The 55,415-nt window shown below is 72.4% G+C and carries 54 protein-coding genes and 7 tRNA genes (2 of these 61 cut by a window edge); 25 read left to right on the top strand and 36 right to left on the bottom strand.

Annotated elements, in window-relative coordinates; genetic code table 11:
* Positions 1–425: the 3' end of a DUF2470 domain-containing protein gene (locus ACZ5D2_RS04140; RefSeq protein ID WP_468927055.1), read on the top strand. 505 nt of this gene lie to the left of the window's left edge; 425 of the gene's 930 nt are visible here — the last part of the coding sequence; the start codon falls outside the window, past its left edge; its stop codon occupies positions 423–425.
* 42 nt (positions 426–467) lie between these two features.
* Here ACZ5D2_RS04140 and ACZ5D2_RS04135 read toward each other — a convergent pair whose 3' ends face one another.
* Positions 468–1,820 carry a replication-associated recombination protein A gene (locus ACZ5D2_RS04135; RefSeq protein WP_371679435.1) on the bottom strand — a complete coding sequence of 451 codons (1,353 nt, stop codon included), beginning with the start codon at positions 1,818–1,820 and terminating at the stop codon, positions 468–470.
* A gap of 43 nt (positions 1,821–1,863) precedes the next feature.
* A complete protein-coding gene (locus tag ACZ5D2_RS04130) occupies positions 1,864–2,481 on the bottom strand; it encodes a vitamin K epoxide reductase family protein (RefSeq protein ID WP_356221283.1) in 618 nt (205 codons plus the stop codon).
* A 138-nt stretch (positions 2,482–2,619) separates the two neighbouring features.
* On the opposite strand from ACZ5D2_RS04130, the gene ACZ5D2_RS04125 reads away from it, so the two are divergent.
* From ACZ5D2_RS04125 to ACZ5D2_RS04110, 4 genes are read left to right on the top strand one after another with little or no spacing between them, the layout of a single operon-like run.
* Entirely contained in the window at positions 2,620–3,501 is an 882-nt protein-coding gene (locus ACZ5D2_RS04125; RefSeq protein ID WP_468927050.1) for an ABC transporter ATP-binding protein, read from the top strand.
* Positions 3,498–4,352: an ABC transporter permease gene (locus ACZ5D2_RS04120; RefSeq protein ID WP_371679433.1), complete on the top strand. Its 855-nt coding sequence runs from the start codon at positions 3,498–3,500 to the stop codon at positions 4,350–4,352. The genes ACZ5D2_RS04125 and ACZ5D2_RS04120 overlap by 4 nt, the downstream gene beginning before the upstream one ends.
* The gene (locus ACZ5D2_RS04115) at positions 4,310–5,548 is read left to right on the top strand and encodes a sensor histidine kinase (RefSeq protein ID WP_468927046.1); all 1,239 of its coding nucleotides are present in this window, start codon (positions 4,310–4,312) and stop codon (positions 5,546–5,548) included. Before ACZ5D2_RS04120 ends, ACZ5D2_RS04115 begins: the two co-directional genes overlap by 43 nt.
* Positions 5,549–5,561: 13 nt before the next feature.
* Positions 5,562–6,188 carry a response regulator gene (locus tag ACZ5D2_RS04110; protein ID WP_468927043.1) on the top strand — a complete coding sequence of 209 codons (627 nt, stop codon included), beginning with the start codon at positions 5,562–5,564 and terminating at the stop codon, positions 6,186–6,188.
* A 68-nt stretch (positions 6,189–6,256) separates the two neighbouring features.
* On the opposite strand, the gene hisS is transcribed toward ACZ5D2_RS04110, so the two are convergent.
* Together hisS and ACZ5D2_RS04100 are read right to left on the bottom strand one after the other, a co-directional pair.
* Complete coding sequence (gene hisS / locus ACZ5D2_RS04105; RefSeq protein WP_371679429.1) at positions 6,257–7,516, bottom strand: histidine--tRNA ligase; 1,260 nt, start codon at positions 7,514–7,516, stop codon at positions 6,257–6,259.
* 10 nt (positions 7,517–7,526) lie between these two features.
* A complete protein-coding gene (locus tag ACZ5D2_RS04100) occupies positions 7,527–8,237 on the bottom strand; it encodes an MBL fold metallo-hydrolase (RefSeq protein ID WP_266837951.1) in 711 nt (236 codons plus the stop codon).
* Between the two features lie 153 nt (positions 8,238–8,390).
* Between ACZ5D2_RS04100 and ACZ5D2_RS04095 the strand changes: the two genes are divergently transcribed.
* The 3 genes from ACZ5D2_RS04095 (at position 8,391) to ACZ5D2_RS04085 (ending at position 12,024) form a co-directional block, all read left to right on the top strand.
* Complete coding sequence (locus tag ACZ5D2_RS04095) at positions 8,391–9,173, top strand: peptidylprolyl isomerase (protein ID WP_371679428.1); 783 nt, start codon at positions 8,391–8,393, stop codon at positions 9,171–9,173.
* A 189-nt stretch (positions 9,174–9,362) separates the two neighbouring features.
* On the top strand, positions 9,363–10,592 hold the full coding sequence (locus tag ACZ5D2_RS04090) for a DUF349 domain-containing protein (protein ID WP_371679427.1): 1,230 nt from the start codon (positions 9,363–9,365) through the stop codon (positions 10,590–10,592).
* A 181-nt stretch (positions 10,593–10,773) separates the two neighbouring features.
* Positions 10,774–12,024, top strand: a complete 1,251-nt coding sequence (locus ACZ5D2_RS04085) for a hypothetical protein (protein WP_371679426.1) — start codon at positions 10,774–10,776, stop codon at positions 12,022–12,024.
* Positions 12,025–12,114: 90 nt separating this feature from the next.
* Here ACZ5D2_RS04085 and ACZ5D2_RS04080 read toward each other — a convergent pair whose 3' ends face one another.
* From ACZ5D2_RS04080 to pgsA, 15 genes are all read right to left on the bottom strand, one after another.
* Complete coding sequence (locus ACZ5D2_RS04080; RefSeq protein WP_266837959.1) at positions 12,115–14,538, bottom strand: RelA/SpoT family protein; 2,424 nt, start codon at positions 14,536–14,538, stop codon at positions 12,115–12,117.
* Between the two features lie 265 nt (positions 14,539–14,803).
* A complete protein-coding gene (locus ACZ5D2_RS04075; protein WP_371679425.1) occupies positions 14,804–15,361 on the bottom strand; it encodes an adenine phosphoribosyltransferase in 558 nt (185 codons plus the stop codon).
* Positions 15,358–16,422 carry a protein translocase subunit SecF gene (gene secF, locus ACZ5D2_RS04070; protein ID WP_371679424.1) on the bottom strand — a complete coding sequence of 355 codons (1,065 nt, stop codon included), beginning with the start codon at positions 16,420–16,422 and terminating at the stop codon, positions 15,358–15,360. The genes ACZ5D2_RS04075 and secF overlap by 4 nt, the downstream gene beginning before the upstream one ends.
* Before the next feature lie 3 nt (positions 16,423–16,425).
* Positions 16,426–18,222 (bottom strand): protein translocase subunit SecD, encoded by a 1,797-nt coding sequence (secD, locus tag ACZ5D2_RS04065; RefSeq protein WP_468927036.1) that lies wholly within the window; start codon positions 18,220–18,222, stop codon positions 16,426–16,428.
* 149 nt (positions 18,223–18,371) lie between these two features.
* The gene (gene yajC, locus ACZ5D2_RS04060) at positions 18,372–18,851 is read right to left on the bottom strand and encodes a preprotein translocase subunit YajC (protein WP_468927034.1); all 480 of its coding nucleotides are present in this window, start codon (positions 18,849–18,851) and stop codon (positions 18,372–18,374) included.
* A gap of 164 nt (positions 18,852–19,015) precedes the next feature.
* On the bottom strand, positions 19,016–20,092 hold the full coding sequence (gene ruvB / locus ACZ5D2_RS04055) for a Holliday junction branch migration DNA helicase RuvB (protein ID WP_468927031.1): 1,077 nt from the start codon (positions 20,090–20,092) through the stop codon (positions 19,016–19,018).
* Between the two features lie 130 nt (positions 20,093–20,222).
* Positions 20,223–20,855, bottom strand: coding sequence for a Holliday junction branch migration protein RuvA (gene ruvA / locus ACZ5D2_RS04050; protein ID WP_371679420.1), 633 nt, complete (start codon positions 20,853–20,855; stop codon positions 20,223–20,225).
* Positions 20,852–21,385 (bottom strand): crossover junction endodeoxyribonuclease RuvC, encoded by a 534-nt coding sequence (ruvC, locus tag ACZ5D2_RS04045; protein WP_371681337.1) that lies wholly within the window; start codon positions 21,383–21,385, stop codon positions 20,852–20,854. The genes ruvA and ruvC overlap by 4 nt, the downstream gene beginning before the upstream one ends.
* Before the next feature lie 114 nt (positions 21,386–21,499).
* The gene (locus tag ACZ5D2_RS04040; protein WP_371679419.1) at positions 21,500–22,252 is read right to left on the bottom strand and encodes a YebC/PmpR family DNA-binding transcriptional regulator; all 753 of its coding nucleotides are present in this window, start codon (positions 22,250–22,252) and stop codon (positions 21,500–21,502) included.
* 57 nt (positions 22,253–22,309) lie between these two features.
* On the bottom strand, positions 22,310–22,900 hold the full coding sequence (pdxT, locus tag ACZ5D2_RS04035) for a pyridoxal 5'-phosphate synthase glutaminase subunit PdxT (protein ID WP_266837975.1): 591 nt from the start codon (positions 22,898–22,900) through the stop codon (positions 22,310–22,312).
* Between the two features lie 6 nt (positions 22,901–22,906).
* Entirely contained in the window at positions 22,907–23,824 is a 918-nt protein-coding gene (gene pdxS, locus ACZ5D2_RS04030; RefSeq protein WP_371679417.1) for a pyridoxal 5'-phosphate synthase lyase subunit PdxS, read from the bottom strand.
* A gap of 136 nt (positions 23,825–23,960) precedes the next feature.
* The gene (locus ACZ5D2_RS04025; protein WP_371679416.1) at positions 23,961–24,503 is read right to left on the bottom strand and encodes a LemA family protein; all 543 of its coding nucleotides are present in this window, start codon (positions 24,501–24,503) and stop codon (positions 23,961–23,963) included.
* Between the two features lie 36 nt (positions 24,504–24,539).
* The gene (locus ACZ5D2_RS04020; RefSeq protein ID WP_468927027.1) at positions 24,540–25,703 is read right to left on the bottom strand and encodes a glycosyltransferase family 4 protein; all 1,164 of its coding nucleotides are present in this window, start codon (positions 25,701–25,703) and stop codon (positions 24,540–24,542) included.
* A complete protein-coding gene (locus ACZ5D2_RS04015) occupies positions 25,703–26,605 on the bottom strand; it encodes a phosphatidylinositol mannoside acyltransferase (protein WP_371679414.1) in 903 nt (300 codons plus the stop codon). The genes ACZ5D2_RS04020 and ACZ5D2_RS04015 overlap by 1 nt, the downstream gene beginning before the upstream one ends.
* Complete coding sequence (gene pgsA / locus ACZ5D2_RS04010; RefSeq protein WP_468927023.1) at positions 26,605–27,273, bottom strand: phosphatidylinositol phosphate synthase; 669 nt, start codon at positions 27,271–27,273, stop codon at positions 26,605–26,607. Before pgsA ends, ACZ5D2_RS04015 begins: the two co-directional genes overlap by 1 nt.
* Before the next feature lie 242 nt (positions 27,274–27,515).
* Here pgsA and ACZ5D2_RS04005 point away from each other — a divergent pair, with 242 nt between their 5' ends.
* The 4 genes from ACZ5D2_RS04005 to ACZ5D2_RS03990 all read left to right on the top strand — a co-directional run bounded on the left by ACZ5D2_RS04005 (position 27,516) and on the right by ACZ5D2_RS03990 (position 33,910).
* Positions 27,516–29,720 carry an elongation factor G-like protein EF-G2 gene (locus ACZ5D2_RS04005; RefSeq protein WP_468927020.1) on the top strand — a complete coding sequence of 735 codons (2,205 nt, stop codon included), beginning with the start codon at positions 27,516–27,518 and terminating at the stop codon, positions 29,718–29,720.
* 197 nt (positions 29,721–29,917) lie between these two features.
* Positions 29,918–31,597, top strand: a complete 1,680-nt coding sequence (locus ACZ5D2_RS04000; protein WP_371679411.1) for a hypothetical protein — start codon at positions 29,918–29,920, stop codon at positions 31,595–31,597.
* Between the two features lie 41 nt (positions 31,598–31,638).
* Positions 31,639–32,040, top strand: coding sequence for a DnaJ family domain-containing protein (locus tag ACZ5D2_RS03995; RefSeq protein WP_371679409.1), 402 nt, complete (start codon positions 31,639–31,641; stop codon positions 32,038–32,040).
* Between the two features lie 262 nt (positions 32,041–32,302).
* On the top strand, positions 32,303–33,910 hold the full coding sequence (locus tag ACZ5D2_RS03990; protein ID WP_371679408.1) for a lipase family protein: 1,608 nt from the start codon (positions 32,303–32,305) through the stop codon (positions 33,908–33,910).
* Between the two features lie 159 nt (positions 33,911–34,069).
* Here the strand turns inward: ACZ5D2_RS03990 and ACZ5D2_RS03985 are convergent, their stop codons facing one another.
* Positions 34,070–34,954 carry a DUF2182 domain-containing protein gene (locus ACZ5D2_RS03985; protein WP_371679407.1) on the bottom strand — a complete coding sequence of 295 codons (885 nt, stop codon included), beginning with the start codon at positions 34,952–34,954 and terminating at the stop codon, positions 34,070–34,072.
* Between the two features lie 183 nt (positions 34,955–35,137).
* Between ACZ5D2_RS03985 and ACZ5D2_RS03980 the strand changes: the two genes are divergently transcribed.
* The gene (locus ACZ5D2_RS03980; RefSeq protein ID WP_371679405.1) at positions 35,138–35,791 is read left to right on the top strand and encodes a DUF1326 domain-containing protein; all 654 of its coding nucleotides are present in this window, start codon (positions 35,138–35,140) and stop codon (positions 35,789–35,791) included.
* Positions 35,792–35,827: 36 nt separating this feature from the next.
* On the opposite strand, the gene ACZ5D2_RS03975 is transcribed toward ACZ5D2_RS03980, so the two are convergent.
* On the bottom strand, positions 35,828–36,388 hold the full coding sequence (locus tag ACZ5D2_RS03975) for an HIT family protein (protein WP_371679404.1): 561 nt from the start codon (positions 36,386–36,388) through the stop codon (positions 35,828–35,830).
* Between the two features lie 82 nt (positions 36,389–36,470).
* Entirely contained in the window at positions 36,471–38,447 is a 1,977-nt protein-coding gene (gene thrS / locus ACZ5D2_RS03970) for a threonine--tRNA ligase (protein ID WP_371679403.1), read from the bottom strand.
* Between the two features lie 154 nt (positions 38,448–38,601).
* On the opposite strand from thrS, the gene ACZ5D2_RS03965 reads away from it, so the two are divergent.
* Positions 38,602–39,120 carry a GNAT family N-acetyltransferase gene (locus ACZ5D2_RS03965; RefSeq protein WP_371679402.1) on the top strand — a complete coding sequence of 173 codons (519 nt, stop codon included), beginning with the start codon at positions 38,602–38,604 and terminating at the stop codon, positions 39,118–39,120.
* Here the strand turns inward: ACZ5D2_RS03965 and ACZ5D2_RS03960 are convergent.
* A complete protein-coding gene (locus tag ACZ5D2_RS03960) occupies positions 39,117–40,424 on the bottom strand; it encodes an MFS transporter (RefSeq protein ID WP_371679401.1) in 1,308 nt (435 codons plus the stop codon). The two genes, ACZ5D2_RS03965 and ACZ5D2_RS03960, sit on opposite strands and share 4 nt — an antisense overlap.
* Here ACZ5D2_RS03960 and ACZ5D2_RS03955 point away from each other — a divergent pair.
* Entirely contained in the window at positions 40,423–41,832 is a 1,410-nt protein-coding gene (locus ACZ5D2_RS03955; RefSeq protein ID WP_371679400.1) for an aminotransferase-like domain-containing protein, read from the top strand. The two genes, ACZ5D2_RS03960 and ACZ5D2_RS03955, sit on opposite strands and share 2 nt — an antisense overlap.
* 64 nt (positions 41,833–41,896) lie before the next feature.
* Here ACZ5D2_RS03955 and ACZ5D2_RS03950 read toward each other — a convergent pair whose 3' ends face one another.
* Together ACZ5D2_RS03950 and ACZ5D2_RS03945 are read right to left on the bottom strand one after the other, a co-directional pair.
* The gene (locus ACZ5D2_RS03950; protein ID WP_266837999.1) at positions 41,897–43,102 is read right to left on the bottom strand and encodes a hypothetical protein; all 1,206 of its coding nucleotides are present in this window, start codon (positions 43,100–43,102) and stop codon (positions 41,897–41,899) included.
* Positions 43,102–43,689 (bottom strand): DUF4365 domain-containing protein, encoded by a 588-nt coding sequence (locus ACZ5D2_RS03945; RefSeq protein ID WP_371679399.1) that lies wholly within the window; start codon positions 43,687–43,689, stop codon positions 43,102–43,104. The genes ACZ5D2_RS03950 and ACZ5D2_RS03945 overlap by 1 nt, the downstream gene beginning before the upstream one ends.
* A gap of 219 nt (positions 43,690–43,908) precedes the next feature.
* Between ACZ5D2_RS03945 and ACZ5D2_RS03940 the strand changes: the two genes are divergently transcribed.
* Positions 43,909–44,634: a 3'-5' exonuclease gene (locus ACZ5D2_RS03940; protein WP_371679398.1), complete on the top strand. Its 726-nt coding sequence runs from the start codon at positions 43,909–43,911 to the stop codon at positions 44,632–44,634.
* Between the two features lie 53 nt (positions 44,635–44,687).
* Here ACZ5D2_RS03940 and ACZ5D2_RS03935 read toward each other — a convergent pair.
* Both ACZ5D2_RS03935 and ACZ5D2_RS03930 read right to left on the bottom strand, forming a co-directional pair.
* A tRNA-Val gene (locus tag ACZ5D2_RS03935) sits at positions 44,688–44,759 on the bottom strand.
* A gap of 38 nt (positions 44,760–44,797) precedes the next feature.
* Positions 44,798–45,268: an SRPBCC family protein gene (locus ACZ5D2_RS03930; RefSeq protein WP_468927008.1), complete on the bottom strand. Its 471-nt coding sequence runs from the start codon at positions 45,266–45,268 to the stop codon at positions 44,798–44,800.
* Between the two features lie 165 nt (positions 45,269–45,433).
* Between ACZ5D2_RS03930 and ACZ5D2_RS03925 the strand changes: the two genes are divergently transcribed.
* Positions 45,434–47,767: an SCO7613 C-terminal domain-containing membrane protein gene (locus ACZ5D2_RS03925; protein WP_371679396.1), complete on the top strand. Its 2,334-nt coding sequence runs from the start codon at positions 45,434–45,436 to the stop codon at positions 47,765–47,767.
* Positions 47,768–47,860: 93 nt separating this feature from the next.
* On the opposite strand, the gene ACZ5D2_RS03920 is transcribed toward ACZ5D2_RS03925, so the two are convergent.
* Positions 47,861–47,932 (bottom strand) — tRNA-Val (locus ACZ5D2_RS03920).
* Positions 47,933–47,989: 57 nt separating this feature from the next.
* Positions 47,990–48,427, bottom strand: a complete 438-nt coding sequence (locus tag ACZ5D2_RS03915) for a TIGR02611 family protein (protein WP_371679395.1) — start codon at positions 48,425–48,427, stop codon at positions 47,990–47,992.
* Positions 48,428–48,604: 177 nt separating this feature from the next.
* Here ACZ5D2_RS03915 and ACZ5D2_RS03910 point away from each other — a divergent pair, with 177 nt between their 5' ends.
* The gene (locus tag ACZ5D2_RS03910) at positions 48,605–49,018 is read left to right on the top strand and encodes an SsgA family sporulation/cell division regulator (protein WP_030011909.1); all 414 of its coding nucleotides are present in this window, start codon (positions 48,605–48,607) and stop codon (positions 49,016–49,018) included.
* Between the two features lie 213 nt (positions 49,019–49,231).
* Entirely contained in the window at positions 49,232–49,858 is a 627-nt protein-coding gene (locus tag ACZ5D2_RS03905; RefSeq protein ID WP_371679394.1) for a CGNR zinc finger domain-containing protein, read from the top strand.
* Here ACZ5D2_RS03905 and ACZ5D2_RS03900 read toward each other — a convergent pair.
* Both ACZ5D2_RS03900 and ACZ5D2_RS03895 read right to left on the bottom strand, forming a co-directional pair.
* Positions 49,799–50,005, bottom strand: coding sequence for a hypothetical protein (locus ACZ5D2_RS03900; RefSeq protein ID WP_356221591.1), 207 nt, complete (start codon positions 50,003–50,005; stop codon positions 49,799–49,801). The two genes, ACZ5D2_RS03905 and ACZ5D2_RS03900, sit on opposite strands and share 60 nt — an antisense overlap.
* 201 nt (positions 50,006–50,206) lie before the next feature.
* Positions 50,207–50,644 carry a hypothetical protein gene (locus ACZ5D2_RS03895; protein WP_371679393.1) on the bottom strand — a complete coding sequence of 146 codons (438 nt, stop codon included), beginning with the start codon at positions 50,642–50,644 and terminating at the stop codon, positions 50,207–50,209.
* A gap of 153 nt (positions 50,645–50,797) precedes the next feature.
* On the opposite strand from ACZ5D2_RS03895, the gene ACZ5D2_RS03890 reads away from it, so the two are divergent.
* Positions 50,798–51,295, top strand: coding sequence for a DsbA family protein (locus ACZ5D2_RS03890; protein ID WP_371679391.1), 498 nt, complete (start codon positions 50,798–50,800; stop codon positions 51,293–51,295).
* On the opposite strand, the gene ACZ5D2_RS03885 is transcribed toward ACZ5D2_RS03890, so the two are convergent.
* From ACZ5D2_RS03885 to ACZ5D2_RS03875, 3 genes are read right to left on the bottom strand one after another with little or no spacing between them, the layout of a single operon-like run.
* On the bottom strand, positions 51,292–52,116 hold the full coding sequence (locus tag ACZ5D2_RS03885) for a GNAT family N-acetyltransferase (protein WP_371679390.1): 825 nt from the start codon (positions 52,114–52,116) through the stop codon (positions 51,292–51,294). The genes ACZ5D2_RS03890 and ACZ5D2_RS03885 overlap by 4 nt on opposite strands.
* Positions 52,117–52,175: 59 nt before the next feature.
* Complete coding sequence (locus ACZ5D2_RS03880; RefSeq protein WP_371679389.1) at positions 52,176–52,994, bottom strand: aminotransferase class IV; 819 nt, start codon at positions 52,992–52,994, stop codon at positions 52,176–52,178.
* Positions 52,991–54,073 (bottom strand): chorismate-binding protein, encoded by a 1,083-nt coding sequence (locus ACZ5D2_RS03875; RefSeq protein ID WP_371679388.1) that lies wholly within the window; start codon positions 54,071–54,073, stop codon positions 52,991–52,993. The genes ACZ5D2_RS03880 and ACZ5D2_RS03875 overlap by 4 nt, the downstream gene beginning before the upstream one ends.
* A 180-nt stretch (positions 54,074–54,253) precedes the next feature.
* Here ACZ5D2_RS03875 and ACZ5D2_RS03870 point away from each other — a divergent pair.
* The 5 genes from ACZ5D2_RS03870 (at position 54,254) to ACZ5D2_RS03850 (ending at position 54,720) form a co-directional block, all read left to right on the top strand.
* Positions 54,254–54,326: transfer RNA gene (locus tag ACZ5D2_RS03870), tRNA-Gly, on the top strand.
* A 41-nt stretch (positions 54,327–54,367) separates the two neighbouring features.
* A tRNA-Cys gene (locus ACZ5D2_RS03865) sits at positions 54,368–54,441 on the top strand.
* Position 54,442: 1 nt separating this feature from the next.
* Positions 54,443–54,514, top strand: a tRNA-Val gene (locus ACZ5D2_RS03860).
* A 19-nt stretch (positions 54,515–54,533) separates the two neighbouring features.
* Positions 54,534–54,605, top strand: a tRNA-Val gene (locus ACZ5D2_RS03855).
* A gap of 40 nt (positions 54,606–54,645) precedes the next feature.
* A tRNA-Val gene (locus ACZ5D2_RS03850) sits at positions 54,646–54,720 on the top strand.
* Positions 54,721–54,782: 62 nt separating this feature from the next.
* Here ACZ5D2_RS03850 and ACZ5D2_RS03845 read toward each other — a convergent pair.
* A complete protein-coding gene (locus tag ACZ5D2_RS03845; RefSeq protein WP_371679387.1) occupies positions 54,783–55,094 on the bottom strand; it encodes a TFIIB-type zinc ribbon-containing protein in 312 nt (103 codons plus the stop codon).
* Between the two features lie 75 nt (positions 55,095–55,169).
* A protein-coding gene (locus tag ACZ5D2_RS03840) for a phosphotransferase family protein (protein WP_371681336.1) crosses the window boundary here: on the bottom strand, positions 55,170–55,415 show its 3' portion. Its footprint extends 681 nt past the window's final position; 246 of the gene's 927 nt are visible here — the last part of the coding sequence; its start codon lies off the right edge, out of view; it ends in the stop codon at positions 55,170–55,172.

The raw sequence follows: 55,415 nt of genomic DNA, 5'->3' as shown, positions 1-55,415 counted from the left end.
ACTTCCCGGACCCGCCCGGGGACGCCCGCTCCACCCGCCCCGCCTGGATGATGCTCCGCCTGGAGGTCGGCGAGATCTCGGTGGACGACCTCTGGGGTGCCGAGCGCGTGGACCCGGAGGAGCTCGCCGCCGCCCGGCCCGACCCGATGACCGCCCACGAGGCCGAGCTGCTCCAGCACCTGCACGCCGCGCACGCCGACCGGGTGGCCGACCTCTGCGGGCTGCTGGGCCCCCGGGCGACGGCCGGCCTGAAGGCCGTCCCGCTGGCCCTGGACCGCCTCGGCCTGCGGGTGCGCTTCACGGACGTGGGCGACGGGGCCGCCCGTTCCTCCTTCGACGCCCGCTTCGACTTCCCGGAGCCGGTGGCGGACGTCTGCGGCCTGCGCCGGGCGGTGCACCACCTCTTCGCGGCCGCCGCTCACTGAGGGCAGGCCGCGGCGCCGTCGGCGATGGGCGGAGCCGGGCGGTCAGGATCCGCCGCGCAGCCGCTCCCGTACCTTCTCCACCACGTCCGCGTAGCGCGCTTCCGCCCCGTACCGGGTCGGCTCGTAGTACCGCTTGCCGTGGATCTCGTCCGGCGCGTACTGCTGCGCGGCGATCGCGCCCGGCACGTCGTGCGGGTAGACGTAGCCCACCGCGTGCCCCAGCTTCGCCGCGCCCTTGTAGTGCCCGTCCCGCAGGTGGGCCGGCACGGTCCCGGCGAGGCCGGCCCGTACGTCGGCCAGCGCGGCGCCGATCGCCGTCGTCGCGGTGTTCGACTTCGGGGCCAGGGCCAGGGCGATGGTGGCGTGGGAGAGGGTCAGCGCGGCCTCGGGGAAGCCGATCATCGCCACCGCCTGGGCGGCGGCCACCGCCAGCGGAAGGGCCGTCGGGTCGGCGAGGCCGATGTCCTCGCTCGCCGAGATCATCAGGCGCCGCGCGATGAACCGGGGGTCCTCCCCCGCCTCGATCATCCGGGCCAGGTAGTGCAGGGCGGCGTCCACGTCCGAGCCCCGGATCGACTTGATCAGCGCGCTCGCCACGTCGTAGTGCTGGTCGCCGTCCCGGTCGTACTTGACGGCCGCCCGGTCGACGGTCTCCTCCAGCGTCCGGAGGCTGATCTCCTCTTCGCCCTTGGCGATGGCCGAGCCGGCCCCGGCCTCCAGCGCGGTCAGCGCCCGGCGCGCGTCGCCCCCGGCGATCCGGAGCAGGTGCGCCTCGGTGTCGGCGGGCAGGGTGACCGCACCGCCCAGGCCCCGCTCCTCGGTGAGCGCGCGCCGCATGAGCGCCGTGAGGTCCTCGTCCGTCAGCGGTTCCAGCGTGAGCAGCAGGGAACGCGACAGCAGCGGGGAGATGATCGAGAAGTACGGGTTCTCGGTGGTCGCCGCGATCAGGGTGACCCAGCGGTTCTCCACCGCCGGGAGCAGCGAGTCCTGCTGCGCCTTGCTGAAGCGGTGGATCTCGTCGAGGAAGAGGACCGTCTCCTTGCCGTACCCGCCGGCGGCCCGCTTGGCGCCCTCGATGACGGCGCGGACCTCCTTGACGCCCGCCGTGATCGCCGAGAGCTCGACGAACCGCTTCTGCGTCGCCTGGCTGACCACGTAGGCGAGGGTGGTCTTGCCGATGCCCGGGGGTCCCCAGAGGATCACCGACGAGGCCCCGGCCGGTCCGCCGGCCCCCTCCCCCACCAGCCGCCGCAGCGGCGAGCCCGGCTTCAGCAGGTGCTGCTGGCCGACCACCTCGTCCAGGTTGCGCGGGCGCATCCGGACGGCGAGCGGCGAGGCCGAGGGGTCCTTCTCCTGGCGGTCCTCGGCGGCTGCGGTGAAGAGGTCTGGTTCCACACGGGAAGCCTATGCGAGGCCACCGACAGGGCGGTCCGGCGGCTCAGGAGGTCCAGAAGTCCCACCAGCGGGTCAGGATCAGCATCCCGATGATCCCGACGTGCAGGACCGGCAGCACCCAGGTGAACTCGTCGAAGAAGCTCCGCAGCCAGGCGGGGGCGGGCAGCAGGCCCTCGCGCACGTTGTGCGAGGTCACGTACCAGAACATGACGATGGTGGCGACCCAGGCCAGGCAGCACCACAGGCACAGGGAGTTGATGTTGTACAGCGACTGGTACATCAGCCAGGCGCAGAACCCGACGCCGAAGAGGGTGCCGGCGTTCAGGGTGAGCCAGTACCAGCCGCGGAACCGGGCCCCGGCCAGGATGCTCATGCCGACGCAGATCACGATCCCGTAGGCGACCAGCCCCAGCATGGGGTTCGGGAAGCCGAAGGCCGACGCCTGGTCGCTCTTCATGATGTTGCCGCAGGAGACGATGGGGTTCAGGCTGCAGCCCGGTGTGAAGTTCGGGTCCTCCAGCAGCTTGAACTTGTCGATGGTGATCACCCACGCCGCGAGCAGCCCCGCGGCCCCGGTGATCACCAGCAGCAGGGCGAGCGCCCGGCTCCCGCCGTAGGTCCGCGGAGCGGTATCCGCCCCGGCCGCCGTAGTCGTCGTCATACCCGCCCGCTCCACATCTGCAAGGTCAACAAGCACCGGCCATTGTGCCGCAAGGATCCCGGTGTCCACCGTTCGATGGACATAAGGACGTACGCACGGGGGGTCCGGTAGGGCACATTCCGCCACACCATTCGAGACATGACACAGAACGCGGTGCGGGTGCGGGGGCTTCGCAAGCGGTACGGCGCGGTCGCCGCGGTGGACGGACTCGATCTGACGATCCGGCAGGGCGAGGTCTTCGGACTCCTCGGGCCCAACGGCGCCGGCAAGAGCACGACGGTGGAGATCCTGCAGGGCCACCGCCAACGGGACGGCGGAGAGGTCAGCGTGCTCGGCGCGGACCCGGCCACCGCCGGACGGGTCTGGCGCTCGCGCGTCGGGATCGTCTGGCAGGACGAGTCGGCGCCCGCCGAGCTGACGGTACGGGAGACGGTCGAGCACTTCGCCCGCTACTATCCGGCGCCGCGCGACCCGGCCGAGGTCATCTCCCTGGTCGGCCTTGAGCAGAAGCGCGACCAGCGCGTGAAGGGGCTCTCGGGCGGCCAGCGGCGGCGGCTCGACGTGGCGCTCGGTGTGATCGGCGGCCCCGAGCTGTTGCTCCTCGACGAGCCGACCACCGGCTTCGACCCGGCGGCCCGCCGCAGGTTCTGGGACCTGATCCGGCTGCTCGCCGCCGAGGGCACCACCATCGTGCTCACCACGCACTACCTGGAGGAGGCCGAGGCCCTGGCCGACCGCCTCGCGGTCATCGCGAGCGGCAAGGTCGTCGCCGAGGGCGAACCGGCCGGACTGCGGGCCCGGTTCGGCACCGGGGCCACGGTCGAGTGGACCGAGGCCGACGGCACCCCGCGCAGCACCGCCACCGAGACCCCCACCCGTACGGTCGCCGAGCTGATGTCCCGCTTCGAGGGCGAGATCCCGGGACTGAAGATCGGCCGGCCCACGCTGGAGGACGTGTACCTGCGCCTCACGGGACAGCTCGTACCCACGACCGCGCCGACGCCGGAGGACGCACGATGACCACGACCGCCACGACCGGCACGGCCGGCGGGACCGCCGCGGCCGCGCGGGCGCTGCCGGGCGCCTGGGCCCTGGGACTGGGCCGCGGGGCCCTGGAGATCAGGCAGTTCGTCCGCCAGCGCGACGCGATGATCTTCACCTTCGCCTTCCCCGTCGTCTTCCTCGCCCTCTTCGCCTCGATCTTCAGCGACAGCGTGGAGAACACCGGGGTCACCGCCTCCCAGCTCTACGCGGCCGGCATGGTCGCCGCGGGCATCATGTCCACCAGCTTCCAGTCGCTCGGCATCTCGATCGCCGTCGAACGTGACGAGAAGGTGCTGCGCCGGCTCCGCGGGACCCCGATGCCCCCGGCCGCGTACTTCCTCGGCAAGGTCTGGATGGTGCTGGTCACCGGACTCGCGGAGACCGCCGTCCTGCTGCTCGTCGGCTCCACCCTGTTCGACCTGGACCTGCCGGCCTCGGGCGTCAAGTGGCTCACCTTCGGCTGGATCTTCGTCCTGGGCCTGACCGGCTGCGCCCTGCTCGGCATCGCCATCAGCAGCCTGCCCAAGTCCGGCAAGAGCGCCAGCTCGGTCGTGGTCCTGCCGTTCCTGATCTTGCAGTTCGTCTCGGGCGTGTTCATCCCGGTCAACGCGATCCCCGACTGGCTGCTGAACATCGGTGCGCTGTTCCCGCTCAAGTGGATGTGCCAGGGTCTGCGCGGGGTGTTCCTGCCGGAGTCCGCGGCCGTCCTGGAGCAGGCGGGCGGCTGGGAGTACGGAAAGGTCGCCCTGGTCCTGGGGGCCTGGGTCGTCGGAGGTCTGGTCCTGTGTCTGCTGACTTTCAGGTGGAAGAACGGGCGCGACGGCTGAACGGCTTCACCGGGACGGCCGGAGCGCGCGAGACCCACGTCTGGGACCGCGCGTTCGGGCCGTGGGACCTCTACTTCGGCGTCGTGTGGGCCGCGACCGTCGCCTTCGTGCTGGGCGCGGACTTCCCTCCGCTGTCGTACCGGCTCCCCGCCGCCGGCCTGCTCGCGCTGCTGATCCCCTGGTACGCGTGGGCCGGGCGGCCGCTCCTGCTGAAGGATCCGGGCGCCGGCCCGGCGCCGGCGCTGCGCTACCTGGGCGTGATGCTGGCCCTGTTCCTGCCCGCGGCCTGCCTGGTCGGCGAGACCCGGCTGATCACCTTCGCGCTCGCCCCGCACTGCTTCATGCTGCTGCCGCTGCGCCGGGCGATCGGCGCGATGGCGGTGGTGTCGCTGCTCCCGGTGGCCGGGTGGGCGCTGCTGTGGCGTCCGGCGGGCCACATCGTCTTCGTGAACGCCGTCGGCTCCTTCGTCACCTTCGCCTTCTCCGCCTTCTTCGGCGCCTGGATCATCCGGATCATCGAGCAGAGCCAGGACCGGGCCTCGCTGATCACCGAACTCGACGCCAGCCGGGAGGAGGTGGCCCGGCTGTCCGCCGCGCAGGGCGCCCATGCCGAAAGGGAACGCATGTCCCGCGAGATCCACGACACCCTCGCCCAGGGCTTCACCAGTCTGCTGATGCTGGTCCAGGCCGTGCAGTCGGAGCTGGAGACGGACCCGGAGCAGGCCCACCGGCACCTGGAGCTGATGGCCGCCACCGCCCGGCAGAACCTGGCCGAGGCCCGGGCACTGGTCTCGGGCGGCGCCCCCGCCGACCTGGACGCGGGCTCCCTGCCGGACGCGGTACGCCGCCTCGCAGCCCGGCAGGACCCGCCCGCGGCCGTGTCGGTGACCGGGGCGGTCCGGCCGCTGGCCGCGGCACTGGAGGTGGTGGCCCTGCGGTCCTGCCAGGAATCCCTGGCGAACGCCGCGAAGCACGCCGGTCCCGGGGCACGCTGCTCGGTGTCCCTGGCCTACGGCGACACCGCGCTGACGGTCACGGTCGAGGACACCGGGCGGGGCTTCGACCCGGCGGACCCCGCCCCGGGCCACGGACTTCCGGGCCTGCGCGCCCGTGCGGCGGAGGTCGGCGGCGCGGCGGCGATCGACAGCGCGGTCCACGCCGGGACCACCGTCACCGTGACCCTCCCGATCCGCTGAGGAGCCGTACGAGATGATCCGCATCCTGCTGGCCGACGACCACCCGGTGGTACGGGAGGGCCTGCGCGGCATGCTCAGCGCGGAACCGGACCTGGAGGTCGTCGCGGAGGCCTCGAACGGCCCCCAGGCGGAGGCACTGGCCGCACGGCTGCTCCCGGACCTGGACCTGATCCTGATGGACCTGCGGATGCCGGGCGGCGACGGCGTCGAGTCCATCGCACGGATCAGCGCGGCCGGGCTGCCGGTACGGGTGGTGGTCCTGACGACGTACGAGGACGACCGGGACATCCTGCGGGCCGTGGAGGCGGGGGCCGCGGGCTACCTGCTGAAGGACATGGAGCGGACGGAACTGGCCGGGGCCGTCCGGGCGGCCGTCCGCGGCGATACGGTCCTGGCCCCCTCGGTGGCGGGCCGCCTGCTGGACCGCCTGCGCAGCCGCCCGGAGCGGCCGCGCCTCTCCGACCGGGAGGTGGCCGTCCTGCGCCTGGTCGCGGAGGGGGCGACGAACGCCGAGATCGGGCGCCGCCTGTTCGTGGCGGAGTCCACGGTCAAGACGCACCTGCTGCGCGTTTTCGGCAAGCTGGAGGTCACGGACCGCACGGCGGCCGTCACCACGGCCATGCGCCACGGCCTGCTGTAGGAGCGGACGGCGAAGGGCGGGGCGGGAGGGCCACGGCTCCCCCGCCCCGCCCCACCGGGCGGCACCCGTCAGGCGAGCTTCGCCCGCAGCGTCCCGACCACGTCGGCGAGCGCGACCGGAGCCTGCTCCCCCGACTCCATGTCCTTCACCTGGACCACGCCCTCTTCGAGGTCGCGGTCCCCGGCGACCAGCGCGAACCGCGCACCGCTGCGGTTCGCGTCCTTCATCGCGCCCTTGAGGCCCTTGCCCCCGTAGCTGATGTCCGCCGCCACACCGGCCCGCCGCAGCTCTGTCACCAGACCGAACAGCACCGGCTTCGCCGCGCCCAGGGCCACCGCGAAGACGGAGGTGGCGGCCGGGATGTCCAGCTCGACGCCCTCGGCCTCCAGGGCCAGGACGGTGCGGTCCACGCCGAGCGCCCAGCCGACCGACGGCAGCGCCGGGCCGCCGATCATCTCGGACAGGCCGTCGTAGCGGCCGCCGCCGCCGACCGCGGACTGCGAGCCCAGGCCGTCGTGGACGAACTCGAAGGTGGTGCGGGTGTAGTAGTCGAGGCCGCGCACGAGCTTCTCGTCGTCCTCGAAGGCGACCCCGGCGGCCGTGATCAGCGCCCGGACCTCCTCGTGGTACGCCTTGCAGGCGTCGCACAGGTAGTCGCGCAGCACCGGGGCGCCGACCAGCTGCTTCTGTACGTCGGCCCGCTTGTCGTCGAGGACGCGCAGCGGGTTGAGCTCGGCCCGGCGGACGGTCTCGGCGTCGAGGTCGAGGCCGCCCAGGAAGGCCTGGAGCGCCTCCCGGTACACCGGGCGGCACTCCTTGTCGCCGAGCGAGTTCAGCAGGATCCGGAAGTTGCGCAGCCCCAGCGAGCGGTACGCCTGGTCGGCGAGGATGATCAGCTCGGCGTCCAGCGCCGGGTCCTCGGCGCCGATCGCCTCGGCGCCGACCTGCGAGAAGTGGCGGTAGCGGCCCTTCTGCGGCTTCTCGTAGCGGTAGTACGAGCCCGAGTACCAGAGCTTGACCGGCAGGTTGCCCTTCTTGTGCAGGCTCGCCTCCAGCGCCGCGCGCAGCACCGAGGCCGTGCCCTCGGGACGCAGGGCCAGCTGGTCCCCGCCCTTGGTCTCGAAGGCGTACATCTCCTTGGAGACGATGTCGGTGGACTCGCCGACGCCGCGGGCGAAGAGGCCGACGTCCTCGAAGCCGGGCGTCTCGATGTAGCCGTAGCCGGAGTTCCGCAGCGGAGCCGCGATGGCCTCACGCACCGCGAGGTACTTCACGGAAACCGGCGGGATCAGGTCGTACGTGCCCTTGGGGGCCTGGAAAGTAGCCACGAAACTCTTGTCACATTCCTCGTCGTGGGGCGGCGGTGCCGTCCCCCAGGCCGGCGGCGACTTCCCGCAGGTACGGGTTGGTCGCGCGCTCGCGGCCGATGGTGGTCTGGGAACCGTGGCCGGACAGCACCACCGTCGAGTCGTCCAGCGGCAGGCACACGCGGGCCAGCGACTGGAGCATCTCGGCGTGGGAGCCGCCGGGCAGGTCGGTGCGTCCGATGGAGCCGGCGAACAGCAGGTCGCCCGAGAAGAAGACCGACGGGACGTCGGCCGCCTCGGGCATCCGGAAGGTCACCGACCCCTTGGTATGACCGGGCGCGTGCGCCACCGAGAACTCCATCCCGGCCAGCTTCAGGGTGCTGCCGTCGCTCAGCTCGCGGACGTCGTCCGGCTCGCCGACGGTCAGCTCCCCCATGAGCGGCATCCCGATGGAGCGGCCGAGGGCCTTCTCCGGGTCGCTCATCATGTAGCGGTCCTCGGGGTGGATCCAGGCCGGTACGTCGTGTGCTCCGCACACCGGGACCACGGAGGCCACGTGGTCGATGTGGCCGTGGGTGAGGACGACCGCGACGGGCTTGAGCCGGTGCTTCCTCAGCGTCTCCTCGACACCCTGGGTGGCCTGGTGGCCCGGGTCGATGATGACGCACTCCTCACCGGCGGCGGGGGCGACCAGGTAGCAGTTGGTCCCCCAGGCCCCGGCGGGGAATCCGGCAATCAGCACGTTCGTCCCTCATTCGTCGTCCGGTGGGAGGCAGTGGTTCGGAATCTGCTGCTCAGAGCCTACCGGCGCCCCTCATTACACAGCGAACCCATATACGGTACGGCCTAACCGAGCCCGGACAGCGGTACCAGATACGTACAAGGAGACGACCCGGTGGTCACGAGCGATCAGCGTCGGCGACAGCTCGCCAGGGAGAAGTACGAGCGCCAGCAGAAGCGCCGGGCGGAGGCCCGCCGCAAGTCCCGGCAGCGCTGGGCGGTGATCGGCGCGGCCGCGGCCGTGGTGGTCGCCACGCTGGTCGGGCTGGTCGTGGGGGGTGTCTTCGACAGCAAGGACACGAAGGACGCGGCGGCCGAGCCCTCGGCGTCCCCGTCGGCCCCGACGCCGAAGAAGTCGCCGTCCCCGGCGATGGCGATCGACGACAAGGCGAAGTACACCTTCGACCTGCAGACCAGCGCGGGACAGATCAAGTTCGAGATGGACGCGGCGAAGACCCCGCAGACCGTCAACTCGTTCAAGTCGCTCGCCGACAAGGGTTTCTTCGACAAGACCAAGTGCCATCGGCTGACCACCGGCGGGATCTACGTCCTGCAGTGCGGCGACCCGGAGGGCACCGGCATGGGCGGCCCCGGCTACACCATCCCGGACGAGAACCTGGACTCCCTGGGCAAGCCGAACGAGCAGGGCCAGGTGATCTACCCGGCCGGCACGGTGGCGATGGCCAACACCGGGCAGCCGGGCAGCGGCGGCAGCCAGTTCTTCCTCGTGTACAAGGACAGTCCGCTGGCCCCGGGCTACACGCCCTTCGGCAAGATCGACGCGGCCGGGCTGAAGGTCCTGGAGGACGTGGCCAAGGCCGGGACGGCCGACGGCGGCCAGGACGGCGCCCCGAAGACCCCCGTGGTCATCCAGAAGGGCTCCGTCACCAAGGACTGACGGGGCGGCGCGGCCCGGTCCGGCCGGTCCGGCGCCCGTACGGCGATATTGCGTCGTGCGGGATGCGGACAGCCGGCCCGGCGGTCGCCTATGTTGGCGTTGTGCAGGGCGGGCGCTGCCCGCCCCAGGAAACTGTGGACGATGCCCGGGGGGTGAACCCCCTCGCGGGCATCAGGTGGAGGAGGCGCTGTGAGCAGCGACCCGTGGGGCCGAGTCGACGAGACCGGCACCGTGTACGTGCGTACTTCCGAGGGCGAGCAGGTCGTCGGCTCGTGGCAGGCGGGCACCCCTGAGGAGGCCCTGGCCTACTTCGAGCGCAAGTACGAGGGCCTGGTGGTCGAGATCGGCCTCCTCGAACGGCGGGTGCGGACCACCGATCTGTCCGCCAAGGACGCCCAGACGGCCATCGAGCACCTGCGGACCCAGGTGGACGAGCACCACGCCGTGGGGGACCTCGCGGCGCTGCGCGTCCGGCTCGACAAGCTGGTGGCGACGGTGGACTCGCGGCGCGAGGAGCGCAAGGTCCAGAAGGCCAAGCAGGCGGACGAGGCCCGTACGGCCAAGGACGCGCTGGTGGCCGAGGCCGAGGAGCTGGCGCAGAGCGACCAGTGGCGCAGCGCCGGTGAGCGGCTGCGGGCCCTGGTGGACATCTGGAAGGGCCTGCCCCGGCTGGACCGCAAGTCGGACGACGAGCTGTGGCACCGCTTCTCGCACGCCCGCTCCGCGTTCTCCAAGCGCCGCAAGGCGCACTTCGCCGCGCTGGACGCGCAGCGCGAGGACGCCCGCAAGGCCAAGGAGAGGCTGGTCGCGGAGGCCGAGTCGCTGTCGAAGTCGACCGACTGGGGTCCGACCGCCGCCCGCTACCGCGAGCTGATGGACAGCTGGAAGGCGGCGGGCCGGGCGCAGCGCGAGGCCGAGGACGACCTGTGGAACCGTTTCCGCGGTGCGCAGGACGTGTTCTTCGCGGCGCGCGGCGAGGTCTTCGCCGAGCGGGACGCCGAGCAGACCGAGAACCTGAAGCTGAAGGAGGAGCTGACCGTCGAGGCGGAGAAGCTCGTCCCGGTGACGGACCTGAAGGCGGCGCGTGCCGCGTTCCGTTCCCTCAACGAGCGCTGGGAGGCCATCGGCCACGTGCCGCGGGACGCCCGTCCCAAGGTCGAGGGCCGGATGCACGCCGTGGAGCGGGCCATCCAGGAGGCCGAGGAGGGCGAGTGGCGGCGTACGAACCCGGAGGCGCGGGCCCGTGCGGCCGGTCTGACGGGGCAGCTCCAGGCGGCCGTCGACAAGCTGCGTGAGCAGATCGACGCCGCGCGCGCGGCGGGCAACAACGCGAAGGCGGACAAGCTGGCGCGGGAACTGGAGGGCCGGCAGGCCCTGCTGGACCAGGCGCTGAAGGGCCTGGAGGAGTTCGGCGGCTGACGGCCCCGGACCGCTTCGGACGGGCACCACCGGTTCCTCCGGTGGTGCCCGTCCGCCGTGTGCGCGTCCGATTCGTTACGTGGTTTCAACACAGGGTGCGCGCTGGGAGCACCTGACACCTGTGTACCGTTGTACGGTGCCGCCTCGGCGGCCTTCTGCCGGGCGACGACCAGGATTGAATGTGACGCATACCCAGATACGCGCTGATGTCCCAGACTCACTACTCGTTGCCGAGCCGCTCACCAGCAAGAAGGACACCGGGCTCCGAGGCGTCGGACGGCGCGTACTCTCCAACCTGCAGCGTGCGCGGAAGGCGCTGCTGATCCACATCGCACTGCGTGCCACAGGTCTCGCCGTCATGGCGGTGTGGGCGGAGCGCAAGGGTGTGCAGCCGCTGGAGATCCTGGGCGGGCGCTGGGACGCGATCTACTACCTGCACATCGCCGAGAACGGGCTGACGACCCCGCTGGCGACGCCGTCCCCCTGTGCGTTCGCGGGGCCGAGCTGCCAGATGGCGTTCTTCCCCGTCTACCCGATGATGATCCGCTGGACCTCGTACGTCACGGGTCTGCCCATGAACTGGGTGGCGATGGGCCTGGCGCTCTTCGCCTCGGTGATCGCGGCGTGGGGCATCTTCGCCGTCACGGACAAGATCTACGGCCGTCGGGTCGCGCTGTTCACCTGTGCCCTGTTCGCGATCGTGCCGGCCGCGATGGTGCAGTCGATGGCGTACACCGAGCCGCTGTTCCTCGCCCTGTCGGTGTGGGCGATGTACGCGGTGATGACCAAGTCCTGGCTGACGGCGGGCGTGCTGGCCTTCTTCGCCGGCGCGACCCGGCCCTCCGGTTCGGCCATCGTCGCGGCCGTGGTGCTGGCGGGCGTGTGGGAGTACGTCCAGTGGCGCCGGGGGCGCCGTGCGCAGCGGCCCCCGGTGGGCCGGATCGTCACGGCCTCGCTGATCGCCCCGCTGGGGTGGTTCGGGTACGTGGGGTACGTCGGCTGGCACTTCGGGCGCTGGGACGGCTACTTCGAGCTCCAGCGGCGCTGGGGTTCGGTCTACGACGGCGGTTTCGACACGCTCAACGAGCTGAAGAAGACTTTCACCGAGGTGCACACCACCCTCAACCACGTGGTGGTCAGCCTGACCGTGGTGGTGGCCGTGGTGCTGTTCGTGCTGATGACCCGCAGGCGCCGGCCCCCGATGGTCGTGTGGATCTTCGCAGCGATGATCATGCTGACGGCGCTGGGCGGAGCGGGCTTCTACTTCTCGAAGATGCGCTTCATCATGCCCGCCTTCCCCCTGCTCTTCCCCTTCGCGCTGGCCCTGGCCAGGGCCCGCCGGAGCACGGTGATGTGGATCATCGGTTCCGCGACCGTGGTGTCGGCGCTCTTCGGGGGCAACCTCAACTTCGTCTGGTGGGGCTGCCCCTGATCCGGCCCCGCTGCCGGCCGCGCACATGACGGTGGGCGCCACCCCGAGGGGGTGGCGCCCACCGTCATGTGCGGGCCCGGCAGCCGCCCCTCAGGGCCTGCGGGCGGAGGTGACGCGGTAGACGTCGTAGACGCCCTCGACGCCCCGTACGGCCTTCAGGACGTGGCCCAGGTGCTTCGGGTCGCCCATCTCGAAGGTGAACCGGGAGGTGGCCACCCGGTCCCGGGAGGTCTGCACGGCCGCCGAGAGGATGTTCACGTGCTGGTCCGACAGGACCCGGGTGACGTCCGACAGCAGCCGGGACCGGTCCAGCGCCTCCACCTGGATGGCGACGAGGAAGACGGAGGACTGGGTGGGCGCCCACTCGACCTCCAGCATCCGCTCGGGCTGCTGGGAGAGGGAGTCCACGTTCACGCAGTCGGCGCGGTGAACCGATACGCCACTGCCGCGCGTCACGAAGCCGATGATCGGGTCGCCCGGCACCGGAGTGCAGCAGCGGGCGAGCTTGACCCAGACGTCGTCGACGCCCTTGACCACCACGCCCGGGTCGGCGCTGCCGCGGCGCTTGGCCCGGCCGCGGGCCGGCGGGATGCTCTCCTCGATGTCCTCGTTGGCGGCCTCCTCGCCGCCGAGGGCCTGCACCAGCTTCTGGACGACGCCCTGCGCGGCCACGTGGCCCTCGCCGATCGCCGCGTAGAGCGAGGAGATGTCGGGGTAGCGCATCTCGTGCGCGAGGGTGACGAGGGAGTCGCCCGTCAGGATCCGCTGGATCGGCAGGTTCTGCTTGCGCATGGCCCGCGCGATGGCGTCCTTGCCGTGCTCGATGGCCTCGTCGCGGCGCTCCTTGGAGAACCAGGCGCGGATCTTGTTGCGGGCACGGGGGGACTTGACGAAGCCGAGCCAGTCGCGGGACGGGCCCGCACCCTCGGCCTTGGAGGTGAAGACCTCGACCAGGTCGCCGTTGTCGAGGGTCGATTCGAGCGGCACCAGCCGCCCGTTGACCCGCGCCCCTATGGTGCGGTGGCCGACCTCGGTGTGGACCGCGTAGGCGAAGTCCACCGAAGTGGCGCCCGCGGGCAGCGCGATGACGTCGCCCTTGGGGGTGAAGACGAAGACCTCGTTGCGGGAGAGGTCGAAGCGCAGCGAGTCCAGGAACTCGCCCGGGTCCTCCGTCTCCTTCTGCCAGTCGAGCAACTGCCTCAGCCAGGCCATGTCGTTGACGGTGTCCTGGCCCGCGCTGCCCTTGGCGGCCTGCGGGACGTCGGTGCGGACCTTGGAGGCGCCGGCGACGGTCTGCTGCTTGTACTTCCAGTGCGCGGCGATGCCGTACTCGGCGCGGCGGTGCATGTCGAAGGTGCGGATCTGGAGCTCGACGGGCTTGCCGCTGGGTCCGATGACCGTCGTGTGCAGCGACTGGTACATGTTGAACTTGGGCATCGCGATGTAGTCCTTGAACCGGCCGGGGACCGGGTTCCAGCGCGCGTGCACCGTGCCGAGGGCCGCGTAGCAGTCCCGGACGGTGTCCACGAGGACGCGGATGCCCACCAGGTCGTAGATCTCCGCGAAGTCACGGCCGCGGACGATCATCTTCTGGTAGACGCTGTAGTAGTGCTTGGGGCGGCCGGTGACCGTGGCCTTGATCCGGGCGGCTCTGAGGTCGACCATCACCTCGTCGGTGACGACGGCGAGGTATTCGTCGCGCTTGGGGGCACGCTCGGCCACCAGGCGCACGATCTCGTCGTACATCTTGGGGTAGAGGATCGCGAAGGCGAGGTCCTCCAGCTCCCACTTGATGGTGTTCATGCCCAGCCGGTGCGCCAGCGGAGCGTAGATCTCCAGCGTCTCGCGGGCCTTCTTCTCCTGCTTCTCCCGCTTGAGGTAGCGCATGGTGCGCATGTTGTGCAGGCGGTCGGCGAGCTTGATGACCAGGACCCGGGGGTCCTTGGCCATGGCGACGACCATCTTGCGCACGGTCTCGGCCTGCGCCGCCTCGCCGAACTTGACCCGGTCGAGCTTGGTGACCCCGTCGACGAGCAGGGCCACGGCGTCGCCGAAGTCGCGGCGGAGCTGTTCGAGGCCGTACTCGGTGTCCTCGACGGTGTCGTGCAGCAGACCCGCCATCAGGGTGGCGGGGTCCATCCCGAGCTCGGCGAGGATGGTGGTCACCGCGAGCGGGTGGGTGATGTACGGGTCGCCGCTCTTGCGCTTCTGACCGCGGTGCCACCGCTCGGCCACCTGGTAGGCCTGCTCGATCTGGCGCAGCGTCGCCGTCTCGATCTTCGGGTCGTTGCTGCGGACTATGCGGAGCAGGGGTTCCAGTACCGGGTTGTACGGGTTCGAGCGCTGCACGCCCAGGCGTGCCAGCCGGGCGCGCACCCGGTTGGACGACCCGGCCGGCTTGGCCGGGGCGGGCTTGACCGGCGGGGCCGGCGGCGGCGTGGCCGCGGCCGCCGCGGCCGGGTCGGCCTGCGGGTCGGGCTGCGCGGCGGAGAGTGGCTGGACCTCGTCTGGCAAGAGCGCTCCTCACGGGGGTCCCCCCGGACGGAGTCTGGGGGAGGATCCGGGGCCCCGGTCAGGTCCGGATAAACCATGGTAGCGAGGGTTCCGCCGGCCCGTTCTCCGCGGTCGTCCCGCGAGACGCGGCCCCGAGGCGTTTTCCAGCCGGACGGCCGGGCGACCGGACGGCCGGGCGGAGGTCCGGGGTCCGCCGCCGGGCCGCACGCGAAAGCGGCGGGTCTCCGGGAGGACCGGACACCCGCCGCTCGGCGTACGAAGGGACTCAGACCAGGATCAGCGCGTCCAGCGGCGCCCCGTCGAGCGCGGGTACGAGCTTGGCGCGCCCCGGCAGGAACGACAGCTCCATCAGGACGGCCACTCCGGCGACCTCGGCCCCGGCCCGCCGGATCAGGTCCAGCGAGGCCTCGGCGGTGCCGCCGGTGGCCAGGACGTCGTCGATGACCATGACCTTGTCACCCGCCGACAGGTCCTCCGCGTGGACCTCGATCTCCGCGGTGCCGTACTCCAGCTCGTAGGACTGCGCGAGCGTGGCGCCCGGCAGCTTGCCGGCCTTGCGCACGGGGATGAACCCGATGCCCGCCCGGACGGCGACCGGAGCGGCGAGGATGAAGCCCCGCGCCTCCAGCCCGACGATCTTCGTCGCGCCGTACCGGCCGGCCAGCTCCACCAGCGCGTCCGTCAGCGCCGCGAAGGCGTGCGGGTCGGCGAGCAGCGGGGTGATGTCCTTGAACACCACGCCCGGCTTCGGGTAGTCCTGGACGTCCTTGATCCGGCTGAGCAGCAGCTCGCGGACCTCGGGGGAACAGGCGGCGGCGGTCACCGGCGACGCCTCCCCTGGCCACCCTGGGAGACGACCTGCGGGGCGTCCTCCGAACCGTGCGCCTCGTCGCCCTCGGGGCTCTCGCCCTTCGCCACGGCGGCCGCCCGCTTGGCGAGCACCCGCTTCTTCAGCGCCTTCATCGCCGGCTCGCGCTCCTTCAGGTCCACGACCAGCGGGGTCGCGATGAAGATCGAGGAGTACGCGCCGGCCGCGAGGCCGACGAACAGCGACAGGGAGATGTCGTTGAGCATGCCGGCGCCCAGGAAGCCGCCGCCGATGAACAGCAGGGCGCCGACCGGGAGCAGCGCCACGACGGTGGTGTTGATCGAGCGGACCAGCGTGCCGTTGATGCTGCGGTTGGCGATCTCGCTGAAGGTGTAGCGGGTCTGCTTCGTGATGTCCTTCGAGCCCTCCTTGAGACCGTCGAAGACGACGACGGTGTCGTAGAGGGAGTAACCCAGGATCGTGAGCAGACCGATCACGGTGCCCGGGGTGACCTCGAAGCCGACCAGCGCGTAGACGCCGACGGTGATGGTGAGGTCGTGGATCAGTGCGATCAGCGCCGCGACCGCCATCCGCCACTCGAAGGCGATGGCGAGGTAGATCACCACGAGGACCATGAAGATCGCCAGGCCCGTCCAGGCCTTGTTGGCGATCTGCTCGCCCCAGCTCGGGCCGACCAGGTCGGCGTTGATCTGGTTCTCGGTCACCTTGAGGTCGGTGGCGAGCTGCTTCTTCACGGAGGCGGCGGAATCCGTGTCCAGACCGGAGATCTGGATGCGCAGACCGCCGGTGCCGAGCTGCTGGACGGTCGCGTCGTGGCCGGAGGCCTTCTCCGCGTCCGCCGTCGCCCTGGCGACCGAGACGGCCGTCTTCGGGGTGGTGAAGACGGCACCGCCCTTGAACTCGATGCCCATGTTGAGGCCCTGAACGGCCAGGGCCACGATCGCCGTGATGGTGATCAGGATGGAAACGCCGTACCAGACGAAGCGCTTGCCGACGAAGTCGTAGCCGACCTCACCGCGGTACAGCTTGGCGCCGAGATCTCCCAGCTTCGACATCTCTCACGCCTCCTTTGCGTCGACGGGGGCGGGGACGGGGCCCGTGCGGCGGGACCGGCGCAGCGGCGGCTTGGCGCCCAGGCGCTTGGGGTCCAGCCCGGACCACGGGTGACCGCTGGAGAAGAACTTCGTGCGCGCGACCAGCGTCATGATCGGCTTGGTGAAGAGGAACACCACGACCACGTCGAGCAGGGTGGTCAGACCCAGCGTGAAGGCGAAGCCCTGGACCTTGCCGACGGTGACGATGAAGAGCACCGCGGCGGCGAGGAAGGACACGAAGTCGGAGACCAGGATGGTGCGCCGGGCACGGGGCCAGGCGCGCTCGACGGCCGGACGCAGGGTGCGGCCCTCGCGGATCTCGTCCCGGATGCGTTCGAAGTAGACGATGAACGAGTCCGCCGTGATGCCGATGGCCACGATCGCGCCGCAGACGGCCGGCAGGTTCAGGGCGAAGCCGATGCCCTTGCCCAGCAGCGCCATGATCGTGTAGGTGAGGACGGCGGAGACCATGAGGCTGACGACGGCGATGAAGGCCAGGCCGCGGTAGTAGACCAGCAGGTAGATCACCACGAGGGCGAGGCCGATGGCACCGGCGATCAGGCCGGCCTTCAGCTGCTCCCCGCCGAGGGCGGCGGTGACCGTGGTGACGCTGTCCTCCTGGAAGGACAGCGGCAGGGCGCCGTACGACAGCATGTTGCCGAGGTCCTGCGCGGACTGCTGGGTGAAGCCACCCGAGATCTCGGCGTTGCCGCCGGTCAGGGCCTGGCTGACGGACGGGTCGGAGATGACCTCGCCGTCGAGCACGATCGCGAACTGGTTCTGCGGGGCCTGCTTGGTGGCCAGCTCACCGGTGATCTTGGCGAACTTGTCGGCGCCCTTGTCGGTGAACTGCATCGTGACGATCCACTGGCCACGCTGCTGGTCGATGACGCCCTTGGCGTCCTTCACGTCCTGGCCGTTGACCTGGGCCGGACCGAGGACCCACTTGCCCCAGAGGTTGCCGCGCTTGCCACAGGCGAGCATCGGGTCCTCGGGCTTGGCGCCCTTGCCGGCGGCGGCGCGCTGGTCCTCCTTGGTGCAGTCCAGCGCGGCGAACTTCGCCTGCAGGTCGGCGACGGCGGGGTCCACGGGCGGGGCGCTCGGGGCAGGGGTCGCGGGCGGGGTCGTGGCCTTGTCGTCTGCCTTCTTCGACTCGCCCGCCGAGGGCGAGGGAGAGGGGGTGCCCGGGGCCTTGAGGCCCTCGCTGAGCACACGGCCCTGGGAAGTGGCGCTGGACGACGGGGTGGCCGGGGCGGAGGGCTTGCCGCTGCCTTCGGCCTTCGGGGCGCCGGATCCGCTCGCGGAGGGGGTCGGGGACCCGCTCGGCTTGGTCTCCGGGGCGACGGGGGCGCCGTCGGCGAAAGCGAGCACGGGGCGGAAGTAGAGCTGGGCGGTGGTACCGACCTGCTCGCGCGCCTGCTGCTCGTTGGTCCCCTTGGGGATGTTCACGATGATGTGGTCGCGGCCCTGCGTCTGGACCTCGGCCTCCGAGACGCCGAGACCGTTGACGCGGCGCTCGATGATGCCGACCGCCGTGTTCATGTTGGTCTCGTTGACCGCGTCCGGCTTGCCGGGCTCGCTCTTGGCCTTGAGCGTGATGCTCGTACCGCCCGCGAGGTCGATGCCCAGGCGGGGGGTCGTCTGCTTCGTGAGGAACATCCCCGCGGTGAGCGCCACCATCGCGATCAGGATGATGGCCAGGGCGCGCCCCGGCCTCCCCTGAGCCCCCGTGGGCCGCCGGCCCTTCTTCGGTGCTGCCACCTTGTCGTTTCTCCCTGTCCAACCGTCCCGCGCCGGGTCAGCGCGCGGACGGCCACGAAATGTGTGGTGGGGACCCCTGCCCCCCGCAGAAGTTCACTGCGGGTACCGCGGCGCCGCCGGTCGGGCGCCACCGCGGTACCGGCCGGACGCTACTTGGTGCCGGCCTCGCCGTCGGACTTGCCGTCCTTCGGCTCGTCGCCCTTGGACTCGTCGCCCTTGCCCAGGTCGAGCTTGGGGGCCTCGTCCGCGTCGCCGTCCTTCGACAGGTCCGTCTTCGGGGCGTCGGCCTCGGTCAGCGAGGAGGCGTCGTCCGGGACGACCGGCGTGTCGAGGCTCAGGTCCTCGGTGGTGCCGTGGACGATGCGGTTGTACTCCTCGTCCTCCAGCACGGCGCCGATGGCGTTCTTCGCGTAGATGGCGTGGACGCCGGGGGCCACCTCAAGAGTGACCGTGTCCTCACCGATCTCCTTCACCGTGGCGTACATGCCGCCGATGGTGCGGACGCCGGTGCCGGGCGACATGTCGTTGCGCATCTGCGCGGCCGCCTGCTGCTTCTTCTTGGCGGAGCGGGTCATCAGGAACATCGCCCCGATGAGCACGATGAACGGGAGGAGTGTCACGAGATTCACGGGACGGAGATCCTTCGCACGACCGCACGGGAGACGGCCATTTTCTACGGGGGTGGGCACGCCGACCCGAAGGGTCGGCATCGGCGGAGTCTAGGCGAGTCCGCACCGATGGAACAACGCCCAGCATGGCACCGCAGTTCCTGACCGGGGAAACGCCCGCGCCGTCAGGCCCCGAACAAGCCCTGTTGTCCCCTTGGTCCGCCGCCGGCCTGCTGCGGGGGGACAAGCCCCAGGTGAGCCCATGCGGCGGGGGTGGCGACCCGCCCGCGCGGGGTGCGCGCCAGCAGTCCCTCACGGACCAGGAAGGGTTCGGCCACTTCCTCGACGGTCTCGCGCTCCTCGCCGACCGCGACCGCGAGCGTGGACAGGCCTACGGGGCCACCGCCGAACAGCTTGAGCAGGGCCTCCAGCACCGCGCGGTCCAGCCGGTCGAGCCCGCGGGCGTCCACCTCGTAGACCTGGAGGGCGGTTCCGGCCACCTCGCGGGTGATCACCCCGTCGGCCCGCACCTGGGCGTAGTCGCGGACGCGGCGCAGGAGGCGGTTGGCGATGCGGGGCGTGCCGCGGGAGCGGCCGGCGATCTCGGCGGCGCCGGCGGTGTCGATCTCCACGTCGAGGAGGCGGGCGGAGCGGTGGACGACCCGCTCCAGCTCCTCGGGGGCGTAGAACTCCATGTGGCCGGTGAAGCCGAAGCGGTCCCGCAGCGGCGGGGGCAGGAGGCCGGCCCGGGTGGTCGCCCCGACGAGGGTGAACGGCGGCAGCTCCAGCGGGATGGCGGTCGCTCCCGGGCCCTTGCCGACGATCACGTCGACGCGGAAGTCCTCCATCGCCATGTACAGCATCTCCTCGGCGGGCCGGGACATGCGGTGGATCTCGTCGAGGAAGAGGACCTCGCCCTCCTGGAGGGAGGAGAGGATGGCGGCGAGGTCGCCCGCGTGCTGGATGGCCGGGCCGGAGGTGATCCGGATCGGCGCCCCCATCTCGGCGGCGATGATCATGGAGAGGGTGGTCTTGCCGAGGCCGGGCGCGCCGGAGAGCAGGACGTGGTCGGCGGTGGCGCCGCGCTGCTTCGCCGCCTTGAGGACGAGGTCGAGCTGCTGGCGGACCTTCTCCTGGCCGACGAACTCACCGAGGTCCTTGGGGCGCAGGGCCGCCTCGACGGCGGTGTCCTCGCCGTCGGCGCCCGCGGCGACGATGCGGGCCTCGTCCTCGGTGGTGGTGTCGTCGTCGTCCCAGTTCACGGTGTCAGTCTGCCTTCTCGGTTCGTACGGTGGTCTCTGCTGTGCCGTTCCCCGGGCTCCGCCCCGGACCCCGTGGGGTGCGGTCCGGGCGGGGAGCGGCGGGGGCGGGCTCCGCGCGGCGGCACCCGGCTCAGCGGGCCCGGTTCAGGCTCTGGAGGGCGGCCCTCAGCAGCTGCGGGACCGGGGCGGAGCCGCCGGCCGCGATCGCGGCCTCGGCCTGCGGCGTCACCGCCGAGACGGCCTCGTCCGCCTCCCGCGGGGCGTAGCCCAGCCCGATCAGTGCCGCGGAGAGCTGCTCGGTCCACGGGGCGGGTCCTGACGCCGCCGCGCGCTGCGCACCGACCAGGCCGCTCGACCCCAGCGGAGCGCCCAGCTTGTCCTTGAGCTCCAGGAGGAGCTTCTGGGCGCCCTTCTTGCCGATTCCGGGCACCGCCGTGAGGGCCTTCTCGTCGGCCGTGGAGACGGCCAGGCGCAGCGCGTCGGGGCTGTGTACGCCGAGCATGGCCTGGGCCAGCCGGGGCCCGACGCCGCTGGCGGTCTGGAGGAGCTCGAAGACCTGGCGTTCGTCGTCGTCGGCGAAGCCGTAGAGGGTCAGCGAGTCCTCGCGCACGACCAGGGAGGTCGCCAGCCGGGCCGGATCGCCGATCCGCAGGCCCGCGATCGTGTTCGGCGTGCACTGCACGGCCATGCCGACCCCGCCGACCTCGATCACGGCGAGGGTGGGGGCGAGTGCGGCGACCTGGCCGCTGACGAAGGCGATCATCGGGTACGGCCTTTCGAGGCGGCGTGCAGGGCGGCCGCCCGCTGGAGTCGGTTCTGGGCGGGGGCCCGCCAGATGTGGCAGATGGCGAGGGCGAGGGCATCGGCGGCGTCGGCCGGTTTCGGCGGGGCGGCCAGCCGCAGCAGCCGGGTCACCATGGCTCCGACCTGCGCCTTGTCGGCCCGGCCGGTGCCGGTGACGGCGGCCTTGACCTCGCTGGGGGTGTGCAGGGCGACCGGTATCCCGCGGCGCGCCGCGCAGAGCATGGCGACGGCGCTGGCCTGGGCGGTGCCCATGACGGTGCTGACGTTGTGCTGGCTGAAGACCCGCTCCACGGCCACCACCTCGGGGCGGTACGTGTCGAGCCATTCCTCGATGCCCCGCTCGACGGCGACGAGCCGGTCCCCCAGTTCGGCGTCCGCGGGCGTGCGCACGACACCGACGCCGATCATGGTCAGTGGCCGCCCGGCGACCCCCTCGACCACCCCGACGCCACACCGCGTCAGGCCGGGGTCCACCCCGAGTACGCGCATGCCCGTCCCCCGCTCGTCGATCGCCTGTGCGTGCCCGTGCAGGCTATCGGCCGCCACTGACAAAGCGACGGGCCGACGGGGTGTGTCCCGTCGGCCCGTCGCTGTGGGCGCGGGTCAGGCGTCGACCTTCTCCATGACCTCGTCCGAGACGTCGAAGTTGGCGAAGACGTTCTGCACGTCGTCGCTGTCCTCCAGCGCGTCGATCAGCTTGAAGATCTTGCGAGCGCCCTCTTCGTCCAGCTCGACCTGCATGGTCGGCAGGAAGTTGGAGTCGGCCGAGTCGTAGTCGATGCCCGCCTGCTGGAGCGCGGTACGGACCGCGACCATGTCGGTGGCCTCGCTGATGATCTCGAAGCTCTCGCCGAGGTCGTTGACCTCTTCGGCGCCGGCGTCGAGCACCGTCTCCAGCACGTCGTCCTCGGAGAGCTCGCCCTTGGGCAGCAGGACGACGCCCTTGCGGTTGAACAGGTACGAGACCGAGCCCGGGTCGGCCATCGAGCCGCCGTTGCGGGTCATGGCGACGCGCACGTCGGAGGCGGCACGGTTGCGGTTGTCGGTGAGGCACTCGATGAGCACCGCGACACCGTTCGGACCGTAGCCCTCGTACATGATCGTCTCGTAGTCGGCGCCGCCGGCCTCGAGGCCGCCGCCGCGCTTGACCGCGGAGTCGATGTTCTTGTTCGGGACCGAGCTCTTCTTGGCCTTCTGGATGGCGTCGAAGAGCGTCGGGTTGCCATCGACGTCGGCACCGCCCATACGGGCCGCGACCTCGATGTTCTTGATCAGCTTCGCGAAGAGCTTGCCGCGCTTGGCGTCAACCACGGCCTTCTTGTGCTTCGTCGTAGCCCATTTAGAGTGGCCGGACATCTGCCTGTCTCCTTCGCGTCACCAACAATGTTCGCCTCAGATCCTACCGGGACGCCGTCAGAGCCCCGCGCGCACCATGTCGACGAAGTACGCGTGGACGCGGTCGTCCCCGGTCAGTTCGGGGTGGAACGAGGTCGCCAGCACATTGCCCTGGCGCACGGCGACCGTGTGGCCCTCGTACGTGGCGAGCACCTCGGCGGTGGCGCCGACGGACTCGACCCACGGGGCGCGGATGAAGACGCCCTCGACGGGGCCGCCCGCTATGCCCGCGAAGTCGATCTTCGCTTCGAAGGACTCGTTCTGGCGGCCGAAGGCGTTGCGGCGCACGATCATGTCGATCCCGCCGAGCGTCTCCTGGTCGTCACGGCCGTCGAGCAGCTTGTCGGCGAGCATGATCATGCCGGCGCAGGTGCCGTAGACGGGCATGCCCGCCCGGACGCGCTCGCGCAGCGGCTCCAGCATGCCGAACAGCACGGCGAGCTTCGACATGGTCGTCGACTCGCCGCCGGGGATCACCAGGGCGTCGACCTCGGCGAGCTCCTCGGGGCGCCGGACCGGCCTGGCCACGGCGTCCGCCGCGGCCAGGGCGATCAGGTGCTCCCGTACGTCGCCCTGGAGGGCCAGGACACCGATCACGGGGGTGGTCATGTCCGACTACCAGCCGCGGTTGGCGTAGCGCTCGGCCTCGGGGAGGGTGTCGCAGTTGATGCCGACCATGGCCTCGCCCAGGTTGCGGGAGGCGTCCGCGATGACCTTCGGGTCGTCGTAGAAGGTGGTGGCCTTCACGATGGCGGCGGCGCGCTTGGCCGGGTCGCCCGACTTGAAGATGCCGGAGCCGACGAAGACGCCCTCGGCACCGAGCTGGCGCATCAGCGCGGCGTCGGCCGGGGTGGCGACGCCACCGGCGGAGAACAGCACGACCGGGAGCTTGCCGAGCTCGGCGACCTCCTTGACGAGCTCGTACGGCGCGCGCAGCTCCTTGGCGGCGGCGAACAGCTCGTTGTTGTCGTAGCCGCGCAGGCGGGCGATCTCGTTCTTGATCTGACGCAGGTGACGGACGGCCTCGACGACGTTGCCGGTGCCGGCCTCGCCCTTCGAGCGGATCATGGCCGCGCCCTCGGCGATGCGGCGCAGGGCCTCGCCCAGGTTGGTGGCACCGCAGACGAAGGGGGTGGTGAACGCCCACTTGTCGGAGTGGTTGACCTCGTCGGCCGGGGTCAGGACCTCGGACTCGTCGATGTAGTCGACGCCGAGGGACTGCAGGACCTGGGCCTCGACGAAGTGGCCGATGCGGGACTTGGCCATGACCGGGATGGAGACGGCCCCGATGATCTCTTCGATCATGTTCGGGTCCGACATACGGGCCACGCCGCCGTCCTTGCGGATGTCGGCGGGGACCCGCTCCAGGGCCATGACGGCCACGGCGCCGGCGTCCTCGGCGATCTTCGCCTGCTCGGCGTTGACCACGTCCATGATCACGCCGCCCTTGAGCTGCTCGGCCATGCCGCGCTTGACGCGGGAGGTGCCGATGGCCGACTCAGCGGACTGGGAAGAGGTGGGAAGCGTGCTCACGGGTTGACCTCACTCGAAAGGAAGACGGGTACTACTGGGCTGAGAAAACCCCACCGACCAGTCCACTGCAAGGGCCAATGTGGAGCCGGTGGCCCCTCGACTTGTCCCCCGCGGCACTGGCCGGACCCGCCCGCGCCTATGCGGGACGGTCCGCCAGGTCCACCGGAGGCTCATCGTCCATTTCGAAGGCGAGCGGGAACGGGGCGTGTCCCGCCAGTCTGAACCACCGCACCTTGCGGTGGCGGCGCAGCGCGCGGGCGGCCCGTACGGCGTCGTTGAGGAACCGCCGCGCCATCGGGACCCGGCGCACGGCCGCGGCCAGTTCCTCGGCCGCCGCCTCTCCCCCGGGAGCCGCCTTGAGCACCTCCACCTGGTCGGCGTCCGCGAACACCGCGCGCAACGCCTGGCTGAGCTCGCTCTCGGCGACCTCCCGCTGCTCCTCCTCGGCCTGCCGGGCCCCGTGGGCGGCCTCGTACAGCACGAGCGAGGAGGCGGGGTCCAGCGCGCCGGAGGTGGCCACCTCCAACACCACCGAGGCGCGCCGCACGAGCTGCGCGTCGAGGGCGGCCCGGGCGGCGTCCATCCGCGTGTGCAGCCGGTCCAGCCGCCCAGCGGTCCAACTGAGGTAGACCCCGACGACACCGAGCGCCACCGCGATCCAGACAAGGTTTTCGATCACGGGCCGCGACACTACCGGCTACGGGAGGCCGCTCGCTCAGCCGTCCCGCGAGAAGCCGAGGCGGGTGCGGAGGGGGACGCGTTCGTCGGCGGCCACCGCGGCCGCGCCGTCGGTCACCGTCTCGTAGACGGCCAGGATGTCCGCGCCGACCGTCGACCAGTCGAACCGCCGTACGTGGGCCGAGCCGCGGGCGCTGAGCTCCGCGCGCCGGTCCGGGTCGCGCAGCAGGGCGACGGCGGCCGTCGCCAGCGAGCCGGCGTCCTCGTTGACGAAGAGCTCCCCCGCCGCGCCCCGGTCCAGGACCTGGGCGAAGGCGTCGAGGTCCGAGGCCAGGACGGCCGCTCCGGCGGAGAGGGCCTCGACCAGGATGATCCCGAAGCTCTCGCCGCCGGTGTTGGGGGCGACGTAGACGTCCACGCTGCGCAGCAGGCGCGCCTTGTCCTCGTCGGAGACCATGCCGAGGAACTCCACCCGGGAGCGCAGTTCCGCGGGGAGGGAGGCCACCGCCTCCTCCTCGTCGCCCCGGCCCGCGACGAGCAGCCGTACGTCCGGGCACTGCTCGACGATGGCCGGGAAGGCGGCCATCAGCACCGGCAGGCCCTTGCGGGGTTCGTCGATGCGGCCGATGAAGCCCAGGGTCCGGCCGGACCAGTCGGGATTCGGGTCGGCCTTGGCGAAGAAGTCCACGTCGACGCCGTTGGGGATGACCACGGCGTCGCCGCCGAGGTGTTCCACCAGCGTGCGCCGGGCGTACTCGCTCACCGCGATCCGGGCGCTGATCTTCTCCAGCGCCGGCTGGAGGATCGGGTACGCGGCGATCATGGCCCGCGAGCGGGGGTTGGAGGTGTGGAAGGTCGCCACGATCGGGCCCTGGGCCGCCCAGCAGGACAGCAGTCCGAGGGAGGGCGAGGCGGGCTCGTGGATGTGGATCACGTCGAAGACGCCGTCGTGCAGCCAGCGGCGTACCCGGGCGGCCGACAGGAAGCCGAAGTTCAGCCGGGCGACCGACCCGTTGTAGGGCACCGGCACCGCCCGGCCCGCCGAGACCACGTAGGGGGGCAGCGGGGTCTCGTCGTCGGCCGGCGCCAGGACCGACACCTCGTGGCCGAGGCGGATCAGGTGCTCCGCCAGGTCACGGATGTGGAACTGGACGCCGCCCGGCACGTCCCACGAGTACGGGCACACGATGCCGATCTTCACTACGGGCGCTCCTCCAGGTCGTCGAGCCACAGGCGCTGCAGCATGTGCCAGTCCTCCGGGTGGGCGGCGATGCCCCAGGCGAAGGCGTCCGCGAGCGCCTGGGTCATGGCCGCGGTCTTCTCGGTGCGCGTCCCCGTGCCGGGCACCTCCACCTCGGGGTGGATCCGGCCGTGCATCACCGGGGTGTCGCCGTAGTGCAGGGTCGCCGGGAGCAGTACGGCGCCGGTCTGCTGGGCCAGCAGGGCCGGGCCCGCCGGCATCCGCGTCCTGGCGCCGAAGAAGTCCACCTCGACCCCCGAGGCCGACAGGTCCCGGTCCGCGACCAGGCAGACCAAGCCGCCGGAGCGCAGCCGCCGGGCCAGGGTGCCGAAGGCGGCGCCGCCGCTGTGCGGCAGCACCTCCATGCCCAGGCTCTCGCGGTAGGCCACGAAGCGGTCGTAGAGCGACTCGGGCTTGAGCCGCTCGGCGACCGTGGTGAACGGGACCCCGATGTGGCCGATGGCCCAGGCCCCCGCGAGGTCCCAGTTGGCCAGGTGCGGCAGGGCCACGATCACCCCGCGCCCGGTGGCGAGGGCCTCGCGCAGGAGGTTCTCGTCCTGGAAGCGGACCTCCGTGCTGAACCGCCGCGGGTCCATCGTCGGCAGCCGGAAGGATTCCATCCAGTAGCGCATGTACGAGCGCATGCCGGCGTGCGAGAGCTCGCGCAGCCGCTCGGGGGTCGCGTCCGGCACCACCCGTGCCAGGTTCGACTCCAGCCGCAGCACGCTCTTGCCGCGCCGCTTCCAGACCACGTCGGCGATCTTGCGGCCGAGGGCCACGGCGGCCGGTTCGGGGAGCTTCTTGACGCCCGCCCAGCCGAGCCCGTACAGGCCGTCGACCAGCTTGTCCTGTGCCTTGCCCATCAGGCGGTACCGCCCTCGGACCCGGCCGCGGCCGCGGCGTCGGCCTCGGCGGCCTCGCGACGTACGGTGACCACCCGCTGGATCAGGGTGACGAGCGAGCCCGCCGCCACGACCCACAGGGCGATCGGCAGCAGCACGCCGATCCAGGAAGGGACACCGAAGGTCTGGAGCCCGGACAGCCCGGCCGCGACCAGGGAGATCACCAGTCGCTCGGCGCGTTCGATGAGCCCGTTGACGGCGACCGGCAGCCCGATCGACTCGCCGCGGGCCTTGGTGTACGAGACCACCTGGCCGCTGGCCAGGCAGAAGATCGCCACGGCGCACAGCGCGTTGTCGTTCCCGTCGCCCGCGTACCAGAGCGCGAGACCGCCGAAGATCGCCGCGTCGGCCACCCGGTCGAGGGTGGAGTCGAGGAAGGCGCCCCACCTGCTGGAGACCCCGGCCTGGCGGGCCATGTTCCCGTCCACCAGGTCGGAGAACACGAAGAGGGTGATGGTGATCGTGCCCCAGAAGAACTCGCCCCGGGGGAAGAAGACCAGCGCTCCGGCCACCACTCCGGCGGTGCCGATGAGGGTGACCGCGTCCGGGCTCACCCCCCGACGGAGGAGAAACGCGGCGAACGGCGTGAGAACACGCGTGAAGAATGCACGCGCGTACTTGTTCAGCATGGCCTTCCCGGAGGGTCGCTGGGCCGCACGGCCACCACGGCCACCGGCTGGCCCATCGTAGCCAGCGCCCCGGGCCCGTCACGCCGCGCACCCACCGGTTCGCGCCGCGCAATCCGGCCGCCGTGCCACCGTCACGCTCCGGACAGTCGCCGGTACGACGTATGGACGCAGTGTGACACCGGTGCAAAGCTCGAAGGACCCCGATCACCCTCCTCACCGCGACACCAGGAGGCACGAGCAGCATGGGAGCCACATCACACCAAGCCGGAGCCGCCGGCAGGGCACTGACGGCCGACCGCCCCTCTTCCGTACGGAACGTCGTGCTGGTCGGCCACAGCGGTGCCGGCAAGACCACCCTCGTCGAGGCCCTGGCCCTGACGGCGGGGGCCGTGAACCGGGCCGGACGGGTCGAGGACGGGGGCACGGTCTCGGACTACGACGAGATCGAGCACCGCCGCCAGCGCTCCGTCCAGCTCTCCCTGGTCCCCGTCGAATGGGCCGGCATCAAGATCAACGTCCTGGACACCCCCGGATACGCCGATTTCGTCGGGGAACTGCGGGCCGGTCTGCGCGCCGCGGACGCGGCCCTCTTCATCGTCTCGGCCGCCGACGGGATCGACGGGGCCACCCGCATGGTCTGGGAGGAATGCCAGGCGGTCGGCATGCCCCGGGCCATCGTCGTCACCCATGTGGAGGCAGCCCGCTCCGATTACTCCGAGACGGCCGCCGCCTGCGGTGAGGCCTTCGGAGCGGAGGACCCCGACGCCGTCGTCCCGCTCTACCTGCCGCTGTACGGAGCCCGCGGACCCGACGGCCACGCCCCGGTCACCGGCCTGATCGGCCTGCTCTCCCGGCGCGTGTACGACTACTCCTCCGGCGCACGCGCCGAGCGCGACCCGGACCCCGCCGAGCTCGCCCTGATCGACGGCGCCCGCTCCCGGCTGATCGAGGGGATCATCGCCGAGAGCGAGGACGAGAGCCTCATGGACCGCTACCTCGGCGGTGAGGACATCGACGTCAAGACCCTGATCGACGACCTGGAGCGGGCCGTCGCCCGGGGCACCTTCCACCCCGTCCTGATGGCCGCCCCGGCCGCCGACGGCGCCCGTCAGGGCCTGGGCACCGTCGAACTCCTCGAACTGATCACCGGCGGCTTCCCCACCCCCGAGGAACGCGCCCCCGTCACCGTCACCGCCCCCGACGGCTCCCCGCGCCCCGCCGTCACCTGCGATCCGGCCGGACCGCTCCTCGCCGAGGTCGTCAAGACCTCCTCCGACCCGTACGTGGGCCGTGTCTCCCTGGTCCGCGTCTTCTCCGGCACCCTGCGCCCCGAGGAGACGGTGCACGTCAGCGGCCACGGGCTGGCCGACCGCGGGCACGAGGACCACGACGTCGACGAACGCGTCGGCGCCCTCACCTCCCCCTTCGGCAAACAGCAGCGCACGCTCGGCACCTGCATCGCGGGCGACCTCGCCTGCGTGGCCAAACTCACCCGCGCCGAGACCGGCGACACCCTCTCCTCCAAGGACGCCCCCCTCCTGATGGAACCCTGGGCGATGCCGGACCCACTGCTCCCCCTCGCGATCGAGGCCCACAGCAAGGCCGACGACGACAAGCTCTCCCAGGGCCTGGCCCGGCTCGTCGCCGAGGACCCCACGATGCGGCTGGAGCAGAACCCGCACACCCACCAGCTGGTCCTGTGGTCACTGGGCGAGGCCCACCAGGACGTCGCCCTGGAGCGGCTGCGGACCCGCTACGGGGTCCAGGTCGATCCCGTCCCGCACAAGGTCAGCCTGCGCGAGACCTTCGGCGCGAAGGCCACCGGCCGCGGCCGGCACGTCAAGCAGTCCGGCGGCCACGGCCAGTTCGCCATCTGCGAGATCGAGGTCGAGCCCCTCCCGCCGGGCAGCGGCATCGAGTTCGTCGACAAGGTGGTGGGCGGCGCGGTGCCCCGCCAGTTCATCCCGTCCGTGGAGAAGGGCGTACGGGCCCAGGCCGCCCGCGGCATCGCGGCCGGCTATCCGCTGGTCGACGTACGGATCATCCTGCGCGACGGCAAGGCGCACTCGGTGGACTCCTCCGACGCCGCCTTCCAGACCGCCGGCGCCCTCGCCCTGCGGGAGGCCGCCGCCGACACCCCCATCCACCTCCTGGAACCCGTCGCGGAACTCGACGTACAGGTCCCCGACGCCTACGTCGGCGCGGTCATGAGCGACCTCGCGGGCCGCCGGGGCCGCGTCGTCGGCACCGAACAGGCCGGGGCCGGCCGCACCCGGGTGCGCGCCGAGATCCCGGAGATCGAGATCGGCCGGTACGCCGTGGAGCTGCGCTCCGTGACGCACGGCACGGGCCGGTTCAGCCGCGCCTACGCCCGCCACGAGCCGATGCCGCCCCACCTCGCGGACAAGGTTCGCGAACAGGCCGAGAAGGGAAACCAATTGACATAACGTCACGCCTGCCGCCCACCCGACCCGCTTGCGGTGGGCGGCATTTCCCTGTCCCATGACCAAGGGGCGGTGTCCGCCGATAGGCTTTTCGGCGCGGCGGACGGAACGACAGGGCACAACGGGCACAACGGCTACGACGACTACGACGACTACGACGGCACGACAAAGAGCACAGTGGCACGGCGATGGGGGCAGCGGTGGCGGACGACGGTTTCGACTTCAGGCCCGGGGCACAGATTCCGCTCCAGGGGGGCGGCGGCCAGACCGCCGCGACCAACGCGCTCGCCTCCGCCGCGTACCGCGACGGCGGCAAGGACACCGCGCTGTCCTCGATACTCGGGGCCAACAGCGAGAACCACCCGGCTTCGGTGAAGCCCCCGAAGATCTCCCTGTTCGAGCCCAACCTCGGCGAGGCCTTCTGCCGGGCCGTGGAGGCCCGCACCCTCTCCCCCGGCCGCAAGCCGCTCATCCAGTCCTTCGGCGCCGACCCGCAGACCGTCGTCGAGCACTGCCTGGCGGCCTCCCGCATCCGCAAGGAACGCGACCGCAAGCTGCGCCTGATCATGCTGGTCTGCGGTGTGGTGTTCCTGCCCGGGCTGCTGCTGTGGCTCGGCCTGTTCCAGCTGCGCAAGACCCTCGCCAAGGGCGAGGGCAAAAAAAGCACGTGGATCGGGACCGCCCTGCTGGTCGGCGTCGTCCTCGTGGCCGCGGTGCTGCTCTACCGGGTGGTCTACCGGGCGCCGGGCAGCGGAGTGCTGGAGCTGTACCTGTTCGGCTCGCTGGCCGCCCCCGCGCTGGGCTGGTTCCTGGCCCGCCGGATCTGCGAGAACACCGCCGCCGACCTGCGCTCGCGCTGGGACGGCCTGCTCGGGGGCGGCGGGGTCGCCGCCAAGATCCCGGACGCGGTCCCCGGCAACCCCGACGAGAAGGCCCGCGAGGACCTGCGCCACCAGCTGGCGAAGCTGACCGCCGAGGACCGCAGCAACTCCGTCTTCTACGCCGGCCCCAAGGGCATCCTCGGCATGGGCACCCGCTGGGGCAGCTGGCAGATGGCCGAGGAGCTGGTCCCGAGGACCGAGGGCGCGGAGATCCACCCGTTCCGCAGCTGGGACGTCATACGCGCGATGGACGCCCAGCTGCGCAAGCTGGAGCGGGGCCCGCTGCACACCGGCGGCTTCCCGGCCGCCTCCATCCAGCACTGGATCGTCACACCCGTCGGCGAGGGCGCCGCGGAGGTCGCCCGGCCGAGCGGCGAGGACGTGGACACCTTCCTCGTCAAGCCGCACGAGATCACCCGGATCTGCAACGAGCAGCAGTTCAGCGCGGGCAACCGGCACTACCTCGGCATCCAGTACCCGCTCTGGGACGGCCAGCTCGTGATCACCATGCTGGTCACCGTGACCGTGCTCTACAAGACCCTGCGCGTGGACGTCACCGCCCACGCCCTCGGACCGGTGCACGGCCTGTTCACCACCAAGTCCAAGGCCCCGGTCATAGAGGTCCCCAAGTCCGTGCGCTTCTGGGAGACGGTGGAGCGCCCGCTGCCGCTGGTGGACGCGAGCGAGGTCGTCCGGCTGGCCGTGCGGGCCCCGCTGACCTGGTACCCGCCGCTCCTGGAGTACTTCGGCGGCAAGCTGGTCCTGCCCGAGCCCTTCGGTCTGCGGCACGTCTGGGCCGGCACCATGTGGCGCCACCGCTTCATGGCGGACGACGCGCTGCGCACGGTGGCCCCGGTCCTGCGTTCCGTGCACGCCGCGGCGTTCAAGGTGCTGGAGGAGAACGGCGTCGACACGGACCGCTTCACGAACCGTTCCTCGATCATGAGCGGCCTGATCCAGGAGCCCGCCCCGCGCAAGGCCGACGTCTACGACGCCTAGGTACGCTGAAGGGGACGGATCCGACCCGGGGAGGAACCACCATGACCGAGCGCAAGCCGCCCGGTGTCAGCTTCGAGTCCTTCGTGGACCGGCAGATCCGGGAAGCGGCCGACCGCGGCGAGTTCGAGAAGCTGCCGGGCTGGGGCAAGCCGATGGCCTCGCTGGACGCGCCCTACGACGAGCTCTGGTGGGTCAAGGGGAAGCTGCACCGCGAGGGCTTCTCCCCGCTGCCCCCCTCGCTCGCGCTGCGCAAGGAGGCCGAGGACGCCCTGGAGAAGGTCCGGGAGGCCCGTACCGAACGCCGGGTACGGGCCGTCCTCACGGAGGTCAACGAGAAGATCCGCGCGGCCCTGCTCAGGCCGCCGCCGGGACCCCTCCTGAACCTCACCGAGTTCGACGTCGAGGCCGTCGTCGCCGACTGGCGCGCGGACCGCGAGGCCTGAGGTCCTGTCGGGCCGAGGGCCCCGCACTGAGGGGCACGCACGGAGGGGCACGCGGCGCTGGGCCGGGAGCCTGAAATCCGATGGTCCCGGGCCCGTCACGTCCGTCCCGGGTGCCGGCGCCGGGGACGATGGGCGCGCCCGGCACGATCCCAGGGGTGGGGTGCGCCCGCCACCGGCACGGTGAGGGTGCCGAGATCTCCTGAGGCCGGACACGACGGCCGTCGCGGCCCGCTCCGCTCCGCAGACACGCAGAGGAGCACCCATGGCCACGTCGGCCCAGCCCCACCCGTCCACCGCCCCGGTCCTCATGACCCTCGCCGCGTTCGCCGCCACGGCGGCGGTCCCGCGTCCGTCGGGTGAGACCGGGCGGGAGCAGGCCCTGCGCGCCAGGTCCGGCATCACCGCGCACCTGCAGGACCCCACGCTCGCCACGGGCGGCACATGGCAGTTGAAATGGCTGGCCCTCAGTCCGGACAACGCGAACCTCGCCTACATCGCCTGGAACTCCGACGGCTCGAACCAGATCGTCGTGGCCGTCCGAGGCACCGTCTCGCAGCCGATCGACACGATGGAGGACCTCGACGTCGGCACGGTGGTGCCGTTCACCGCCGGCGGGTCGGCGGACATCGCCGTCTCGGCCGGTGCCATGGCCGCGTTCACCCAGGTCGCGACGGCGCGCGGGATCACCGGCGTGCCCGCCGGGCCGGAAGGGGCCGACGGGCCGGACGCCGCCATCCCCGTGGACGCGACGCTCGCGCAGGCGCTCGCCCTCCTCCTCGCGGCCGTGCCGTCCTCGCCCCAGCCGACGGTCTACGTGACCGGCCACAGCCTGGGCGGCTGCGTCGCCACCATGCTGGGCGCGTACCTCCAGAACCGGACCTGGACGCCGAACCCGCCGGCGTTCGCCCTCGTCACCTTCGCCGCCCCGACGGCCGGCCTCCAGAGCTTCGCCGACCACGTCGACGGCCTGCGGTGGATCCTGCACGAACGCCACGTCAACGCGTACGACGTCGTCCCGCTGGCCTGGTCCGACCTGCTCGAAGCCCGGAAGTGGTACCCGCTCCCCCAGGGTCCGGCGGCGACCCACGAGGTGAAACTCCTCCTGACGGAGGCCAACACGCTCAAGAAGGACAACGTCTACGTCCAGCCGCTCGCCGACAGCCCCATCACGTGGAACCCGTCGTACGGCTGGTACGACACGTTCGCCATCAACAGGACCACCGCCGACTTCACGGCCCAGGTCGCCTTCCAGCACTCCGATTTCAGCTACCTGTACCTGCTGGGCGCGCCCCGGATCCCCGCCGGCCCGGTGGTGACCGGGCTGAGCCCCACCGCCGGGGACGGCGGCACGCAGCTCACCATCAGCGGCACGGGATTCACCCCGGACAGCGTCGTCGACTTCGGTCCCGTCCCGTGCGGCGAGTTCGTCCTCGACCTGGAAGGGATGTGGATCAGGGCGGTCGTGCCCGACGGGGTCGGCATCGTCGACGTCCGCGTCACCAACCGGTTCGGCACGTCGCCCGCCGTCCCGCCGGGGCGCTTCGCCTACGGCGGGCCCGCACCCGTCGTGGTCGGCTCGGTCACCCCGAACCACGGGCCGGTCGGCACGCCGGTCGAGATCGTGGGCTCGGGCTTCGCGACGTCCGGCACGACCGTGCGGTTCAAGGACACCGTCGCGCACTCCGCCGTGGTCGAGTCCGCGACCCTCATCAGGGCGAAGGTGCCGCTCCGGCCGCTCGACGGATCGAACGCGGACGATGCGAAGACGGTGGACGTCACCGTGACCGTGGGCGTGGCCACGTCGCCCACCGGTCCGGTCGACGAGTTCACGTACGAGGCCGCGCCGGCCGGTGAGGGCGAACCGGGCTAGGGGTGTCTGACGGATCTCCGCGGCGTCGCGACGCCCGGCACGCACTCTCGCCGCACCGACCGAAAGCCCAAGTACGTCCAGTACGCGGGCTTCCGGTCGGCACGCCGAGAGCACGCACCGGACGCCGCTCCTTCCCCACGGACATCCGTCAGACACCCCCTAGGCCGTCCACCCGCCGGGGCGGATGAACGCTTCGGAGCACCCGGCAAGGCACTGCCAGGAGGGCTGGAGCATGTGCGTCATCGGCGACCGCGGTGGTTCCAGCCCCGGCAGCAGCAAGGGCTGGAAGGGGGCCAGTACCGCAAGGACGAGGAAGGCGATCCCGATGGCGGCCGAGAAGATGGGGCCCAGCCGCCACAGCTTCTCCACGAAGATCACCAGGGCCACCGCGGCCATGGTCAGGACGTTCATGACGCCGAGCGGGATGAGGACGATCATCAGCCCCCAGCAGCAGCCGACGCAGTACGCCCCGTGATGGGCCCCGACCCGCAGGTCGCGGGCCAGGGGCCGGAAGCCGGCGTAGCGCACGAGCTGGCCCATGGGGCTGCGGCAGTGCCGCAGGCAGAGGTTCTTCAGCGGGCTGAACTGGTACAGCCCGGCGATGAGGAAGGCACCTGCCCCGATCCACCGCCCGGTGCCGGGTTGGCCGTCCACCAGGGTCCCGGTCGCGGCGAGGAGCCCGTAGGCGATCAGGCCGAAGGCCGTCCAGGCCAGGAGGTAGCCGGCCACGAACTGGGCGGTACGGGCCGCGCGGACGGCTCCGGCCGACTGGCGGCCGATGGCCCGGGCCCAGGTGATCGCCACCGGGGCCACGGACGGGAACATCATGGCGATCATCATGATCAGCCACAGCAGCAGGAACAGCGGGATGCCCATGCCCATGGTTCCCGGTGCGACCCCCGTGTCACGGGCCTGGTCGACGACCAGCACCCAGGCGAGCAGGGCGATCGAGCCCATCACGGACCAGGCGAACGCCAGCTGCCGGGCCGACAGCAGGTTCGCCGGACGCAAGGGTGGTGACAGGGCACTCCGGTCGAGCCGCACGTTTCCAGCACATCACGGCGGACGGGTGCGTGCGCGGGCGGAACCGGTCCCCTCCGGGCGGCCGCGGCGGGGGGATAATCGACGTGGAGACCTGTACGACCCGGGCGTGGGCCGGTGATGTCTTCCTGGGGCACGGCCGTCCTCCCGGGACGACGACCGGTGCGGTCACGAGGAGGCAGGGAGATGTCCGAGACGACGGCGACTGTGCCGAGGTGGCACGCGGCGGGGGACTGGTTCGACACCTGCAAGTGCAACGTGCCGTGCCCCTGCTCGTTCGCGCAGCTGCCCACCTACGGCGATTGCGACGGCATCCTCGCGTGGCACATCCGCGAGGGACGCTACGGGGACGTGCCGCTGGACGGCCTCAACGTGCTGATGCTGGGCTCCTTCGTCGGCAATGTATGGGCCGAGCACTCCGATACGTACGCGGCGGTCTTCGTCGACGAGCGCGCCGACGACGCGCAGCGCGAAGCGCTCCAGATGATCTTCGGTGGCCAGGCGGGCAGCTGGCCGGCGGAGATGGTGCGCATGATGGGCGCGGAGATGCGCGGCATGGAGTTCGCGGCCATCGAGGTGGAGGTCGCCGACGACCTGTCGAGCTGGCGGGCCGTGGTTCCCGGCCGGGTCGAGGCGAGCGCGCGGGCACTCACCGGACCCAACACTCCCGAGGGCGCTCGCGTGCAGTCGACCAACCTGCCGGGCGCCGAGACCGGACCGGGCCAGGTCGCGACCTGGGGCCGCTCGACAGCGGACCGGGCCGACGCCTATGGCTTCCGGTGGAGCAGGGAAGGCCAGTCGAGCAAGCACATCACCTTCGACTGGACCGGGCCCGACTAGGCCGTCCCTGCTTTCCCTGGGGAACGGCCCGGTCGACTAGTCGACGGGCCAGGCGTCCGCGAGCATCTGACGGGTGTCTGCCAGGAGCTGCGGCAGCACCTTGGTGTGGCCGACCACCGGCATGAAGTTCGTGTCCCCGCCCCAGCGCGGCACGATGTGCTGGTGCAGGTGGGCGGCGATGCCGGCGCCGGCGGCCGCGCCCTGGTTCATGCCGATGTTGAACCCGTGCGCACCGGACGCCTTGCGCAGCGCGACCATGGCCCGCTTGGTGAGGTCCGCGAGTTCGGTGGTCTCGGGGCCGTCGAGCTCGGTGTAGTCGGCGACGTGCCGGTACGGGACGACCATCAGGTGGCCGCCGTTGTACGGGTAGAGGTTCAGCACGGCGTAGACGTGCTCGCCGCGCGCCACGATCAGGCCGTCCTGGTCGGACATCTCCGGAATCCCGCAGAAGGGACAGCCGTCCCCGGCCTCCGGGCCGGTCGGCTTGTTCTCCCCCTGGATGTAGGCCATCCGGTGGGGCGTCCACAGACGCTGGAACGCGTCCTGCGTACCCACACCGATCTGCTGCTCCGGCTCAATCGTCATAGGACGCAGCATATGACCTCGTCCCGGCGGACGAGGAAGGCCCCCGGAAAGTGATCGCTTTCCGGGGGCCCGCCGATTGCCGTGCGGCCGTGGATCAGACCTGGACGCGGTCGGCGACGACCTTCGCCAGCTTGGCCAGGGCCTCGTCCTTCGCGATGCCGTTCTCCTGCGAACCGTCGCGGTAGCGGAAGGAGACGGTGCCCGCGGCCATGTCCTCGTCACCGACGATGATCATGAACGGGACCTTGAGCTTCTGGTGGTTGCGGATCTTCTTCTGCATGCGGTCGGAGGAGGCGTCCACCTCGACCCGCAGACCCTTCTTCTTCGCCTCGGCGGCGAACTCCTGGAGGTACTCCACGTGCCCGTCGCCGATCGGGATGCCGACGGCCTGGACCGGGGCCAGCCACGGCGGCATGGCGCCCGCGTAGTGCTCCAGCAGCACCGCGAAGAACCGCTCGATCGAGCCGAACAGCGCACGGTGGATCATGACCGGGCGCTGGCGCGATCCGTCCGGGCCGGTGTACTCCAGGTTGAAGCGCTCCGGCAGGTTGAAGTCGAGCTGCACGGTCGACATCTGCCAGGTGCGGCCGATGGCGTCACGGCACTGGACCGAGATCTTCGGACCGTAGAACGCGGCGCCGCCCGGGTCCGGGACCAGCGGGAGGCCCTGCTTCTCGGCGACCGACTGGAGGACCGCGGTGGCCTCCTCCCAGACCTCGTCGGAGCCGACGAACTTCTCCGGGTCCTTGGTCGACAGCTCCAGGTAGAAGTCGGTCAGACCGTAGTCGCGGAGCAGGTTCAGCACGAAGGTCAGCGTGCGGTCGAGCTCCTCCGCCATCTGCTCCTTGGTGCAGTAGATGTGCGCGTCGTCCTGGGTGAAGCCGCGCGAGCGGGTCAGGCCGTGCACGACGCCGGACTTCTCGTACCGGTACACGGTGCCGAACTCGAAGAGGCGCAGCGGCAGCTCGCGGTAGGAGCGGCCGCGCGCGTCGAAGATCAGGTTGTGCATCGGGCAGTTCATGGGCTTGAGGTAGTAGTCGGTACCACCGTCGAGCTGCATGGGGGGGTACATGCCCTCCGCGTACCAGTCCAGGTGGCCGCTCTTCTCGAAGAGGGCGCCCTTGGTGGCGTGCGGGGTGTAGACGAACTCGTAGCCCTCTTCCTCGTGCCGCTTGCGCGAGTAGTCCTCCATGGTGCGGCGGATGATGCCGCCGCGCGGGTGGAAGACGGCCAGGCCGGAGCCGATCTCGTCCTGTACGGAGAACAGGTCGAGCTCGGTGCCCAGGCGCCGGTGGTCGCGCTTCTCGGCCTCGGCGAGGAAGTCGAGGTGCGCCTTCAGCTCGTCCTTCGACGGCCAGGCGGTGCCGTAGATGCGCTGGAGCATCGGGTTCTTCTCGCTGCCGCGCCAGTAGGCGGCCGCGTTGCGCATCAGCTTGAAGGCCGGGATGTTGCGGGTGGTGGGCAGGTGGGGACCGCGGCAGAGGTCCTTCCAGCACAGTTCGCCGGTCTTCGCGTCGAGGTTGTCGTAGATGGTCAGCTCGCCGCCGCCCACCTCGACGTTCGCGCCGTCGTCGGTGGACGCCGAGCCCTTGATCCCGATGAGCTCCAGCTTGTACGGCTCGTCGGCGAGCTCTTCGCGGGCGGCCTCGTCGGTGACCACGCGGCGGGCGAAGCGCTGGCCGCGCTTCTGGATCTCCTGCATCTTCTTCTCGATGGCCTTGAGGTCATCGGGGGTGAAGGGCCGGGCGACGTCGAAGTCGTAGTAGAAACCGTCGCGGACCGGCGGGCCGATGCCCAGCTTGGCCTCGGGGAACAGTTCCTGCACGGCCTGCGCCATGACGTGCGCGGTCGAGTGGCGCAGGATGTCGAGGCCGTCCGGGGAGGAGATCTCCACCGGCTCGACGGTCTCGCCGTCGCGCACCTCGTACGCGAGGTCCTTCAGTTCACCGGCGACGCGCGCGGCCACGATGGTGCGCTCGCCGGCGAAGAGCTCCGCCGCCGTAGTGCCCGTGGCCACCACGCGCTCGTCCCGCTCGGAATCGCGTTGGATGATCACACGGACGTCTGACACCGGTCACTCCTGACTCAAGGGATGCGCGAGCGAACACTGCGCGCCTGAATCGTACCGAGCCGGGAGGCCGCGCCGCCAAACGGTTACGGCCCGCCCGCCTGCGCTGGCTACCCTGGGCCGCGTCCGTCCGCCGCCGACCGCAGGAGTCCGCCCCGTGCCGAGCCCGCTCGTCCGCCCGCTGGACCTGACCGACGACGCGACCGCCGGGGCCGTGCACCGGATCGGCCGTGCCGCCTACGCGGTGGAGGCGGAACTGATCGGCTTCGACGGCATCCCCGCCCTCGGCGAGAGCCTCGCGGAACTGCGGGCGCGGCCGCTGCGCTGGCTGGGGGCCGTGTCCGGGGACGGCGCGGTCGCCGGGTTCCTGGCCTGGGAGGCGGCGGCCGAGGGGGTCGTCACGCTGGACCGGCTGTGCGTGGACCCGGCGTGGTTCCGCCGCGGCATCGCCTCGCTGCTGCTGCGGCACGCCCTGGCGGAGCCCTTCGCGGGCCGGACCGTCGAGGTCACCACGGGCGCCGGCAACACCCCCGCGGTGACCCTGTACGAACGCCTGGGCTTCGTCCGCGGCGCGGACTTCTCCCCCGTCCCGGGACTGACCATGGCCTCCTTCACCGGCGTCGGTGGAGCGGTTCTGGCGGCCCCGGCGGCCCCGGCGGCCCCGGCGGCCCCCTAGGACGGTTCGCCGATCGCGGTCGGCAGCGTCCGGAGCCGGCTGACGGGCGAGAAGACGAGCGCGACGACCACGGCGGCGGAGCAGGACGCGGCCACGGCCAGGGCGTTCCTCTCTCCGATCGCGCCCGTGAGCAGCCCGCCCGTCAGGCCTCCGAGGGCGCCGCCGCCGAAGAGCAGGGTGCGGAAGCAGGCGGTCATCCGGCTCATCATCGACGGGGGCGTGCTGATCTGGCGCAGGCTGACGATGATGACGTTGGCGATCCCGAGCCCGAGGTACGTGGTGAAGAACGACGCGGTCACGAGGCCCACCACCACCGGTTTCGGCCCGCCGGCCAGCACGATGACCGAGGGGCCGAGCAGCAGTGCGCTCTGGGCCGCGAAGTAGACCCGGCCGAGGGGGAAGCGGGCGATCGCCCGGCGGGAGACCAGTGCGCCGAGGAGGCCGCCCACGGAGGCCGTCGCGAAGACCGTCCCGAGCGTCGTGGGGCTCAGCTCCAGGCCGTGGGTCCCGTAGAGCAGGAACATGGTCCAGACGGTGATCATCGAGAAGTTGCAGCAGAACCCGACCAGGGCCAGCCAGCGCAGGACCGGCTGCCGCAGGACCCACCGCAGGCCGTCGCGCAGTTCCCCGAGGACGTGGCGCTCGGCCGTGGGCGCGGGCCGTGGTTCCGGCGTACGGATCAGCAGCAGCGAGAGCGCCGACACGAGGTAGGAGGCGGCGTCCACGAGCAGCGCCACCGGCGCGGTCAGCACGGACACCAGCACCCCCGCGAGCCCGGGGCCGGCGACGTCCGCGGCCGAGGAGCTGACGCCCATCTTCGCGCCGGCCTCGACGTAGTGCCGGGGGTCCTTGACCAGGGTGGGCACGAACGGCATCCAGCTCACGTCGAACAGCACCGAGGCGACGCCGATCGCGCAGGCGCAGACCAGGAGCACCGGCATGTCGAGGGCGTCCAGCCAGTGGAGCAGCGGTACGAGCGCGACCAGCACCATGCGCACGAGGTTGGTCCAGAGCATGACCCGCCTGCGCCGGACGCGGTCGACCCAGACCCCGAAGAGCAGGGCGAGTCCCATGTACGGGGCGAGCTGGACGAAGCGCAGCAGGCCGACCTGCTCGTCCGTGGCCCCGAAGGCGTGGATGGCGGTCAGGGGCAGGGCGAGGTTCGTGACCTGCGTGCCGAGGAGCGACAGGGTCTCGCCGAACCAGAACCTGAGGAAGTCCCTGTTGTGCCACAGGCTCCGCCCCGGCGCCGCTTCCCGTAGTGCTTCCCGCGCATCTTCAGTAGTGCTACTGTTATCCCTCATGTCAGACGATAGCACTACTGTCACTCTGATCGAAGGGCTGCGCGCGCTGCTGGCCGGCCTCTCACCGGGCGACCGGCTGCCGAGCAGCCGGGAGCTGATCCAGCAGTACCGGGTCGGCCCGGTGACCGTGTCCCGGGCCATCGCGCGCCTGGCCGCCGAGGGCGCGGTCGTCACCCGTCCCGGGATCGGCACGTTCGTCGCCCCGCGCGCCCTGACGCACGGGGAACTCCCCGACACCGCCTGGCAGACGGTCGCGCTCACCGACCGGACGGTGGACACCCGCTCGCTCACCGACAGCCTCGGGCCCGCGGCGGCCGGGACGGTCGTGCTGGACGGCGGCTACCTGCACCGGTCGCTGCAGCCCGTCGCGACCCTGAGCGCGGCACTGGCGCGGGCGGCCCGCCGGCCCGACGCCTGGGACCGCGCCCCGGCCGCAGGCCTCGCCTCGCTGCGCGCCGTCTTCGCCGAGCTGGCGGGGGGCGGCGTGACCCCCGACGACGTCCTGGTCACCGCGGGCGGCCAGAGCGCCCTGTCCATCGCGTTCCGGGCCGTGGCCGGGCCCGGCAGTCCGGTCCTGATGGAGTCGCCCACCTACCCCGGCGCCATCGCCGCCGCGATGGCGACGGGACTCCGCCCGATCCCCGTACCGACCGACGGGGACGGAGTACGGCCCGACCTGCTGGCCGACGCGTTCGCCATGACGGGCGCACGGCTCTTCTACTGCCAGCCGACGGTCCACAACCCGACCGGCACCGCCCTCGCGCCCGAGCGCCGCCGGCAGGTCGTCGCCGTGGCCAGGGCCGCCGGAGCCTTCGTCGTCGAGGACGACTTCGCACGCCACCTCGGCCACGGCGGGCCGCTGGCCGCGCCGCTGGTGGCGGAGGACCGGGACGGCACCGTCATCCATCTGAACTCGCTCACCAAGCCGGCGGCCCCGAGCCTGCGCATCGGAGCCCTGGTGGCCCGGGGACCGGTGATGGAACGCATGCGGGCGGTCCGCCGGGTGGACGACTTCTTCGTCGCCCGGCCCATGCAGGAGGCCGCGCTGGAAGTGGTCAACTCCCCCGCCTGGAACCGCCACCTGCGGTCCCTCGCCTCCACGCTGCGGAGCCGGTGCGCCGAGCTGGCGGCCGCCGTCGCGCGGGAACTCCCCGAGTGGACCCTCGGCCGGCCGCCGGCCGGGGGACTGCACCTGTGGGTCCGCCTCCCGGCCGGCGCGGACGCCGCCGTGCTCGCGCGCGCCGCCCGCGAGCACGGCGTGAGCGTCAGCGCGGGCGACCGCTACTTCGCCAGCGAGCCGCCCGGCGCCTTCCTGCGGCTCGCGTTCGCCGCGACCCCGTCCGGCGCGGAGCTGGCCGAGGGCGTGCGCCGGCTCGCGGCGGCAGCGGCGTCGACGCCCACGGGCTGACCCCGGCCGGCCCACCGCGGGAGTCGCCCCGGCGGGTCGGCCGCCCCGGTCGCCCCGGTCGTCCTCAGTCGTCCGACGGCAGGACGTCCTCCGGCTCGAAGCCGTCGTCCAGCGACTTCATCAGGCGGTCCCGTTCGACCTCGTCCAGGGGAACGGGCGTCACGTCCGTGGCGTCCGTCAGCCTGCGGAAGCCGCCCCGGCGCTGGAGCCGGCCGCTCACCCGGACCGGCAGGCCCACCAGGTGGGCGTGGCCCGCGATCCGGTACGCCTCCTCGTCAAGCGCGGCCCGCACGTACGGGACCTCCGCGCCCGCCAGCACCCGCAGCCGGACGGTCCCCCCGCCGCCCGCCGCGGCCCGCCGCATCCGGACCACCGCCCCCGCGAGCCGTACGGGGACCGCGGGTTCCTCCCGGGTGTAGCGGGCGGCGGCCTCCCGCAGCACCGGCAGGTCACCGGGCGAGAACTCCACCGGCTCGGGCCGCGCCGCGCACCCGGCGGGGACCCCGGCCGCGGGCGCCCAGGCCAGCGCGATCCGGGCCCCTTCGGAACCCCGCACGAGGGCGATCAGCGCGTCGGCGAGTTCCCGGCTGACCCCCGCCGCCACGGCGGCGTCGAAGGCGTCCATCCCGCCGGTGGCCCGCCGGTAGTCCACCGCCTCCCGGGCCGCGTGCAGGGCCTGGTGCAGCCGGGCCACCACGCCCCGGCCCCCGTCCACGGGCACGTACGCGGTGAGCCGGCGCCCGCCCGGCGAGGGCCCGACCAGCACCCCGTCGAGGACGCGTTCGGCCTGGGCCCGGTGGCGGGCACCGTAGTACCCGGCGCGCGCGCGGTCGGCGAGGGCGCCGGCCACCAGCAGCCGGCGGGCCGCCGAGCGCAGCTGTTCCTGGACGGTCCAGGCGGCCTCGCCCTGGTAGCCGTAGGGCCCGACGGGGATCTCGCGCTCCCAGCGGATCTCGTCGCTGGGCACGCTCAGCCCGAACAGCACCTCCCGCGCCGAGGCGAGCCCGCTGCGCGAGAGCGCGGTGAGCGCCTCCTCCAGCAGGTCCGCGCAGTCGGGGAAGGTACGGCTCTCGGGGACGAGCAGGCTGGTCCCGGCGCGGCCGGGCGGGGTCCAGCGCCCGTACCGGCCCGCCGCGCCGCCGCGCCGCAGCCATCCGTGCCGGTGCAGCAGCGCGCCGAGCACCTGCGGGTCGACCTGGGCGGGATCGGGCGTGCCCGGGGAGAGTTCCGGGGGCGGCAGCGGTTCGAGGTGGGGCGAGTGCCAGTGCATCAGGGTGTCCCTCCCGACCCGACCCGGGTCATGATCTCGCACAGCGCCCGGTCGTCGAAGATCCGCGTGGTCGGGATCCGTACGGTGGTCCGGCGCCGGCCGGTCACGGGGTGCCCGGCGAGGTTGGTCCAGTAGCAGCAGTGCCGCAGGTCGAGCCGGTCGTGCCCGGCGCCGATCCACTGCTCCCGCTCCCGCGGTACGAGCATCACGACGAGGATCTTGTGGACGGCGACCGGCGTCCGCGCCAGCTTCACCAGGTGCTCGTTGTCGAGGGTGAAGCCGAAGGTGGCCCCGGCCGGCCGGGGCGGTATCTGATAGGTCGCCTTGAGCTGCACCTTGATGGTCACCTCGTCGTCGACGACGTGCTCCGGGGCGCCGTGGCTGACGTGCCAGTCGATGCCGTTGTCCGGGAAGGGCTGGGAGAGCGAGCAGCCGGCCGCGGCCGCGACGGCGTGCAGGTATCCCACCTGGAGGGTCTCCATGCAGGCGGTGGTGGCGAGCGTGCCGCGCAGCGGTCCGGTCCGCGGTCCGGTGGGTCCGGCCGGTCCGTGCAGCAACCCGCCCGGTTCGGGCTGTGCGAGCGCCATGGCCGGCCCCCCATGCCTTCCGGGCTCTGCCGTGAGCGGGAACGGGGTGACGACCGGTCATGCGTACGACCCCCCAGGGAAGTTGTCTCCGCACCCGGGTGCCCGCAAACGGCGTACGGGGCAAACGGCCCGGGTATCACCGCTTCGGCAAGGTGGCACGTTCCGTGGCGGTTGTGCCCGGGGGCGCCCCATCTGTCGATCGGGGACGAGGAGTTCGCCATGACACGCTGGTACGAGGGCCCGCTGGCCGCATTCGACACGGAGACCACCGGGGTGGACGTCGAGCAGGACCGGATCGTGTCCGCCGCGCTCGTCGTGCAGGAGTGTGCGGGAGGCCGCGTCCGCACCACCCGGTGGCTGGTCAATCCCGGCATCCCGGTGCCGCCGGGTGCCACGGAAGTGCACGGCCTGACCGACGAGCACCTCCAGCGTCACGGCCGTTGGCCGGCGCCGGTGGTGGAGGAGATAGCCCGCGCGCTCGGTGAGCAGCAGGTGGCGGGCCGGCCGGTGGTGGTGATGAACGCGCCGTTCGACCTGACGCTGCTGGACCGGGAGTTGCGCCGGCACCGGGCCTCGACCCTGGCCCGGTACCTGGACAACCGGCCGCTGACGGTGCTGGACCCGCGGGTGCTGGACAAGCACCTGGACCGCTACCGCAAGGGCCGGCGGACGCTGACGGACCTGTGCGCGCACTACGGGATAGAGCTGGAGGGCGCGCACGACGCGACGGCGGACGCGATGGCCTCGCTGGAACTGGTCCGGGCGGTCGGGCGGCGCTTCGCGGGGCGGCTGGAGCGGCTGACCCCGGCGGAACTGCACGCGCTGCAGGCCGTGTGGCACGCGGCACAGGCGCGCGGGCTCCAGGCGTGGTTCACCCGGCAGGGCACCCCGGAGTCGGTGGATCCGCACTGGCCGCTGCGCCCGGAGGTGTCGCAGGCCGCGTAGGGGCCCGTACATGCGGAAGGCCGGTCCGTCAGTGACGGACCGGCCTGTCCCGGTGGGCGATACTGGGATCGAACCAGTGACCCCTTCGGTGTGAACGAAGTGCTCTCCCGCTGAGCTAATCGCCCGGGAACGGACTGAACAATACAAGAGCCTCGGGGTCTGTTCAAACCGCTTCCCGCTCGGCGTCCAGCAGGGCCGCGAGACCGCGCCGCCCCGCCCGCATCATCAGGGTGTGGTTGAGCCGCAGGACCGGCCGCCCGACGAGCGCGAACGGCCGCAGCGGGGCCGCCCGCAGCTCGACCTCCTGCTCGTAGACGGCGCGTGCGGTCGCGGGGCCGGCGGCGCGCGGGCGTACGGTCCACCGCGCCCAGCCTTCGAGGTCCCCGCGCACCGCCACCTCCAGGACGCCCCGCGCGGGATCGCGGAGCAGGCCGGTGAGGGTGACGTGGATCGCGTACGGGAGGACGGAGCGGATCACGGCGGTACCGGTGTGCTCGTCGACCGGCCGGACCAGGCGGACCTGGGGCCACCACCGGGGGTAGTGCGCGGGGTCCTCCAGCCGCGCGAACACGAGGGCGGGCGGGGCGTCGAGGTCCCACACGTCGCGGAAGCGGTAGTGCGTCCAGCTCGGCATGGCCCCAGTCTGGCGCGGTGGCGGGGTCCGCGTCCGGCCGTCCGGGGTTTTGGTGCCCGGGGTGCCCCGGGCGCCCGGGGTGTGCGCGGACCCCAGGGGTACTCAGCGCCGATCTGAGTACGCACGCCCATGTCCTGAGGGAGTGACGGGCACCACACTCCGGCTATGGACACGCCCCTGCCGCCCGCCGAGGAGCTGGCGCTGATCGACCGCGAGCTGGCCCGACTGGACGCCCGGCGGCTGTATCTGTTGACCCGTCGGGAGTGGCTGGTGCGTCTGCTGTGGCAGCAGGCACCGGCCCCGGCGCCGGCCTTCCCTCCGGTGGCCCACGGGGGGCCGCCCTCGACCGGCCCGAGCGCGCAGAACGTGCTGCTGACCCTGGGCGCGGTGCTGCTCGCCGTGGCCGCGCTCGCCTTCACCCTGGTCAGCTGGGGTTCGCTGGGCATCGGGGGCCGCTCCGCGGTGCTGGCCCTGCTGACGGCCGCGGCGCTCGCCGCGCCCGCCGCGCTGCTACGGCGCGGGCTGCGCTCGACGGCCGAGTCGGTGGCGGGCGTCGCGCTGCCGCTGACCGTGCTGGACGCCTACGCCCTGCACGCCGTGGGCCTTCCCGGCACCGGCGGCGGGGCGTACGCGGCGGGGGCGGCGGCCGTGCTGGCGGGGCTCTGGGCCGGGTACGGGGTCGCGCTGCGCGGGCTGCGGCTGCCGCTGCCGGCCGCGGTGGCGGCGGCGCAGCTGCCGTTGCCGCTGGCGGCGGCCGTCACCGGGGCGGGGCCCCTGGCGGGCGGCTGGGCGCTGCTGGTGACGGCCGCGCTGGACGTGGCGCTCGCGACGGCGGTGTCCCGACGGGCGGTACGGCTGCCCGCGGCGGTGGCCGGGGGGCTGCTCGCCGCGATGGCCCTGTCCACGGGGCTGGCGCTCTCCCTCGCGGCTCCCGGGACGGCCGGTCCGGCGGGGCTGCTGGCGGCGGGGGCGCTGCTGGGCGTGGCGGTGGCCCGGCGCGAGCCGCGGGCCTGGGCGGCGGCCGTCGCGGGGGGCCTGGCGGGGGTGGCGGCGGTCGGGGCGCTGGCCCCGGCCGGGCCTGCCCCGGGGTGGGCGGTCGCGGTGCGGGTGGCGGCGGCACTGGCCCTGCTGGTGGCGGTCCCGCGGATGGGCGGGCTGCCGGAGCCGGTGCGCCGGGGACTGCTGTGGGCCGGGGCGGCGGTGTCCGTCCTGGGGGCGCTGGCGGCGGTCCCGACGGTGGCGGCGGCGCTGCTCTCCGGGCTGGGGGTGCTGCGCGAGGTGTGGGCGGCGACGACCCCGCGGCCGGCCGGGGACGGGTACGGGATCCCGTACGTGGTGACGCTGCTCCTGGCGGCCGGGGCGCTGGCGCGGCCGGCCGGGGTGCTGCCGCGCCGGGAGTCGCGGACGGCGGCGGCGGTGTGCGCCGGAGCGGCCCTGTTCGTGGCGCCGGTGGTGGCGGGGCTGCCGGTGGCGGCGGTGCTCGCGGCGCAGCTGGCGGTGACCGCCGCGGCCGGGGTGGCGGCGCTGCGGGCCACGGACCGCGGCGCCGCCGGCGCGGCCGGGGGCTGCGCGGCGGCCGCGGCCCTGGACGTGTCCCTGACGGCCCTGGACGGCCGCCTGGCCACCTTCGCGGTGTTCGGCCTGCTGGGGGCCGGCTGCGCGCTGGGGGCGGCGTACGGGCCCGCCGAGCGGGCCGTGCGGGCGGGCGGGGCGGTGTGCGCGGTCGGGTTCGCGACGGCGACGGCGGTGGCGATGGGCGCGTCGGCGGGGCTCGCCCTCCCGTGGCGGGCGGTCGCCGTGCCGGCGGTATCGGCCGTGGTGGTGGCGCTCGCGCCGAGGCTGGGTCCGGTACGGGTCCCCGCCGAGGCGGCGGCGGGGACGGCGGGGGTGCTCGCGGTGCTCCTGGCGGCCGGGGACCGGCCGGTGCTGGCCCTGGTCCTCGCGCTGGGCGGGGTGCTGTGTGCGGGCGCCGCGGTGCGCCCGGACCGGCGGGCGCTGGGCTGGGCCGCGGGGGCGCTGTTCGTGGCGGCCTCGTGGGTGCGGCTGGGCGCGTCGGGGGTGACGGCGGCGGAGGCGTACACGCTGCCGGTGTCGGTGCTCGCCCTGGCGGTGGGTCTCGTGCGGCGCCGCCGGGACCCGGCGGCCTCGTCGTGGGCGGCGTACGGTCCGGGGCTGGCGGCGACCCTGCTGCCGAGCCTGGCGGCCGTCTGGGGGGACCCGTACTGGCCGCGCCCGCTCCTGCTGGGCCTGGCGGCGCTGGGCCTGACCCTGGGCGGGGCGCACCGCAGGCTGCGGGCGCCACTGCTGCTGGGCGGCGCGACCCTGGCGGCGGTGGCCGTGCACGAGCTGGCCCCGTACGTGGTCCAGGCCGTCGGGGCGCTGCCGCGCTGGCTGCCCCCGGCCCTGGCGGGTCTGCTCCTGCTGGTGGTGGGGGCGACGTACGAGAAGCGGCTGCGCGAGGCCCGCAGGCTCCGGGAGGCCCTCGGCCGGCTCCACTGAAGGAGGCCCGGACCGGCGGGAGCCGGGTCCGGGTCCGGGCGGGTACGACAGAGGCCCGGAGACTCTTCCGAGTCTCCGGGCCTCTGCTCCGGGTGGGCGATACTGGGTTCGAACCAGTGACCCCTTCGGTGTGAACGAAGTGCTCTCCCACTGAGCTAATCGCCCGGACGCACCGCAAACATTACCGCATGTCAGGGGTGCTCCATGACCATCCCCGGACGGTCACTGGTCCTTCAGGTTCCACGGCAGCGCGAGGCCGTACTTCCACAGGTAGAAACCGATCAGCGCGCCCGCGATGGCCAGGCCGACCCCGGTGAGGATGATGTTGCGGCGGCGCACCTTCGGGTCGAGCGCCTTCTGCGCGGCCTCGCTGACCTTGCGCTTGGTCCAGCGCAGGACGAGGTGGGCCCAGGCGAACTCGGTGGCCCAGATCGCCAGGCCGGCGAAGATCGCCACCCAGCCCGGACCGGGCAGGACGAGCATGGCGATGCCCGCGCCGATGACGGCCAGGCCGACGACGAAGACGCCGACCTGCCAGCTCAGGTGCAGGCTGCGGTTGGCCTTGATGAACGCAGGCGCCTTCGAGACGTGCGGCGTCTCTTCGGCGGCCGGTTCGGTGGTGGCGGACTCGTCGGCCCCTCGGTCACTCCCCGTATTCATGGCTCCGAATCTACCGGAGCCGGAAGCACACGTGAATGCCGCTTTGGATCCGCCGTTCGAGGGACCCAGAGGTCCGCAAAACGGTCAGAGGGGTTTACAACGGCACCGTAGGTGGCATGTCGATTTCGCCGACGTGCGAATCCCCGAGCGCACACTGAGCGAAAGGCCCTGGCGCTTATGAACACCACGGTCAGCTGCGAGCTGCACCTGCGCCTCGTTGTGTCGAGCGAGTCCTCACTGCCTGTTCCCGCGGGCCTGCGGTATGACACGGCCGATCCCTACGCCGTGCACGCCACCTTCCACACCGGCGCCGAGGAGACGGTCGAATGGGTATTCGCCCGCGACCTCCTCGCAGAGGGCCTCCACCGGCCCACCGGAACCGGCGACGTCCGCGTCTGGCCGTCCCGCAGCCACGGTCAGGGCGTCGTGTGCATCGCCCTGAGCTCACCGGAGGGAGAAGCGCTGCTCGAAGCACCCGCCCGAGCCCTCGAATCGTTCCTCAAGCGGACGGACGCCGCGGTCCCACCCGGGACCGAACACCGGCACTTCGACCTCGACAAGGAGCTCTCCCACATCCTGGCCGAAAGCTGAGCCAGCCCTACAGCCGCTCGACACCGTCCGACTCGGGGCGACGGTGCGGGTCGGACAACCACATACGGCAGTGCCGGCGCTGTTCTCGCGGAAGCCGACCGCGAGGACGGCGCCGGTGCGCTTGGGCCCGCCCGGGGAGGTAACCGCTAGAGTCGGCCCCCCAGCGGCGGCGGCGGTCCGTCGCCGCAATGCCGGCCTCCAGGGAGCGACCCCGTGCAGATCCCCCACGACACCCGTCGCGCGCTCGACGTCGTCGTCGCGCTGGTGAACACCGCGGCCGAGCCGGACCAGCCGGACGGCCTGTCCGACGTCGCGGCACTGCGCGGCTTCGTCAAGGAGCACGCGATCAGCGACGTCGGCGAGCTCGGTGCCCGCGACCTCGCCGGCGTGCGGACCGTGCGCGGCAAGTTCGCCCAGGTCTTCGCGGCACCGAACTCCCGTGCGGCGGCCGCACTGATCAACGAACTCGTCGCCACCGCGGGCACCACCCCGCAGCTCACCGACCACGACGGCTACGACTGGCACGTGCACTACTTCGCGCCGGGCGCCTCGGTGGGCGACCACCTCGCGGCGGACGGCGGCATGGCGCTCGCCTTCATCGTGGTCTCGGGCGAACAGGAGCGGCTGCGCCGCTGCGAGGCCCCGGACTGCCGGCGGGCCTTCGTGGACCTGTCCCGCAATCGCTCCCGCCGCTACTGCGACAGCCGGACCTGCGGGAACCGGCTGCACGTGGCCGCCTACCGGGCGCGCCGCAAGGAGGCCGACTCCCAGCCGGAGGGCTCAGAGCAGGTACAGGTCGTGGACGGCGGCGAACAGCAGCAGGCTCCCGATCACCCCTAGGAAGATCATCAGAGGGGGCTGGGAGAGGGCGAAGAGGCAACCGCGCCCCTCGGGGGAGAGCGGGGCCGGCGGGACGGCGGCCTGGGCGAGGGGGACCTCGGCGACGGAAGGGAGAGCCTGCGGCTCGTCCTGCGATGTGTCGAGCATGTCGGGGCGATGATCGCGCAGCCCGTCCCGGTTCGGCCCCCAACACGCCATTCGGGGAGCGGGAGCCGGCCCTCTCTCGTCAGTTCAGGTGGTTCCCGGCCACTTCTCCCCCGCGCCCGGCCGCGCGTGCGCTATGGCCCCGGGGCGGCTTCCGGGCACCGCGCCCGCGCCACCCGGCCTGGATGCCGTGCTCCTTCCGGCCTAGATGCCGTGCTTCTTGAGGATGGCCTCGATGTCGGAGAAGTCCTCGGCCGGGGGCGCGGCGGCGGCCGGGGCGGAGTCGGTACGGGCTCCGGTGCCGAGGGAGGGGGCGGAGGCGGCGGGGGCCACGGCCTCCCGGGCCGCGCCTCCCCGGGCCGCCTTCGCGGGCCGCTCCCTGCCGAGGCCGCGGCGCTCCACGCTCCGGGTGGTCACCAGGAGCAGCCAGGCCAGGCCCAGCAGGCCGAAGCCGATCCAGACGGACGGCCGGAAGACGATCCCGGACAACCACTCCACCACGCCGGTCATCACCAGGCCCACCGGCACCAGGGAGTACGCCGCGATGCGCGTGGCGGTCAGGAAGCGCCTGCGGTACGCGGTCACCGCGGCGATGCCCAGTCCCGCGGCGGACACCGCGGAGCATATGGTTTCGGCGAGCATGCGGTCCTCCGACCCTGGACGGATGGGCGATCTGTCCCTTCCATCCTGCACCGGCGGATGCCGTCGGGGCCATGTCCGAAAGGCCTGCGGCGCGGATCTCCGGGACATCTCGGGGTCGGATCTCCTCCCCGGGGGGTCTGGGAGACTGTCCGCATGACCGATTCCGTGATCCTCGACGTCTGGTGCGAACTCCAGTGCCCGGACTGCCACAGCGCTCTGGACGACGTGCGCGCCCTGCGGGCCCGCTACGGCGACCGGCTGGACATCCGGCTGCGCCACTTCCCCCTGGAGAAGCACAAGCACGCCTTCGCCGCCGCGCAGGCCGCCGAGGAGGCCGCGGAGCAGGGCAAGGGCTGGCCGTACGCGGAGGCCGTCCTGGCGCGCACCGCCGAGCTCGGTGAGCGCGGCGAGGCCGCCCTGCTGGACGTGGCGCGCGAACTCGGTCTGGACGCGGAGGAGTTCGACACCGCGCTGATCGACGGCCGGCACATCCTGATCGTCGACGCCGACCAGGCCGAGGGCAAGGCCATCGGCGTGACCGGCACCCCGACCTACGTGATCGACGGCGAGCGCCTCGACGGCGGCAAGAGCCAGGAGGGCCTGCGCGCCCGCATCGAGGAGATCGCGGACCGGCTCCTCGGCGCCTCCTAGATCAGCTCCTTCGCGTAGTTGAAGTGCGTCGCCCGGTAGCCGAGGGACTCGTACAGGCGCAGCGCCGGGGCGTTGGCGGCGAACACGTGGAGGGCCAGCCGACGGTGTCCGGCGGCCAGGGCGGCGTGCTCCGCGAGGAGCATCAGGTCGCGCCCGTGGCCGCGCCCCCGGTGTTCCGCGGCGACCTCGACGTCGAAGACGTACGCGCCCTCCCCGGCCCCGGAGACCCAGACGTGCCCGACGGGGACGCCGGCCGCCTCCAGGACGGTGAGGGTCACTCCGGGGGTGTCCGGTCCCAGCGGGAGCAGCGCGTCGTGGTCGGCCCGCGCCTTGTTGCGGGCGGCCTCGGGGTCCATGCCGCGCCCGGTCCAGCTCGCGGCGTACGCCTCGCGGGCCCGCGGGTTCCAGGCGGTGTACTCGGCGGCCGTCATCGGGCGGCCCCGTACCCCGGCGGAGAGGGCGGGCGGGTCTTCCGGGAGGTCCTTGGCCATGTTGCGGCCCTGCTCGACGTAGCCCAGGGCCGCCGCCAGCCGCAGCCCGCCGGGCGAGCCGGCCGGTACGGAGAGGCGCACCCGGCGGCAGCCCCAGCCGCGCAGCACCTCCTCGGCGGCGAGCGCCGCGACGGTGGCGCGGCCCCGGAGGCGGTCGCGTTCGTCGATGGCCAGGTCGCGGATCTCCCCCACGGTCGGCCCGAAGGGGGTGTCCGCGGCGATCAGCAGCGCCCCCACGCGCCTGCTGTTGACGCGGACCTCGTAGGGGCGCGAGCGGGCACCGTCCTCGCTCTGCAGGAGCGGCCCCGAGGGCCGCAGGGTGGTGGTCATCCGTCGAGTTCTACCCGCCCCGCGGCTCCGTGACTACGGGCCGTGCCCGCCGGTCCCGCTCAGGGGTCGATGTCGGAGGCGGCCCGCTCCTCGAAGATCCGCATCGCCTTGCCGGTGACCGGGCCCGGGGCGGCCAGGGTGCGGCCGTCGACGCGGTGGACGGCCTGTACGTCGCGCAGGGTCGAGGTCAGGAAGACCTCCTCGGCGCGCTCCAGCGCGTCGAAGGGCAGGTCGGCCTCTTTGGCGCCGGTCCATTCGACGGCCAGCGCCCGGGTGATGCCGGCGAGGCAGCCCGAGACCAGGGGCGGGGTGTACAGCTCGCCGTCGAGGACGACGAAGACGTTGGAGCCGGTGCCCTCGCAGAGCCGGCCGACGGTGTTGGCGAAGAGGGCCTCGGAGGCCCCCTCCCCGTGCGCGCGGGCCAGGGCCACCACGTTCTCGGCGTAGGAGGTGGTCTTCAGACCGGCCACCGCGGAGCGCTCGTTGCGCACCCAGGGCACGGTGATCACCGCGGTGGTGTCGGGGCGGCGGACGGTCTCCCCGATGGCGACGGTCAGCGTGGGTCCGCTGTCGCCGCGCTCGGAGCCGAGGGGGGAGAGGCCGCCGGTGTAGGTGATCCGGAGCCGGCCGAGCGGCACGGGATGTTCGGCCACCACGGCGGCGCAGGCGCGGCGCACCTCGTCGAGGTCGGGGTCGGGCAGGCCGAGGCCGCGGGCCGAGCGGGTCAGCCGGTCCAGGTGGCGGGTGAGCGCGAAGAGGGTCCCGTCCTGGGCCTTGACCGTCTCGAAGACCCCGTCGCCCACGGTGAGCCCGTGGTCGAGTACGGACACCTTCGCGTCGTGGTCGTCCCGCAGCGTTCCGTCGAGCCAGATCCTCACCGTACGGTTCCTCCACTCAGGTCGCGGGCCCCGTTCGGGCCCGGCTCTCGCACCCCTGACGCTAGCGCGACCAGCCGGGCCGCCTTGAGCTCGGTCTCCGCCCACTCCCGCTCGGGGTCGGAGCCCCAGGTGATGCCCGCTCCGGTCCCGAAGCACAGGCGGGGGCCGCCGGGGGCCGTGCGGTCGATCCAGAAGGTGCGGATGCCGACGGCCAGGGCGGCGGTGCCCCGGTCCGCGTCCACCCAGCCGATGCCGCCGCAGTAGGGGCCGCGCGGGGCGGTCTCCAGTTCGTCGATGATCCGCAGGGCGGAGGACTTGGGCGCGCCGGTGACGGAGCCGGGCGGGAAGGTGGCGGCGAGCAGCTCCGGCCAGCCCGCGCCCTCGGCGAGTTCTCCGCTGACGGTGGAGACCAGGTGGACGAGGCCGGGGTGCTCCTCCACGGCGCACAGCTCCGGGACGGTGACCGAGCCGGTCGCGCAGACCCGGCCCAGGTCGTTGCGGACCAGGTCCACGATCATCACGTTCTCGGCGTGGTCCTTGGGCAGCAGGTCGGCCACGGTGCGGCCGGTGCCCTTGATGGGGCCGGACTCGATGCGGCGGCCGTGGCGGCTCAGGTAGAGCTCCGGGGAGGCGCTGGCGATCTCCACGCCGTGGGCCGGGAGACGAATCGTTCCTGCGTAGGGAGCGGGGTTCCCGCGCGCGAGCAGGGCGGTGAGGGCGTCCACGTCGGCCCGCGCGGGGTCCGGCAGCGGCGCGGACATCACGCGGCAGAGGTTGGCCTGGTAGACCTCACCGGCCTCGATGTACGCGCGTATCCGGCGCACGCCCGCGACGTACGCGCCGCGGTCCAGCGAGGAGGACCAGCGGCCGGCGGCCGGACCGGACCAGGCCCCGGGCACGGGGGCCGGGACGGGGTCGGGACGCACGTCCCCGAAGCGCGCGCAGACCAGCCGGCCTTCGAAGTCTGCGGTCACCGCCCAGAAGCCGGAGGAGTCGAGGGCCGAGGGGTCACTGGTGACGTCACGGAGGTCGGTCGCGAGGAGGCCGCCGAAGCGGGCCAGGGGAGGCAGGTCGTGCACGGCTGCGAGTCTATGACCGGTGACGCGATGGCGCCGGTGGGGTGGCCGCCGGGTGACCGGTGGTGATCGGGCCGCAGCACGCTGCGGAAACGCGTTTTTGAGCTGGCCCGGGAATCCGCTAGAGTTCAACACGTCGCCAGGGAGCGAAGGGGAAAAACCCCGGAGCGAACACGGTGACCTGCGGACGTAGCTCAGTTGGTAGAGCACCACCTTGCCAAGGTGGATGTCGCGAGTTCGAGTCTCGTCGTCCGCTCGAAGTGGGGGATTTCTTCCCGAGAACCCCTACAGCTCCATGGTGGAGTGGCCGAGAGGCGAGGCAACGGCCTGCAAAGCCGTCTACACGGGTTCAAATCCCGTCTCCACCTCCAAGGACGATTAGCTCAGCGGGAGAGCGCTTCCCTGACACGGAAGAGGTCACTGGTTCAATCCCAGTATCGTCCACTGATCCGCAAGGATCCCCGCGCGATTAGCTCAGCGGGAGAGCGCTTCCCTGACACGGAAGAGGTCACTGGTTCAATCCCAGTATCGCGCACGCAGTACACGTACCACCTGCGGTTTCACACCGCGGTCCCGCGCGATTAGCTCAGCGGGAGAGCGCTTCCCTGACACGGAAGAGGTCACTGGTTCAATCCCAGTATCGCGCACCACCTCCGGAAGCCCCGGCCGTTCCCACGGCCGGGGCTTCCGCGTTCCCGGGTGCCGACCGGCCTCAGGAGGAGAAGAGCATCCGGCCGAATCCGCCCTTGTGGTGACCGTGGTGTCCGTGTCCGTGGCCGTGGCCGCCGTGCTGCGGGGCGCCCCAGGCCGGGGCCGGAGCCACGTGGGCCGGGTACGGGGCCGGCGGCGCGGCGGGCGGCGGGACCTGGCCGTACTGCTGCGCCGTGTACTGGGACTCCAGACGGGTCAGCGCCTCCAACTCGCCGTAGTCGAGAAAGATGCCGCGGCAGCCGCTGCACTGCTCGATCTGGACGCCGTTGCGGTTGTAGGTGTGCATCATCGCGTGACACTTCGGACACTGCATGACCGGATCAACTCCTCGCCGTTCGCGTCGGCGCCGGATGCCCACCCGGCGCCTCCCGCTCACCTTACGACGGAGTCAGGGCTCCAACTCGGCCCGGAATGTAGCCATTCGGACACAGGAATCCAGCATCAGCCGCTCCCCCTCGTCCAGCGGGCGGCGGGCGGGCGCCGCCTTGGCGAGGGCGAGGGCCGCCGTCTGTACGGTCAGCGCCCGCGCGGCCAGGTCGAGTTCCGGCCAGGGGTCGCTGCCGGGCGGGCCGGCGGCCGGGCCTCCCGCGGCCCGGTAGGCGTCGAGGAAGCGCAGCCAGGCCTCCGGGGCGAG

The organism is Streptomyces sp. NPDC031479, assembly GCF_055581065.1.
This window is presented reverse-complemented; position numbering and strand designations above follow the sequence as displayed.

Coding starts and splice junctions, on each gene's coding strand:
- ACZ5D2_RS03975 (WP_371679404.1), bottom strand. CDS start 36,388: ATGCTGCGTCCTATGACGATTGAGCCGGAGCAGCAGATCGGTGTGGGT.
- pdxT (WP_266837975.1), bottom strand. CDS start 22,900: ATGACCACCCCCGTGATCGGTGTCCTGGCCCTCCAGGGCGACGTACGG.
- ACZ5D2_RS04110 (WP_468927043.1), top strand. CDS start 5,562: ATGATCCGCATCCTGCTGGCCGACGACCACCCGGTGGTACGGGAGGGC.
- ACZ5D2_RS04040 (WP_371679419.1), bottom strand. CDS start 22,252: ATGTCCGGCCACTCTAAATGGGCTACGACGAAGCACAAGAAGGCCGTG.
- ACZ5D2_RS03990 (WP_371679408.1), top strand. CDS start 32,303: ATGGCCACGTCGGCCCAGCCCCACCCGTCCACCGCCCCGGTCCTCATG.
- ACZ5D2_RS03910 (WP_030011909.1), top strand. CDS start 48,605: ATGAACACCACGGTCAGCTGCGAGCTGCACCTGCGCCTCGTTGTGTCG.
- ACZ5D2_RS04125 (WP_468927050.1), top strand. CDS start 2,620: ATGACACAGAACGCGGTGCGGGTGCGGGGGCTTCGCAAGCGGTACGGC.
- ACZ5D2_RS03940 (WP_371679398.1), top strand. CDS start 43,909: ATGACACGCTGGTACGAGGGCCCGCTGGCCGCATTCGACACGGAGACC.
- ruvC (WP_371681337.1), bottom strand. CDS start 21,385: ATGCGCGTACTCGGGGTGGACCCCGGCCTGACGCGGTGTGGCGTCGGG.
- ACZ5D2_RS03930 (WP_468927008.1), bottom strand. CDS start 45,268: ATGCCGAGCTGGACGCACTACCGCTTCCGCGACGTGTGGGACCTCGAC.
- ACZ5D2_RS04005 (WP_468927020.1), top strand. CDS start 27,516: ATGGGAGCCACATCACACCAAGCCGGAGCCGCCGGCAGGGCACTGACG.
- ACZ5D2_RS03845 (WP_371679387.1), bottom strand. CDS start 55,094: ATGCAGTGTCCGAAGTGTCACGCGATGATGCACACCTACAACCGCAAC.
- ACZ5D2_RS03980 (WP_371679405.1), top strand. CDS start 35,138: ATGTCCGAGACGACGGCGACTGTGCCGAGGTGGCACGCGGCGGGGGAC.
- ACZ5D2_RS03900 (WP_356221591.1), bottom strand. CDS start 50,005: ATGCTCGACACATCGCAGGACGAGCCGCAGGCTCTCCCTTCCGTCGCC.
- ACZ5D2_RS04120 (WP_371679433.1), top strand. CDS start 3,498: ATGACCACGACCGCCACGACCGGCACGGCCGGCGGGACCGCCGCGGCC.
- ACZ5D2_RS03890 (WP_371679391.1), top strand. CDS start 50,798: ATGACCGATTCCGTGATCCTCGACGTCTGGTGCGAACTCCAGTGCCCG.
- ACZ5D2_RS03915 (WP_371679395.1), bottom strand. CDS start 48,427: ATGAATACGGGGAGTGACCGAGGGGCCGACGAGTCCGCCACCACCGAA.
- ACZ5D2_RS03895 (WP_371679393.1), bottom strand. CDS start 50,644: ATGCTCGCCGAAACCATATGCTCCGCGGTGTCCGCCGCGGGACTGGGC.
- ACZ5D2_RS03885 (WP_371679390.1), bottom strand. CDS start 52,116: ATGACCACCACCCTGCGGCCCTCGGGGCCGCTCCTGCAGAGCGAGGAC.
- ACZ5D2_RS03955 (WP_371679400.1), top strand. CDS start 40,423: ATGTCAGACGATAGCACTACTGTCACTCTGATCGAAGGGCTGCGCGCG.
- ruvA (WP_371679420.1), bottom strand. CDS start 20,855: ATGATCGCCTTCGTCAGCGGCCAGGTCGCCGCACTCGCCCCCACCCTC.
- pgsA (WP_468927023.1), bottom strand. CDS start 27,273: ATGCTGAACAAGTACGCGCGTGCATTCTTCACGCGTGTTCTCACGCCG.
- ACZ5D2_RS03950 (WP_266837999.1), bottom strand. CDS start 43,102: ATGCACTGGCACTCGCCCCACCTCGAACCGCTGCCGCCCCCGGAACTC.
- ACZ5D2_RS04015 (WP_371679414.1), bottom strand. CDS start 26,605: ATGGGCAAGGCACAGGACAAGCTGGTCGACGGCCTGTACGGGCTCGGC.
- ACZ5D2_RS04130 (WP_356221283.1), bottom strand. CDS start 2,481: ATGACGACGACTACGGCGGCCGGGGCGGATACCGCTCCGCGGACCTAC.
- ACZ5D2_RS03960 (WP_371679401.1), bottom strand. CDS start 40,424: ATGAGGGATAACAGTAGCACTACTGAAGATGCGCGGGAAGCACTACGG.
- ACZ5D2_RS03995 (WP_371679409.1), top strand. CDS start 31,639: ATGACCGAGCGCAAGCCGCCCGGTGTCAGCTTCGAGTCCTTCGTGGAC.
- secF (WP_371679424.1), bottom strand. CDS start 16,422: ATGTCGAAGCTGGGAGATCTCGGCGCCAAGCTGTACCGCGGTGAGGTC.
- ACZ5D2_RS03925 (WP_371679396.1), top strand. CDS start 45,434: ATGGACACGCCCCTGCCGCCCGCCGAGGAGCTGGCGCTGATCGACCGC.
- ACZ5D2_RS03945 (WP_371679399.1), bottom strand. CDS start 43,689: ATGGCGCTCGCACAGCCCGAACCGGGCGGGTTGCTGCACGGACCGGCC.